This is a genomic window from Nonomuraea sp. B12E4 (assembly GCF_039871825.1).
GTDB lineage: Bacteria > Actinomycetota > Actinomycetes > Streptosporangiales > Streptosporangiaceae > Nonomuraea.
Genome location: NZ_JBDPME010000006.1, coordinates 338,462 through 392,854 on the forward strand (window position 1 = coordinate 338,462; position 54,393 = coordinate 392,854).

At 70.7% G+C, this 54,393-nt stretch carries 56 protein-coding genes and 2 tRNA genes (1 of these 58 running past the window's edge); 30 read left to right on the forward strand and 28 right to left on the reverse strand.

Annotated features, from left to right (window positions below):
• Positions 1-10: 10 nt before the first annotated feature.
• Positions 11-1,342: an aromatic amino acid lyase gene (locus ABGB18_RS17440; RefSeq protein WP_347696546.1), complete on the reverse strand. Its 1,332-nt coding sequence runs from the start codon at positions 1,340-1,342 to the stop codon at positions 11-13.
• A gap of 6 nt (positions 1,343-1,348) precedes the next feature.
• A complete protein-coding gene (locus ABGB18_RS17445) occupies positions 1,349-1,729 on the reverse strand; it encodes a phage holin family protein (protein WP_347696547.1) in 381 nt (126 codons plus the stop codon).
• A 133-nt stretch (positions 1,730-1,862) separates the two neighbouring features.
• Between ABGB18_RS17445 and ABGB18_RS17450 the strand changes: the two genes are divergently transcribed.
• Positions 1,863-2,138, forward strand: a complete 276-nt coding sequence (locus ABGB18_RS17450; RefSeq protein ID WP_347696548.1) for a hypothetical protein — start codon at positions 1,863-1,865, stop codon at positions 2,136-2,138.
• A gap of 9 nt (positions 2,139-2,147) precedes the next feature.
• Here the strand turns inward: ABGB18_RS17450 and ABGB18_RS17455 are convergent, their stop codons facing one another.
• Together ABGB18_RS17455 and ABGB18_RS17460 are read right to left on the reverse strand one after the other, a co-directional pair.
• Positions 2,148-2,945 (reverse strand): FAD:protein FMN transferase, encoded by a 798-nt coding sequence (locus tag ABGB18_RS17455; RefSeq protein ID WP_347696549.1) that lies wholly within the window; start codon positions 2,943-2,945, stop codon positions 2,148-2,150.
• A 50-nt stretch (positions 2,946-2,995) separates the two neighbouring features.
• A complete protein-coding gene (locus ABGB18_RS17460; RefSeq protein ID WP_347696550.1) occupies positions 2,996-3,694 on the reverse strand; it encodes a hypothetical protein in 699 nt (232 codons plus the stop codon).
• A 52-nt stretch (positions 3,695-3,746) separates the two neighbouring features.
• Between ABGB18_RS17460 and ABGB18_RS17465 the strand changes: the two genes are divergently transcribed.
• The 3 genes from ABGB18_RS17465 to ABGB18_RS17475 all read left to right on the forward strand — a co-directional run bounded on the left by ABGB18_RS17465 (position 3,747) and on the right by ABGB18_RS17475 (position 5,492).
• A complete protein-coding gene (locus tag ABGB18_RS17465; protein WP_347696551.1) occupies positions 3,747-4,139 on the forward strand; it encodes an OsmC family protein in 393 nt (130 codons plus the stop codon).
• Between the two features lie 311 nt (positions 4,140-4,450).
• Positions 4,451-5,377: a nucleoside hydrolase gene (locus tag ABGB18_RS17470; RefSeq protein ID WP_347696552.1), complete on the forward strand. Its 927-nt coding sequence runs from the start codon at positions 4,451-4,453 to the stop codon at positions 5,375-5,377.
• Positions 5,378-5,418: 41 nt separating this feature from the next.
• Positions 5,419-5,492 (forward strand) — tRNA-Lys (locus ABGB18_RS17475).
• 440 nt (positions 5,493-5,932) lie between these two features.
• Here ABGB18_RS17475 and ABGB18_RS17480 read toward each other — a convergent pair.
• From ABGB18_RS17480 to ABGB18_RS17500, 5 genes are all read right to left on the reverse strand, one after another.
• On the reverse strand, positions 5,933-6,604 hold the full coding sequence (locus ABGB18_RS17480; protein WP_347696553.1) for a LamG-like jellyroll fold domain-containing protein: 672 nt from the start codon (positions 6,602-6,604) through the stop codon (positions 5,933-5,935).
• A gap of 383 nt (positions 6,605-6,987) precedes the next feature.
• Entirely contained in the window at positions 6,988-7,482 is a 495-nt protein-coding gene (locus ABGB18_RS17485; RefSeq protein ID WP_347696554.1) for a nuclear transport factor 2 family protein, read from the reverse strand.
• A gap of 434 nt (positions 7,483-7,916) precedes the next feature.
• Positions 7,917-8,120, reverse strand: a complete 204-nt coding sequence (locus ABGB18_RS17490; protein WP_347696555.1) for a hypothetical protein — start codon at positions 8,118-8,120, stop codon at positions 7,917-7,919.
• Positions 8,121-8,185: 65 nt separating this feature from the next.
• A complete protein-coding gene (locus tag ABGB18_RS17495) occupies positions 8,186-8,524 on the reverse strand; it encodes a hypothetical protein (RefSeq protein WP_347696556.1) in 339 nt (112 codons plus the stop codon).
• Between the two features lie 86 nt (positions 8,525-8,610).
• Positions 8,611-9,468 (reverse strand): DUF4429 domain-containing protein, encoded by an 858-nt coding sequence (locus ABGB18_RS17500; protein ID WP_347696557.1) that lies wholly within the window; start codon positions 9,466-9,468, stop codon positions 8,611-8,613.
• 29 nt (positions 9,469-9,497) lie between these two features.
• Here ABGB18_RS17500 and ABGB18_RS17505 point away from each other — a divergent pair, with 29 nt between their 5' ends.
• Positions 9,498-10,079 carry an HD domain-containing protein gene (locus tag ABGB18_RS17505; protein ID WP_347696558.1) on the forward strand — a complete coding sequence of 194 codons (582 nt, stop codon included), beginning with the start codon at positions 9,498-9,500 and terminating at the stop codon, positions 10,077-10,079.
• Here the strand turns inward: ABGB18_RS17505 and ABGB18_RS17510 are convergent.
• Positions 10,076-10,786 (reverse strand): FCD domain-containing protein, encoded by a 711-nt coding sequence (locus ABGB18_RS17510; protein ID WP_347696559.1) that lies wholly within the window; start codon positions 10,784-10,786, stop codon positions 10,076-10,078. The two genes, ABGB18_RS17505 and ABGB18_RS17510, sit on opposite strands and share 4 nt — an antisense overlap.
• A gap of 159 nt (positions 10,787-10,945) precedes the next feature.
• Here ABGB18_RS17510 and ABGB18_RS17515 point away from each other — a divergent pair, with 159 nt between their 5' ends.
• From ABGB18_RS17515 to ABGB18_RS17535, 5 genes are all read left to right on the forward strand, one after another.
• The gene (locus ABGB18_RS17515) at positions 10,946-12,553 is read left to right on the forward strand and encodes an ABC transporter substrate-binding protein (protein WP_347696560.1); all 1,608 of its coding nucleotides are present in this window, start codon (positions 10,946-10,948) and stop codon (positions 12,551-12,553) included.
• Positions 12,550-13,509, forward strand: coding sequence for an ABC transporter permease (locus tag ABGB18_RS17520; protein WP_347696561.1), 960 nt, complete (start codon positions 12,550-12,552; stop codon positions 13,507-13,509). Before ABGB18_RS17515 ends, ABGB18_RS17520 begins: the two co-directional genes overlap by 4 nt.
• Positions 13,506-15,443 carry a dipeptide/oligopeptide/nickel ABC transporter permease/ATP-binding protein gene (locus tag ABGB18_RS17525; RefSeq protein ID WP_347696562.1) on the forward strand — a complete coding sequence of 646 codons (1,938 nt, stop codon included), beginning with the start codon at positions 13,506-13,508 and terminating at the stop codon, positions 15,441-15,443. Before ABGB18_RS17520 ends, ABGB18_RS17525 begins: the two co-directional genes overlap by 4 nt.
• Entirely contained in the window at positions 15,436-16,425 is a 990-nt protein-coding gene (locus ABGB18_RS17530) for an ABC transporter ATP-binding protein (RefSeq protein ID WP_347696563.1), read from the forward strand. The genes ABGB18_RS17525 and ABGB18_RS17530 overlap by 8 nt, the downstream gene beginning before the upstream one ends.
• A 255-nt stretch (positions 16,426-16,680) precedes the next feature.
• A complete protein-coding gene (locus tag ABGB18_RS17535; protein ID WP_347696564.1) occupies positions 16,681-17,643 on the forward strand; it encodes a dihydrodipicolinate synthase family protein in 963 nt (320 codons plus the stop codon).
• Positions 17,644-17,821: 178 nt separating this feature from the next.
• Here ABGB18_RS17535 and ABGB18_RS17540 read toward each other — a convergent pair whose 3' ends face one another.
• Positions 17,822-18,079: a DUF1876 domain-containing protein gene (locus ABGB18_RS17540; protein ID WP_347696565.1), complete on the reverse strand. Its 258-nt coding sequence runs from the start codon at positions 18,077-18,079 to the stop codon at positions 17,822-17,824.
• A gap of 231 nt (positions 18,080-18,310) precedes the next feature.
• The gene (locus ABGB18_RS17545) at positions 18,311-18,685 is read right to left on the reverse strand and encodes a BlaI/MecI/CopY family transcriptional regulator (protein WP_347696566.1); all 375 of its coding nucleotides are present in this window, start codon (positions 18,683-18,685) and stop codon (positions 18,311-18,313) included.
• A gap of 67 nt (positions 18,686-18,752) precedes the next feature.
• Between ABGB18_RS17545 and ABGB18_RS17550 the strand changes: the two genes are divergently transcribed.
• Complete coding sequence (locus ABGB18_RS17550; protein WP_347696567.1) at positions 18,753-19,403, forward strand: hemerythrin domain-containing protein; 651 nt, start codon at positions 18,753-18,755, stop codon at positions 19,401-19,403.
• A gap of 2 nt (positions 19,404-19,405) precedes the next feature.
• On the opposite strand, the gene ABGB18_RS17555 is transcribed toward ABGB18_RS17550, so the two are convergent.
• Positions 19,406-20,350: a sugar kinase gene (locus ABGB18_RS17555; protein ID WP_347696568.1), complete on the reverse strand. Its 945-nt coding sequence runs from the start codon at positions 20,348-20,350 to the stop codon at positions 19,406-19,408.
• Between the two features lie 185 nt (positions 20,351-20,535).
• On the opposite strand from ABGB18_RS17555, the gene ABGB18_RS17560 reads away from it, so the two are divergent.
• Positions 20,536-21,537, forward strand: coding sequence for a hydroxyacid dehydrogenase (locus ABGB18_RS17560; RefSeq protein ID WP_347696569.1), 1,002 nt, complete (start codon positions 20,536-20,538; stop codon positions 21,535-21,537).
• Positions 21,538-21,604: 67 nt separating this feature from the next.
• On the opposite strand, the gene ABGB18_RS17565 is transcribed toward ABGB18_RS17560, so the two are convergent.
• The 3 genes from ABGB18_RS17565 to ABGB18_RS17575 form a co-directional block, all read right to left on the reverse strand.
• Positions 21,605-25,153: a protein kinase gene (locus tag ABGB18_RS17565; RefSeq protein WP_347696611.1), complete on the reverse strand. Its 3,549-nt coding sequence runs from the start codon at positions 25,151-25,153 to the stop codon at positions 21,605-21,607.
• Positions 25,154-25,251: 98 nt separating this feature from the next.
• On the reverse strand, positions 25,252-25,806 hold the full coding sequence (locus tag ABGB18_RS17570; protein ID WP_347696570.1) for a GNAT family protein: 555 nt from the start codon (positions 25,804-25,806) through the stop codon (positions 25,252-25,254).
• A 12-nt stretch (positions 25,807-25,818) separates the two neighbouring features.
• Positions 25,819-26,328: a shikimate kinase gene (locus ABGB18_RS17575; RefSeq protein WP_347696571.1), complete on the reverse strand. Its 510-nt coding sequence runs from the start codon at positions 26,326-26,328 to the stop codon at positions 25,819-25,821.
• Positions 26,329-26,363: 35 nt separating this feature from the next.
• On the opposite strand from ABGB18_RS17575, the gene ABGB18_RS17580 reads away from it, so the two are divergent.
• Complete coding sequence (locus ABGB18_RS17580; protein WP_347696572.1) at positions 26,364-26,645, forward strand: hypothetical protein; 282 nt, start codon at positions 26,364-26,366, stop codon at positions 26,643-26,645.
• A gap of 13 nt (positions 26,646-26,658) precedes the next feature.
• Complete coding sequence (locus ABGB18_RS17585; RefSeq protein ID WP_347696573.1) at positions 26,659-27,042, forward strand: ChaB family protein; 384 nt, start codon at positions 26,659-26,661, stop codon at positions 27,040-27,042.
• 165 nt (positions 27,043-27,207) lie between these two features.
• On the opposite strand, the gene ABGB18_RS17590 is transcribed toward ABGB18_RS17585, so the two are convergent.
• The 3 genes from ABGB18_RS17590 to ABGB18_RS17600 all read right to left on the reverse strand — a co-directional run bounded on the left by ABGB18_RS17590 (position 27,208) and on the right by ABGB18_RS17600 (position 30,457).
• Positions 27,208-29,037 carry a transketolase gene (locus ABGB18_RS17590; protein ID WP_347696574.1) on the reverse strand — a complete coding sequence of 610 codons (1,830 nt, stop codon included), beginning with the start codon at positions 29,035-29,037 and terminating at the stop codon, positions 27,208-27,210.
• Positions 29,038-29,166: 129 nt separating this feature from the next.
• Positions 29,167-30,174, reverse strand: a complete 1,008-nt coding sequence (locus ABGB18_RS17595) for an SDR family oxidoreductase (protein WP_347696575.1) — start codon at positions 30,172-30,174, stop codon at positions 29,167-29,169.
• Positions 30,175-30,181: 7 nt separating this feature from the next.
• A complete protein-coding gene (locus ABGB18_RS17600) occupies positions 30,182-30,457 on the reverse strand; it encodes a hypothetical protein (RefSeq protein ID WP_347696576.1) in 276 nt (91 codons plus the stop codon).
• Positions 30,458-30,798: 341 nt separating this feature from the next.
• On the opposite strand from ABGB18_RS17600, the gene ABGB18_RS17605 reads away from it, so the two are divergent.
• A complete protein-coding gene (locus tag ABGB18_RS17605) occupies positions 30,799-31,047 on the forward strand; it encodes a BON domain-containing protein (protein WP_347696577.1) in 249 nt (82 codons plus the stop codon).
• Positions 31,031-31,768 carry a metallophosphoesterase gene (locus tag ABGB18_RS17610; RefSeq protein WP_347696578.1) on the forward strand — a complete coding sequence of 246 codons (738 nt, stop codon included), beginning with the start codon at positions 31,031-31,033 and terminating at the stop codon, positions 31,766-31,768. The genes ABGB18_RS17605 and ABGB18_RS17610 overlap by 17 nt, the downstream gene beginning before the upstream one ends.
• A 15-nt stretch (positions 31,769-31,783) precedes the next feature.
• On the opposite strand, the gene ABGB18_RS17615 is transcribed toward ABGB18_RS17610, so the two are convergent.
• Both ABGB18_RS17615 and ABGB18_RS17620 read right to left on the reverse strand, forming a co-directional pair.
• Positions 31,784-33,478: a SpoIIE family protein phosphatase gene (locus tag ABGB18_RS17615; protein WP_347696579.1), complete on the reverse strand. Its 1,695-nt coding sequence runs from the start codon at positions 33,476-33,478 to the stop codon at positions 31,784-31,786.
• 218 nt (positions 33,479-33,696) lie between these two features.
• The gene (locus ABGB18_RS17620) at positions 33,697-33,846 is read right to left on the reverse strand and encodes a GPGG-motif small membrane protein (protein ID WP_165959640.1); all 150 of its coding nucleotides are present in this window, start codon (positions 33,844-33,846) and stop codon (positions 33,697-33,699) included.
• 260 nt (positions 33,847-34,106) lie between these two features.
• On the opposite strand from ABGB18_RS17620, the gene ABGB18_RS17625 reads away from it, so the two are divergent.
• A complete protein-coding gene (locus tag ABGB18_RS17625; RefSeq protein ID WP_090938641.1) occupies positions 34,107-34,703 on the forward strand; it encodes a nucleotidyltransferase in 597 nt (198 codons plus the stop codon).
• 87 nt (positions 34,704-34,790) lie between these two features.
• On the opposite strand, the gene ABGB18_RS17630 is transcribed toward ABGB18_RS17625, so the two are convergent.
• On the reverse strand, positions 34,791-35,135 hold the full coding sequence (locus ABGB18_RS17630) for a PRC-barrel domain containing protein (RefSeq protein ID WP_347696580.1): 345 nt from the start codon (positions 35,133-35,135) through the stop codon (positions 34,791-34,793).
• A 461-nt stretch (positions 35,136-35,596) separates the two neighbouring features.
• On the opposite strand from ABGB18_RS17630, the gene ABGB18_RS17635 reads away from it, so the two are divergent.
• From ABGB18_RS17635 to ABGB18_RS17655, 5 genes are all read left to right on the forward strand, one after another.
• Entirely contained in the window at positions 35,597-36,460 is an 864-nt protein-coding gene (locus ABGB18_RS17635; RefSeq protein WP_347696581.1) for an EamA family transporter, read from the forward strand.
• 190 nt (positions 36,461-36,650) lie between these two features.
• Positions 36,651-38,834 (forward strand): accessory Sec system translocase SecA2, encoded by a 2,184-nt coding sequence (gene secA2, locus ABGB18_RS17640; protein ID WP_347696582.1) that lies wholly within the window; start codon positions 36,651-36,653, stop codon positions 38,832-38,834.
• Positions 38,835-38,892: 58 nt separating this feature from the next.
• On the forward strand, positions 38,893-39,267 hold the full coding sequence (locus ABGB18_RS17645; protein ID WP_347696583.1) for a VOC family protein: 375 nt from the start codon (positions 38,893-38,895) through the stop codon (positions 39,265-39,267).
• Between the two features lie 132 nt (positions 39,268-39,399).
• Entirely contained in the window at positions 39,400-41,583 is a 2,184-nt protein-coding gene (locus ABGB18_RS17650; RefSeq protein ID WP_347696584.1) for a transglycosylase domain-containing protein, read from the forward strand.
• A gap of 223 nt (positions 41,584-41,806) precedes the next feature.
• Complete coding sequence (locus ABGB18_RS17655; protein WP_347696585.1) at positions 41,807-42,691, forward strand: hypothetical protein; 885 nt, start codon at positions 41,807-41,809, stop codon at positions 42,689-42,691.
• Positions 42,692-42,695: 4 nt separating this feature from the next.
• Here ABGB18_RS17655 and ABGB18_RS17660 read toward each other — a convergent pair whose 3' ends face one another.
• Positions 42,696-43,874 (reverse strand): FAD-dependent monooxygenase, encoded by a 1,179-nt coding sequence (locus ABGB18_RS17660; protein WP_347696586.1) that lies wholly within the window; start codon positions 43,872-43,874, stop codon positions 42,696-42,698.
• Positions 43,875-43,963: 89 nt separating this feature from the next.
• Here ABGB18_RS17660 and ABGB18_RS17665 point away from each other — a divergent pair, with 89 nt between their 5' ends.
• Positions 43,964-44,527, forward strand: coding sequence for a TetR/AcrR family transcriptional regulator (locus tag ABGB18_RS17665; protein ID WP_347696587.1), 564 nt, complete (start codon positions 43,964-43,966; stop codon positions 44,525-44,527).
• A gap of 15 nt (positions 44,528-44,542) precedes the next feature.
• Here ABGB18_RS17665 and ABGB18_RS17670 read toward each other — a convergent pair whose 3' ends face one another.
• Both ABGB18_RS17670 and ABGB18_RS17675 read right to left on the reverse strand, forming a co-directional pair.
• Positions 44,543-44,677, reverse strand: a complete 135-nt coding sequence (locus ABGB18_RS17670) for a hypothetical protein (RefSeq protein ID WP_347696588.1) — start codon at positions 44,675-44,677, stop codon at positions 44,543-44,545.
• 121 nt (positions 44,678-44,798) lie between these two features.
• Positions 44,799-45,374: a GNAT family protein gene (locus ABGB18_RS17675; RefSeq protein ID WP_347696589.1), complete on the reverse strand. Its 576-nt coding sequence runs from the start codon at positions 45,372-45,374 to the stop codon at positions 44,799-44,801.
• A gap of 109 nt (positions 45,375-45,483) precedes the next feature.
• Here ABGB18_RS17675 and ABGB18_RS17680 point away from each other — a divergent pair, with 109 nt between their 5' ends.
• The 3 genes from ABGB18_RS17680 to ABGB18_RS17690 are packed head-to-tail and all read left to right on the forward strand — an operon-like array spanning position 45,484 to position 48,945.
• Complete coding sequence (locus ABGB18_RS17680; RefSeq protein WP_347696590.1) at positions 45,484-46,686, forward strand: acyl-CoA dehydrogenase family protein; 1,203 nt, start codon at positions 45,484-45,486, stop codon at positions 46,684-46,686.
• Positions 46,683-47,846: an acyl-CoA dehydrogenase family protein gene (locus ABGB18_RS17685; protein ID WP_347696591.1), complete on the forward strand. Its 1,164-nt coding sequence runs from the start codon at positions 46,683-46,685 to the stop codon at positions 47,844-47,846. The genes ABGB18_RS17680 and ABGB18_RS17685 overlap by 4 nt, the downstream gene beginning before the upstream one ends.
• Positions 47,847-47,877: 31 nt before the next feature.
• Positions 47,878-48,945, forward strand: a complete 1,068-nt coding sequence (locus tag ABGB18_RS17690; RefSeq protein WP_347696592.1) for an acyl-CoA dehydrogenase family protein — start codon at positions 47,878-47,880, stop codon at positions 48,943-48,945.
• On the opposite strand, the gene ABGB18_RS17695 is transcribed toward ABGB18_RS17690, so the two are convergent.
• Positions 48,916-49,506, reverse strand: a complete 591-nt coding sequence (locus ABGB18_RS17695) for a TetR/AcrR family transcriptional regulator (RefSeq protein ID WP_347696593.1) — start codon at positions 49,504-49,506, stop codon at positions 48,916-48,918. The genes ABGB18_RS17690 and ABGB18_RS17695 overlap by 30 nt on opposite strands.
• Positions 49,507-49,691: 185 nt before the next feature.
• On the opposite strand from ABGB18_RS17695, the gene ABGB18_RS17700 reads away from it, so the two are divergent.
• A complete protein-coding gene (locus tag ABGB18_RS17700; protein WP_347696594.1) occupies positions 49,692-50,459 on the forward strand; it encodes a nuclease-related domain-containing protein in 768 nt (255 codons plus the stop codon).
• 78 nt (positions 50,460-50,537) lie between these two features.
• On the opposite strand, the gene ABGB18_RS17705 is transcribed toward ABGB18_RS17700, so the two are convergent.
• Together ABGB18_RS17705 and ABGB18_RS17710 are read right to left on the reverse strand one after the other, a co-directional pair.
• Complete coding sequence (locus ABGB18_RS17705; RefSeq protein WP_347696595.1) at positions 50,538-51,911, reverse strand: VWA domain-containing protein; 1,374 nt, start codon at positions 51,909-51,911, stop codon at positions 50,538-50,540.
• Positions 51,904-52,743, reverse strand: a complete 840-nt coding sequence (locus tag ABGB18_RS17710) for a MoxR family ATPase (RefSeq protein WP_347696596.1) — start codon at positions 52,741-52,743, stop codon at positions 51,904-51,906. The genes ABGB18_RS17705 and ABGB18_RS17710 overlap by 8 nt, the downstream gene beginning before the upstream one ends.
• A 107-nt stretch (positions 52,744-52,850) precedes the next feature.
• Between ABGB18_RS17710 and ABGB18_RS17715 the strand changes: the two genes are divergently transcribed.
• The 3 genes from ABGB18_RS17715 to ABGB18_RS17725 all read left to right on the forward strand — a co-directional run.
• Positions 52,851-52,927 (forward strand) — tRNA-Lys (locus ABGB18_RS17715).
• A gap of 870 nt (positions 52,928-53,797) precedes the next feature.
• Positions 53,798-54,322 carry a sigma-70 family RNA polymerase sigma factor gene (locus tag ABGB18_RS17720; protein ID WP_347696597.1) on the forward strand — a complete coding sequence of 175 codons (525 nt, stop codon included), beginning with the start codon at positions 53,798-53,800 and terminating at the stop codon, positions 54,320-54,322.
• Positions 54,319-54,393, forward strand: partial view of a hypothetical protein gene (locus ABGB18_RS17725; protein ID WP_347696598.1) — the 5' end (the start) only. Its footprint extends 426 nt past the window's final position; 75 of the gene's 501 nt are visible here — the first part of the coding sequence; its start codon is at positions 54,319-54,321; its stop codon lies off the right edge, out of view. Before ABGB18_RS17720 ends, ABGB18_RS17725 begins: the two co-directional genes overlap by 4 nt.

Sequence of the window (54,393 nt, forward strand, 5' to 3'; positions counted from 1 at the left end):
GCGGTGGCCGTCACGGCCGCAGGACGCGGCGGGATTCGTCCAGGTCGGCGGTGAGCGGGCGGTCCGGGGGCGGCGGGCCATGGAGGGCCCGGGCGGCGGCGGTGCGCTCGCAGGCCAGCACGATCTCCAGGGGCTCCAGGCAGCGCAGGGCGTGGCGGGCGGCCTGGGTGGCGAAGCCCGCGTGGTCCTCCGTGCCCCGGGAGATCATCGCTGTGCCCGTGGTCACGGGGGCCGCCAGGTGGCGCAGCTCGGCCAGGGCGTCCTGGGCGACATACTCCAAGATCAGCACGCCCGAGGCCCCCGGGTGGTGGGCGAGGAAGGGGTGGCGGCCGGTGTAGGCGGGGTCCATGAGCGTGGCCAGGCGGGCCGTGCTGAGCTGGGCCGTCTGGGCGAGCGCGGCCCGCAGCCCGTCGAGGGCCAGCGCCACCGGGGCCGTGTGGAAGTTGCCGTTGTGCCAGGCCAGGTTGCCGGAGAAGAGCGGATTCTCGGTCGCCGCGTTGAGGTCGGTCTCCACCGTCCGCCGTGCCCGGTCCAGCGTGTCCACGGCCGCGCCGTGCACCTGGGCGAAGGCCCGGTAGCCGTAGGGATCCTGGAGTCGGTTGGACAACTCCTGGGTGAGCAGGCCGCGCAGGCGGGCGGCCACGGCGACCTGGCCGGGGTGGGGGCGGGCCTCCTGTACGGCGGTGGCCAGCGGCTCGGCCGAGGCGTCCACGGCGGTGAACGACAGCGCGGCGACGTCCACGGCGGCTTCGAGGAGGCGGCCGAGGAGGTGGCAGGCGAGCGCGGCGTCGGCGAGCGTGGCCGCGCCCGAACTGATGAACGGCAGCGCGTCGCTCGGCGCGAGGGGGAAGCGGGGATCGTCGTCGGCCGGCGGATGTGCGGGGTTTTCGTGGTGCCAGGGGAGCTCGCCCAGGAGGCACAGGGCCGTGGTGGCCAGGGCCGTGAGATCGCCGGTGCCGATGGCGCCGTAGGTCTGGAGCGGCGGGGTGTGGCCGCGGTTGATCGCCTCGGCCAGCACCGGGAGCACGGCCGGGTTGATGCCGGAGCCGCCGGCCAGGAGCTGGTTGAGCCGGATGACGAGCATGGCCCTGGCCCGGCCGGGCTCGATCGCGGGCCCGGCGCCGCAGGCGTGGCTGCGGATGAGGTCGAGGCCCGGGGCTTCGAGCCGGATGTCGCGGTTGGCGCCGACGCCGGTGCTCTGGCCGTATACCGGGCCGGTCAGGCCCTGGGCGGTGGCCCACGAGGCCCGCGCCCGATCGAGGGAGGCGATCGTGACCCGGGCCCCGCGGTAGGCCACCTCGTGCACCTGCGCGCAGGTCAGGCCGGTGCCGTCAAGCTTCACGGAGGGTCAGTCGTTGTCGGGGATGAACAGGCCCAGCAGCCAGCTCACCAAGCTGACGATGATCGCGCCCCAGAAGGCGGCCGGGTAGAAGTTGTCGACGTGGAAGGGGATGTCCAGCTCGCCGGAGATCCAGCTCGTCAGCAGCAGCATGGCCGCGTTGATCACGAGGAGGAACAGGCCGAGGGTCAGCACGATGATCGCGCAGCCGAGCGACTTGACGATGGGCTTGACGATCGCGTTGACGATGCCGAAGATCAACGCGACGATCAGCAGGACGCCCCAGTATCTGGCCGAGTTGGTCTCGGCGTTGACCCCGATGCCGGGCACGAACTGGATGGCGACCCACAGGGCCACAGCCGCCGCGATGGTTCTGATGATGAATCTCACGCTGATTGATCCTCCCACTTGAGGTCGGCGCCGCGGTAGTGCAGCGGTCACAACGATGCCAATCGGTCACCGCACGTAGTCATCGGTTATCATCGGCCGACCGGGGGAAGGGGCGTGCAGGGGAAGGAGCGAGATGGACGTGAACGGGCTCGAGTCTCTGCCGGCCGACGAGTTGCATGATCGGGCGGTGCGTTACGCCGTACGCCACGGGGATCTGGGGTTCCTGTGGGACCTGCTGAAGGTGATCCCGGCCGCCGAGGCCGCCAGCGGTCATGACGCCGAGACCACCAACGACCTCAGCCGGGTCTCCGCGCTGCTCAGCGATGCCATCGCCGCGGGCGAGGGCGAGCTGGGCGAGGCGCTGCGCCCGATCTACATCGAATATCTCCGCAGACATCCCGACGCCTAGCACCGGGGATCAGCTCGCCAGGCGGGCTCCCGCGCCGCTGTAGGCGGCGAAGCCGGGCGTGCTGGTCTGCTGCCCGTCCCGGCTGACGATCAGGGTCTGGTAGTCCTCCGACTCCGCGAGATCGGCGGCGAAGCGCCTGGCCAGGACGGGGCCCATGGCGTGGATCGCGGTGGCGTAGGCGTCGGCCACGCCCAGGTCGGGGCCGATCACCGTGACCGAGCCGAGCCGCTCCTCCACCAGGCTCGTACGCGGGTCGGTCACGGGCGCGCCGCCCGAGGTGGCGATGGCCAGGTCGTTGGCGAAGACGACCTTGCGTACGACGCCGCTGCGCGGATCGCGGATCCCGACGCGCCAGCGCCTGCCGGGGGCGGCCGAGCCGCGCACCCTGATGTCGCCGCCCGCGTTGAGGCGGTGGTCCCCGGCACCGGCGTTGGACAGCGCGCGGGACAGGCGTTCGAGCGCCCAGCCCTTGACGTAGCCGGACGGGTCGACCACGCCGTTGACGCGGGTCTCGAACCAGCCGTCGGTGGCCCGGCTGAGCTCGTCGCAGCGGTGCAGCACCTCGACCAGCTCCGGGATCTGCCTGATCGTCCGGCCGCGGTTGAGCCGGCCGACCTGACTGTCTTCCTTGGCGGGGCTGAAGGTGTCGTCCACCCACCTCAGCCAGGCGAACGCGTCGTCAAGCAGGGGGGTCAGCTCGCGTGCCGGCAGGGCCGTGCGGATGTCCACGTTGATCGGCATGCCCATGACCATCTCGGCCCGGCTGGTGCCGGGGAAGGTCATCGCGGCGATATCGGAAGTCTTCACCTTGCCTCCTTGTCCGCGAACCACAGTGACAGACGGGGCGTAATGTCGGCCTAAACCTTTTGTTCTGATTTGAAATGAATCTGTGACCTGGGGACTGCCAGGCGTGACAGGGCACCGCCGACGTACCGCTTGAACCGGCGCGGGCCGGCCACCACCACGTCGCGCTCGGCGATGTCGGGGATCTGGCGGCTCAGGCCGGACGCGCTCAGGCGCTCCTTGGCCCGCGGGTCGTGCTCCGCGCCCACGACGAGGATGAGGCCGTAGCGGTGCTCCAACTCGCGCAGCTCGTCGGTGGCGCGGTCGGTCCGGTAGACCGCGACGGTGTCGCCGGCGCCGGCCAGGCGGGCGCGCAGCGCCTTCGGGTCGAGGCCGGTGGCGATGAGCAGGGAGGGCCTGGTCTCCTGGCGCGCGTGATGGCTCCAGACCGCCATGACGGCGGCCAGCGTGTAGAGGGCCAGCGCGCTCGTGCGGCTGAGGTCGGTCAGGTAGGCCGGGGTGCTGAACTGGTGGGCCACCAGCAGCGCGCCCGCGAGGTAACTGCCCAGCCGCAGCCGCTGCCTGGCCTGCTCGGTGTGCAGGTGGTCGGCGGCCTTGACGCAGATGAGACCCGCCGCGACGAGCAACGCCGCGGCGGCGTAGGCGGTGGGCAGCCCCGGATGGCCGGCGCCCGGCCGGATCGCGCCGAACTCCGCCACCGCGACACCGCACCAGAAGAGGACGGGACCCTGGTTCGCATTCGCCTGAGCCATGGCACTCACCATCCAGAACGAACATGAAAGCATTCTGAGTAAGGTCTGAAACATGGCTAACGTGCGTGTTGAACGGACCGAAGAGGGTGGCTTCCGGGCCACGAACGCCCGCGGCGCCGAGGTGCGGATCGGCAGTGGTGACGAGGAGGGGGTGTTCACCCCCGTGGAGCTGCTGCTGGCCGCGGTGGGCGGGTGCAACATCGTGACCGTCGAGCCGCTGACGGCCCAGCGCGGGCACCGGCTGGTCCGGCTGGCGATGACCGTGGGGGCGGAGAAGGTGGAGTCGAACCGGCTCGGCCCCGTGACCGTGACCTACGACGTGGAGTTGCCGTCGGAGGAGGCCGATGAGGTGTTCAGGGCCGTGGCGGAGCGGGTGCACGACAAGTACTGCACGGTGAGCAGATCGTTGCAGGTCGGTACTGAGGTTCGGTTGGAGCTTCCGTAGGTGGATTAAACAGATATTCGACCCCGTTATGACGCGACCGTTGCATTCGTCTCGGTAGCGTTGTACCAGGTCAGGAGCGGATGCGACTGGCCTGAGAGACCTTCACCGAAGCGGACGCGGAGGGGGACCGCGGTTCGCAAGTGCGGGACCGCCGACGTTTTTTGGGGGAAAAGCGTCGGCCTGGACCGCCACCGATCGGGCCGGGCAGCTTTGGGGGAACTGCCCGGCCCGATCTATGCGTGCTGTCCCTCTGGTCCGCGGGCCGACCCGGGGCGTATCGCCTGATCTGTTTGTGCGTATTCTCCGGTTACGTGAAAAAGGTACTCATCGACTGCGACCCCGGCATCGACGACGCGCTCGCCCTGGCCCTGGTCGCCGGTTCTCCGTCCCTGGACGTCGTGGGCATCACCACCGTGGGCGGGAACGTCGACCTGGAGCTGACCACGGCCAACGCGCTCGCTCTCCGCGAGTTCCTGGGCCTGGGGGAGGTGCCGGTGACGCCCGGCAGCGGCGGGGCCCTGCTGCACCGGACCGTCCGGGCCGGGCACGTGCACGGGGCGACCGGTCTGGGCGACGCGGTCCTGCCCGTGCCGGAGCGGGGGCCGTCGCCGGGGCACGCGGTCGACTTCATCGTGGAGGCGCTGCGGGCCGACCCCGGCGAGATCACGCTGGTGGCCGTCGGGCCGCTGACGAACCTCGCCCTGGCCGTACGCAAGGAGCCGCGCGTCGTGGAGTGGGCCCGCGAGCTGGTCATCATGGGCGGCTCCTACACGCGCGGGAACCACAGTCCGGCGGCCGAGTTCAACATGCTGGCCGACCCGGAGGCGGCGGCGATCGTCTTCGGCGCCGGGTGGACCGTGCGGATGCTCGGGCTGGACGTGACGCTGACCGCCGTGGCGACCTCGGACGTGCTGGAGCGCATGCGGCCGCTGGGCCGGCTGGCCGACCGGCTGCTGGTGCCCGCCGCGCGGTCCTACGGGGTGGTGACCGCCGAGGGCGGCCCGGCCATCCATGACGCGTGCGCGGTGGCGTACGTGCTCGAACCGTCGCTGTTCACCTGCGTCCCGGCCGTGGTGAACGTGGAGACGGCCGGGGCGTACACCCGCGGGATGACGGTGACGGACTTCAACCTGCGTGATCGGCGGGCGAACGCGCTCTTGGCCACCGCCCTGGACGTGAAGGGGTTCTGGGAGCTGGTGCTGGGGGCATACGAGGGGTTGGCGGCCAGGCTCGGATGATGTGCGGGCAGGGCGCGGCGGCTGATACAGTTACACCCGTTGCGCCGCTAGCTCAGTTGGTCAGAGCAGCTGACTCTTAATCAGCGGGTCCGGGGTTCGAGTCCCTGGCGGCGCACTACGCGAAACCCTAGCTCGATGCGCTGAGCTGGGGTTTCTCGGTTTTCTGGCGACTCCGGCCACGTTGAGGTGCTCCCGTGGTTGCTCGGTGGATGCTCTTCGGCACGGTTCCGGCGTTCTGTGAACCCGTTCGTCAGGTCAGACCCGTAAGACGATCAAGAGAACGCCAAGCCGGGGGGTACAGCGGGCATGCCCGGGCCGGGATGCGCTGGCCTTCCGGCAAAGAGTTGATCAAGCTGCCTGTAATGCATGTTCCGCCGTTCCGTGGTGGAGCTGTTCTGACCTCCTCTTCGGAACAGATCTGCTCGTGAGTTGGTCTTACTTGTATGCGAAGCGTCGTATTCGTCCGGCTCGGGCCCGACTGCTGCTGCCCCGTTCTTGGGCGGTGGGTATGAGAGCTCGAGGGGAGTTTCCGGGTCTCGGCTGATCGCACGCGTGTCACGGCGTGCGAGCGGAGCAACGACGGCTACCGCGTCGAGGCTGACCGGGCCCCTCAGAATGGGTGCCCACCTCCTGATTCAGCGGCAGCGGGCCGTTGCCGATGATTAAGCCTTCCTGCTCGGTGGTGTGCAGCCAGCCCGCTGGGGCGGTGTACTCGGAGGAGGCGTACAGGCCGTAGCCGCCGCCATTGGCGTGTTCCTTCATGAGCACGCTGCGATAGAGATTGCCCAGCGCCGAGGGACGCACCCAGGCCGAGAGCGTCAGTGTGTCGGTCAGGCGCAGTGAGGGGGTGTGCGGGATGGTGACCCAGCTGGATTCGCCGTTGAACGACAGCGCTTGCCCGTGCTTGCCGGTCGTTGTCCAGGTGGTGTCGGTGGCCGTGCCGGTGTTGTTCTGCCCGGAGGCGTCACCCACGGTCGTGCCCGAACCCTCGTTCATGCCGTACGCGGCCACCAGGCCCTGGTTCGCGGGCGGCTGGGTCGCCGTGGCGGACGCCTCGGCGGAGGCGGGGCCGACGTTGCCGGCGGCGTCGACGGGGCGGACCTGGTAGTAGGTCCCCGCGGCCAGCCCGGAGTCGAGGAACGAGGAGCCCTCGGCGGAGCCGACCTGGTTGGCGGCCGACGGGGTGAAGCCGGGCGTCGTGGACCGGTGGATCTGGTATCCCGTCACGCCTGTGTTGTCGGTTGCGGCCGTCCAGGTCAGGGAGGCCGCTGATCCACTCCGCGAGCTCTGGTAGCGGCTCGGGGATCCATTCGCCCACGTAGGTCTCGCGCCGGACGCGTGGCGAGGAGAGCTGGTCCAGGCAGATACAACCGGCGACCGTGGTCAACCAGCCGCCGGGGGATGCGATGGCGTCCCCCGGCGGCCGGGACATGGCATACCAGCGGGCAGTTCGACAGGACAGCGGAGTGAACCTGTGAGGCTGGCGCGTCGCCCCCACCGGTCGCCTCACCGTCCGAGATGTTGCGTTGCCGGATCAGCCGGCAGGACCACATCCTGATGCGGCTCGTCCAGATGCGGAAGGGCGTCGGGAGATATCGGTTTAGCCGCGGTTATCGGGCTTCTTCCGCAGAGGAGGTGTTTCCGGCCTCTGGGCCGGCGGGGTCCCAGGTCACATGAGGCGAACCCGTCAGCGCAGTGGTGTCGAGGTACCTGGGCTCGAGGACGCGCTCGGTGAACTTCCAGCCATCCGGGGTGCGCTGGTAGCGGTCGTGGAACAGGCCGTACATGACGACCGACCTGCCGTCGCGCTGGCGACCGATCTCGAAGATGGATTCCCGGCCGGTCGCGGTGTCACCATCGAGTTGGATCGTGCCCGGGTGCACGTTCTGCACCCAGAACTCCCACGCACCCTGCAGCCGTTCGATACCGGCGCGGATCTCCTTCCGCCCGGTGAACTCGACGTTGGCGGGGGGGATCCGCCACACCGCGTCCCTGGTGAACAGCGACGCGAAACGGTCGTAGTCGCCGATCATTGCCGCGTCGACGTGTTCGCCCCGCAACGCCTCGATCTCGACGCGGTCGGCGATAGTCTGCAGATCTCTCATCGGTTTCCTCTCTCCTGCGAACGTGATGGATGACGGCATCGGGCTCCTGCCGGAGGGTGCTGCAGGGTGCGTCCGCACCAGCAGCGCTTCACTGAACGTCTAGGTCTGGTGGCTGTATCTGACCTGTCGGCGGTTGTGCTCACGGGCCTGCCCTCCAGTTCGCCGCGCCATCTGCCCCTATCCGCTTGCCGGCGTAGCCGGAGCGAACGTCCATGGTGATCTTCTTGCCGCAGTGGCGGTTACAGATCATCGACGAATGAGTCCGGCGCGTCGGGACGGCCGGCCAGTACCCGATGCTCGCGCTCATGGTCGGCTACACGGACGGCGGCATCACGGTGAAGTCCGCGGGCTGAGCCGTGTCACACGCTGCGATGGGCGCTCGTCCTAGCACCAGAGCAAGCAAGCACAGGAGAGGGACACGACATGATGAACGGCTACAGCAGGTCGGCCAGGATCTTCGTCCAGGTGGCTGTGGTGGTCGGCGCGCTGACGATGCTGGTCTTCGGCGTGTGGATGCGCATCGACCCGGCGGGCTCGCGGTCTTCGCCCGGTTCCCCAATCACGTGCACTTCCTGCACGACGCCGGGGTCTTCCAGATCGGCATTGGGCTGATGATGCTGAGCGCGCTGGTATGGCATGACGTGCTGTCGATCGTGCTGGTCGGGTTCTTCGTCACCAACACCGCCTGGTCCGGGAGAACCCCTCATGGGGATATCGGCGGGTACACGGCGAACTGGCCATGCTCGGTATCACGGTCGCGCCCTCCGCCGTGTGGGAGATCCTCAAGCAGGAAGGCATAGACCCGTCCCCTGAACGAGCGTCGGTCACATGGGCGGACTTCCTGCGGCGCAACCGGCCCGGCACGCTTCAGCTCCGGGTGCGCCGTGATGTCGCTGTCGGTGATCGAGGTGTTACGCTCCTCCACCAGGATCGTGCCCTCGGAGGTGGCCAGCAGCGAGCCGAACGGCGGATCGCCGGCGGCGCGGGCGGACGCGGCCAGCTCTATGGCGCGTCGCAGGAGTCTCTCGTCGTCGTGCGTCACCGTCGCTCCTGGAAGGCTTGGGATGGGGCGTCAGGTAACGAAGTTTTAAGGGGGGTCGGCTGTCGGCACTTCGGAGACGGCGGTGTTCAGGGATCCTGGAGGCGGCGGATCATCGCCTGCTTGGCCGTGGCGAACTCCTCGTCGGTCAGCACGCCCGAGCGGTGGAGCTCGCCGAGCTCGGTCAGGCGGCGCAGGACGGCGTCGTGCGCGTCGTCGGCGCCGGGCGGCGGGGGCGGCAGCTCGGCCACGCGCCGCGGCAGCCGGGTCAGCACGGCCGCGGCGACCAGGGCGGTGGCACCGCCGTAGCGCTGGATGCCCCAGCACACGCAGCGGGTGTCCTTCTGCGGAGTCGGCGCGAGCTTCTCGCCCTTGATCCGGAAGCGCAGCGTGCCGTAGCCCATGCCGGACTGCGGCCGCCACTCCACGCCCAGCAGCTCGGACAGCGCGAACTCCTGGGCGCCGGCCTTCTGCTTCTCCGAGCTCGCGAACCCGTTCCAGTCCAGCCGCACCCGATCGCCGTCGAACAGCGCCGTGCCGTCGCCCGCCGTGGCGGTGATCGGCACGTCGGGGCCCGGCAGCAGGTAGTCCTCGCAGGGGCCGGCGGGCGTCTGGTAGACGAGCAGCATGTCGCGGACCTCGTCGGCGAAGTATTCGGCGGCGCCCGAGCGGTTCTTCGGCACCGACAGCCGGTACGGGTCCGCGGGCGGCCCCAGCGACCCGGCCACCACGTCGGACAGCGGATCGGCCCCCTTGCGCAGGCGCAGGCGTACGTGCCCGCCCTTGCGCCCGGGCTCGAACGCCACCCCGGCGACGGCCTCCAGAGGGACCACGACCTCGCCCAGCGTGCGCCGTAACTCGTGGATGTCCTTGTCGCTGCCGGGCACGATGCGCAGGACTTCCCCGTTGAACGTCCACGAGCCGTCGGGCACGGCGATCTCGGTCATATTGTCAGCCTAGGTGAGGGAGGAGCGGGATGGAGATCTTCACGAGCTGGCCGTCCTGGAAGCAGGCGGAAGGCCCGTTGAGTAAGGTGCTCCCGCCGACGACCGTGGACCTCCTGCGCGAGGCGGTGGCGTTCGCCGGGCGGTGCCACGGGGTGCAGCAGCGGCCGACGGGCCGCCCCTACGTGGAGCACCTGCTGGAGGCGCTGGAGGTGGCCGTGGCCGGCGCCGGGCTGGCCGACCGCGACGTGCTGGTGGCGATCGTGCTGCACGACGTCCTGGAGGACACGCCGTGCACCGAGGCGGAGGTCGCGCGGCGGTTCGGCCCGCGGGTGGCGGCGCTCGTGCGGTGGGTGACCAAGCCGCGGGACGCGGTGAAGGCCGACTACCTGGGCTCGCTCATCAAGGCGCCGTCCCAGGCAGTGCTCGTGAAGCTGGCGGACCGGGTGAGCAACGTGCAGGAGCTGCAGCGCATGCCGTGGCGGTTCCAGCGGCGTTACTACCTGGAGACGGTCGCGTACATCATGCCGCTGGCCGGGGCGCATCCGTGGTTCGCCCAGTGGTACGCGGAGTGGCGGCAGCGCTGGCGGCGGGTGGAGCGCTGGCCCGGTTAGCCGCGGATCCTGGCCACCCGGTTGCGTACGCCGTCGAAGTGCGCGTGCACCGCGGCCACGGCGCCCGCGCGGTCGCCGGCGAGCACGGCCGTGTAGATGTCGCGGTGCCGCCTGGCCACGTCGCCGGGCGGCTCGTCGGGGGCGCCGAGGGCGTCGCGCAACTGGTAGTAGATGTCCCAGAACGCCCCCAGCAACTGGCTCACCAGGGGGTTGCCGAGCGGCCGGTAGAGCAGGTCGTGGAAGAGGCGGTCGGTCTCCGGCGAGACCGGCCCCGCCTGTGCCTCGGCCTCCATCCGGGCGATGACCTCGGCGACCGGGGTCAGGTCGGCCGCCGGCTCCAGCTCGATCAGCCGCCGTACGAGGCCGCTCTCCAGGATCTCGCGGATCTCGATGAGGTTGACCAGGTGGTTCTTGCCGTTCTGCAGGGTCAGGCGGCTGTGGAAGGTCAGCTCGTCCACCAGGCCCGCCAGTGAGATGCGGCCCACGAACATGCCGAAACCGTGGCGGATGTCCACGATGCCGACCGCCTGCAGGGCCTTGAGCGCCTCCCGGATCGAGTTCCGGCTGACCTGGAGCTCCTCCATGAGCTCCGATTCGGTGGGGAGAGGATCGCCGGCCACGAGCCCGCGCATGACGATGAGGTTCTTGACACCCTCTTGGGCCTCGGCGGCGCGGCTCAACCGTGCCGGGCGCGGGACAGCGGCCATGAAGAATCCCCTCTCTTCTGCGTAACATTCCGGAAATCTTCTGTTGACCGAGGGCTGTATGGCCATCTAGCGTCCACCTTACGCAAAAGATAGGACATGGGATGTCCCATGTTCTACGTCGGGCCGCGACCTCGCGGCCTGATATGACAGGAGGCATCCGTGAGCTCTGACTTCAGCCGCCGCGACTTCCTGCGTTACAGCGGCGCGACGGGTGCGGCGGCGTTCATCGCGGCCACCCTTTCCGCCTGCTCCGGCGGTCCGGCCTCGACCGGATCGGTCGGGGCGGGTACGAACAAGGACCTGATCACCGCTGTCATCGGATACGGCAACGACCAGAGCTGGGACCCCACCCAGACCGCCTCGGCCTTCGCCATGGCCGGGATCAACCACATCTACGAGGGACTGCTCGATACCGACCCGATCACGCGGGAGCCTTACCCGGCGCTGGCGACGGCGCTGCCCGCCGACCTGAACGCGACCACCTGGAGCTTCACGCTCAGGGAGGGCGCCAAATGGCACGACGGGCAGCCGGTGACCGCCGACGACGTGGTCTTCACCTTCCAGCGCATCCTCGACCCCGAGGCGAACGTGCTGACCGGCAACTTCTTCCGTACCTGGCTGGAGGAGGTGAAGAAGGTCGACGACCGCACCGTCGAGCTGGCCTTCAAGATGCCCTTCCCCGATGCCGCGCCCCGGCTGACCATCGCCAAGATCATGCCGCGGCACGTGTTCAGTCAGGCGGGGGCGTGGGACCAGGCCAAGAGCGGCAAGGCGGTGGGCTCGGGACCGTACCGGCTCAGCGCGCACAACCCCAAGTCCAACACCACATTCGAGAAGTTCGACGGCTACAACGGGCCGCGTCCGGCCACGGTCAAGCAGATGAACTGGCTGACGATCGTGGACGCCGCCGCCCGGGTGGCCAAGATCTCCGGCGGCTCGGCCGAGGCGCAGATCGCCGACAACATCCCGTACGCGAACGTCGAGCAGCTCAAGCAGCAGGGGCTGACGGTCGAGGGCGGCAAGGGCATGAACCACATGTTCCTGATGTTCAACACCGCCGCGAAGCCCTTCGACGACGTACGGGTGCGCCAGGCCCTGCACTACGCGATCGACAAGCAGAAGATGATCGACGTGGCGCTCAAGGGCCACGGCACGGCCTCCAGTTCCTTCCTCAACGAGGGCCACCCCGACCACCAGCGGGCCTCGGTCGTCTATGACTACGACCCCGACAAGGCCAAGGCACTGCTGAAGGAGGCGGGCGTCAGCAACCTGACGATCAAGCTCATGGCCGTGAACGTGAGCTGGATCGTGGACTGCCTGCCCACCATCGCCTCCTCCTGGGAGGCGGTCGGGATCAAGACGACGCTGGAGCCGCAGGACACGGCCGCGCTGTTCACCAAGATGGACCAGTTCCAGGACTACCAGGCGGTGGCGGCGGCCTCGAACCCCAACCAGTTCGGCATGGACGCCGACCTGATCCTGCACTACAACTACGTGCCCGGAGGCCTGTGGATGAAGTACGCCCACTGGGACGGCACCGAGGACGCCAAGAAGCTGTTCGCGATGATGGACGAGGCCGGAAAGGTGACCGACAAGGCACAGAAGTCCGAGCTGATCCACAAATATCTGGACTTCGTGGCTGAGCTGGCCATCCTCTACCCGGTGGTGCACAACGAGCTGATGACCGCCTGGGACCCGAAGAAGCTGTCCGGCCTCCGCGCGCAGCCCTACCCGGGCATCAACCTGCTGCAGGCCAAGCGGACATGACCCGTGTCGCCAGGATGCTGCTGCGGCGGCTCCTCATCCTGATCCCGCTGATGCTCGGCGTGGTCGCGTTCGTGTTCATCGTGATGCGCTTCTCCGGCGTCAAACCGGAGTACGCCTACTTCCAGGGCGCGAACCCGACCGCCGAGCAGATCCGTCAGTTCCAGATCGAGAACGGCCTGCTGGACCCGCTGCCCGTCCGCTACGTCCGGTTCGTCGCGGACCTGGCCCAGGGCGACCTGGGCACCAGCGTGCTCACGAAGAAGCCGGTGATCGAGTCGGTGATGACCGCGCTGCCGCTGACGTTGCAGCTCACGTTCCTCGGCCTCGCGGTGGCGGTGGTGCTGTCGCTGGTGTTCGGCGTGTCGGCGGCGTTGTTCCGGGATCGCTGGCCCGACCAGATCATCCGCATGGTGTCGCTGATCGGCGTGGCGGCGCCGGCGTTCTGGCTGGCCCTGCTCATGATCCAGTGGCTGGCCGTCGGCGAGGGGCTCTTCCCGACCGGCGGCTACATCAACCCGGCCGACTCACTGACCGGCTGGCTGCAGTCGATGACCCTGCCCGCCCTGTCCCTGTCGCTGCCGATCGCCGCCCAGCTCAGCCGCATCATCCGGACCTCGATGGTGGAGGAGCTGGACCGGGACTACGTGCGTACCGCGATCGGCAGCGGCCTGCCGCCGATCGTGGTCGTCGGCCGGAACGTGCTGCGCAACGCCCTCATCAACCCGCTGACCGTGCTCGGCCTGCGGGTCGGCTATCTGATCGGCGGCACCGTGGTCATCGAAACGATCTACGGCCTGCCCGGCATGGGTCAGCTCATGATCAACGCCGTACGCGACGGCGACCCGGCCGTCGTCCAGGGCGTGGTGCTGACGATCGCGATCGGCTTCCTGGTGGTCAACCTGGTCGTCGACATCCTCTATCTGCTGGTCAACCCCCGCCTCAGGAGCACCGCATGAGACGTGGACTGACAGAGCGGCTCTCCCGCCCGGGGGTGGGGTTCCGCCGGTTGAAGCCGCTGTCGTGGGTCTCGGTCGGCGTCGTGGTCGCGGTCGTGCTGGCCGCGCTGCTGGCGCCGCTGATCGCGCCGCACTCGCCGTACTTCCAGGAGATCGCCGGCGGCGGCCCGTCGGCCGAGCACTGGATGGGGCTCGACAGCGCCAACCGCGACATCCTGTCCAGACTCCTGTACGGGGCCCGCTGGTCGCTGATCATCGGACTCGGCGCGACCGGGCTGGCCCTGGTGGCCGGGGCGATCATCGGCGCGGTCGCGGCCACCTCGCGCCGGGCCGTGGACGAGACCCTGATGCGCCTGCTCGACGTGATCATGGCCTTCCCCGGCATCGCGCTGGCCGCGGTGCTCGTCGCGGTGTTCGGCGGCAGCATCCCCGTGCTGGTCATGGCCATGGCCTTCCTCTACATGCCGTCCGTGGCCCGGGTCGTGCGGGCCAACGTGCTGTCCCAGTACGGAGAGGACTACGTCGCGGCCGAACGCGTCATCGGCGCCCGCACGCCGCACATCCTCATCCGGCACGTCGCGATCAACTGCGCGGCGCCGGTGCTGGTGTTCTGCACGGTGATGGTGGCCGACGCGATCGTGCTGGAGGCGTCGCTGTCGTTCATCGGCGCCGGCGTGCGCCCGCCGAACCCCTCCTGGGGCAGCGTCATCGCCGACGGCAAGAATCTGGTCCTGCTCGGCGGCTGGTGGGCCACGGTGTTTCCCGGGCTGCTGATCCTGATCACCGTACTGGCCCTGAACATCCTGGCCGAGGGCGTCTCCGACGCCTGGGCCGCGCCCGCCGCGCGGAGCGCCGCCCCCCGCAAGGACGACGCGTTCGAGCAGGCCAGGCCGGGGTCCGGCGAGATCGTCGAGCTGCGGGGGCTGGCCGAGGCCGCGCGCCGGCTGGCCGAGCGCGCCCGCCCGCTGCCGCAGGGCCCGCCGATCCTGGCGGTCGAACGGCTGCGCATCGGGTTCGGCGACGGGGTCGACATCGTGGACGGCATCGGCTTCGAGGTACGCCCCGGCGAGGTGCTCGGCCTGGTGGGCGAGTCCGGTTGCGGCAAGTCGCTGACCGCCCTGACCATCATGGGCCTGCAACCCCGCGGCGCCCGCGTCAGCGGGCACGTGCGCTTCGACCAGCGGGAGCTGCTCGCGCTGCCGCGCCGGGCCCGCCGCCGTCTGCTCGGCCACGAGATGGCGATGATCTACCAGGACGCCCTGTCCTCGCTGAACCCGGCCATGACCATCAAGGCCCAGCTCAAGCAGCTCACCCGGCGCGGCGGCCGGCGCAGCCCCACCGAGCTGCTCGAACTCGTCGGCCTCGACGCCCGCCGTACGCTGTCGGCCTACCCGCACGAGCTGTCCGGTGGGCAGCGGCAGCGGGTGCTGATCGCGATGGCGCTCTCCCGCGACCCGAAGCTGATCGTCGCCGACGAGCCCACCACCGCGCTCGACGTGACCGTCCAGGCGCAGGTCATCGAGCTGCTGCTGCGGCTGCGGGAGGAACTCGGGTTCGCGCTGATCCTCGTCTCGCACGACCTCGCGCTGGTCGCCGACGTCACCGACCGGGTGGTCGTCATGTACGGCGGCCAGATCGTCGAGACCGGCGCCACGGCCACCCTGGTCGGCGCGCCTGCCCACCACTACGCCCGCGGTCTGCTTGGGTCGGTGCTGTCGCTGGAGTCGGGGGCCGAGCGGCTCACCCAGGTTCCCGGCGTGGTGCCCGCGCCCGCGGACTTTCCCGCCGGTTGCCGGTTCGCCGACCGGTGCCCGATGGTGACCGACGTGTGCCGGAGCGAGCAGCCGGTGCTGGAGGGCCCCGCCACGCATGCCGTGGCCTGCCATCATCCCGTACGGGATCCGGCCCATGAAGGGAGTGGGCAGCGTGCTTGAGCTGACGGACGTGCACGTCGTCTACAAGGCCCGATCCGGCGGCCTGTTCACGCGCGACCGCGTCCACGCGCTGACCGCGGCGAACCTCACCGTCGACCCCGGCGAGACGGTCGGCGTCGTGGGGGAGTCGGGGTGCGGCAAGTCCACCCTGGCCAAGGTGCTGGTGGGGCTGGAGCGGCCGACCTCGGGGACCGTCGCCTACCGCGGCCGGGACCTGTGGGCGCTGGGCGAGTCCGAACGGCGGGCGCTGGTCGGGGCGGGCATCGGGATGGTCTTCCAGGACCCGTCCACGGCGCTCAACCGGCGGCTGCCCGTCAGGCAGATCCTGCGTGACCCGCTCAACGTGCACCGCCGCGGCACCCCCGCCCAGCGCGACGCCCGCGTGCGCGAGCTACTTGACCTCGTCGGCCTGCCGGCCGGCGCGGCCGAGGCGCTGCCTGGGCAGCTCTCCGGCGGACAGCGCCAGCGCGTGGCCGTGGCCAGGGCGCTCGCCCTCGAACCCGGCCTGCTCATCGCCGACGAGCCCACCAGCGCGCTGGACGTGTCGGTGCGGGCCCAGATCCTCAACCTGCTGCTCGACCTGAAGGAGCGGCTGGGACTGGCACTGGTGTTCGTCTCGCACGACATCCAGACGGTGCGGCGGATGAGCGATCGGGTGGTCACCATGTACCTCGGGCGGATCGTCGAGCAGACGCCCGCGCAGGCGGTGCCGCTGGGGGCCCGCCATCCGTACACGCGGGCGCTGTTCTCGGCGACGCCCGGGCTGATCTCGCCGATCAACCCGATCCCGCTCGTGGGCACGGTGCCCTCGGCCACCAGGCCGCCGAGCGGGTGCCCGTTCCGTACGCGGTGCTGGCGGGCCGATGACGTGTGCGCGGAGGAGATGCCGGCCGCGCGGAGCGATGACGGTCATCTCTTCCACTGCCATCATCCGGTGGCGGCGGGGGCCACTGACGTCGAGTTGATCCAGGAACGTCTTTGACCTCCTCCCCGCGGGTAGATCCGGGGGGTTTCCACCCCTCTCGCACGGACAGGAGGACAGGTTGAGGTTCACGGTACGCGGGCTCGCCCGACGGCGGGCCTCGTGCGCACGTGGCATGCCCGGTCGCGTGTTCGATGCTCCTGGCCGCTTTCACGTCGGCGTCGCAGGCGTACTCAGCCGCTCCACCAGCCCGCCCCAGCACGCCGCCGAAATCGGGCGGTTCAGCCCGGGGCCTCCACGCTTTAAGGAAATTCGATGAGGATCACGAACGACGCCGCCGAGCCCGCGACCGGGCCGAACGACGCTGAGAGCGCTGCACTCACGGGTGTCATTCCGCCTGTTTGCACGCCTTTCACCCCCGACTACCAGGTTGATGTCGCCTCCTTCGTCCGGTTGCTCGATCACCTGCTCGATGGCGGGGTGGACGGGCTGTTCGTGCTGGGGTCGTCGTCGGAGGCGGCGTACCTGACGGATGAGCAGCGGCGGGTGGTGCTGGACACCGTGGTGGGGCACGTGGGAGGGCAGGTGCCGGTGTTGGCCGGGGTGATCGACATGACGACGCCCCGGGTGCTGGAACATGTGCGGGTCGCGGCGGCGGCGGGAGTGTCGGGGGTGGTGGCGACGGCGCCGTTCTACACGCGTACGCATCCCTCGGAAATCAGCCTACATTTCCGGACTATCGCCGCTCAGGGTGGTTTGCCGGTTTACGCGTACGACCTGCCGGTGTCCGTGCACACCAAACTGAGCGCGGGGCTGCTGCTGGAACTGGCCGCCGAGGGGGTGCTCGCCGGGGTGAAGGACTCCAGCGGGGACGACGGCGGCATGCGCGCGGTCATCATGGGGCGCGAGGCGCCGTTCAGCGTACTCACCGGGTCGGAGATCACGGTGGACTCGGCCCTGTGGATGGGCGCCGACGGCGTGGTGCCCGGGCTGGGCAACGTGGACCCGCAGGGGTACGCGGAGCTGTACCGCTGCGCCTCCCGTGGTGACTGGGAGGCGGCCCGGGCGGAGCAGGAGCGACTGGTGAGGCTGTTCGAGATCGTCAAGGTCGGCGGCACCCGCATGGGCGGCAGCTCCTCGGGCCTCGGAGCGTTCAAGGCCGCACTTCACCTACGCGGCGTGATCGACTGCCCGATCACCGCGCTCCCCCAGATCCAACTCAACAAGGACGAGACCGGCCGAATCGGCAAACTCCTGGCATCCGCCGGCCTACTCTGACCGGCTTGCCCGGTGTCCACCGAGACTGCCCCGACCGGCCGGCCTGCCGTCTACCGGGACTGCTTCGACCAGCGGGCCTGGAGCCTGCCGGACGGATTTCGCCCGGCGGGCCCGGTGTCCTGCCAGGCCGCCCTGATCGGCGGGCCTGGCGATTGTCGGGTTGCTCTGGTCGGTTGACTTACGCGGGGCTGGCCATCTGAGCCACATCCTCCGCGCCATCCTCGATCAGCTTCGATGCCAGGTCGGACAACGCCCGCCCGGCGGCCAACTCGTCCCCGATCCCGGGCACGGGACGGTCCTCAGGGTTGCGGCGGGCGTGAGCCACGCTCTCGTGCCGCTTGCCGTCCGGGGTGAACAACACCGCCGTGGCCGTGGTCAGAGCGTCCTCGTCGTCCTCGCTGATCCAGATCTGTATGTTCCACTGCTTGTACTCCATGTCCGACCACCTCCCTACCTTCGAGCCTGCCCCATTTGGCGCATCGGTAAAGTCACCGCCCCCGGCCGCCGCTGAATGGGCTCTCTGGAGACCGGGGATGCCCCGCTTCCGCGGCGGGTCACTCGGGATGCCGTGTTCGCTTGGCGTGGTGTTCGTTTGGCGTGGTGTTCGCTTGGCGTGGTGCTCGTTTGGCGTGGTGCTCGTTTGGGGCGGTGCTTGGTGGAGGGGCGCTCAGGGGCGGTGGGATTTCGGGGGGAAGACCTGGAGGGCGGCTTCCAGGGCGGTGGATTCTTCTGGGGTGAGGCGTTCGAGGAAGTGGACCAGGGTGGCGGCCTGGTTGTTGCTGGAGGCCAGGGCGTGGCGCATCAGCTCGGCCGTGTAGGCCTCCTTGGTGGAGATGGGCTCGTAGACGTAGGCGCGGCCGACGGGCTCGCGGCGGAGGAGGCCCTTGGTGTGGAGTTTGTCCATGACGGTCATGACCGTCGTGTAGGCGATCTCACGCTCCCGACGGAGGTCTTCGAGCACGTCACGGACGGAGGCGGGCCTGCGGTTGGACCACATCCTGTCCATGATCGTGGACTCGAGCTCTCCCAGGGGGCGTCTCATGACCACATGCTAAGGGTTGCAGTGGCGCACAATTGTTTGACAATCGCCGGGCAGCACCATGGTCATCGTGAGAGACGACAACAGGCCCAGCGTCTGGGAGATGGTGGTCGTACATCGCGTGTTCCGGCGTGAGTTCAAGCTGGCGCCGGAGCTCATCCGCCGGGTACGGCCCGGCGACACGGAACGGGCCGCGACGCTGGCCGCGTTCGTCAACGAGATCCTCGACGGCCTGCACCTGCACCACGAGGCCGAGGACAAGCTGCTCTGGCCGCCGCTGCTGGACCGGGTCGTGTTCGAGGTGGACCTGGTCAACGCCATGGAGCGGCAGCACGAGCGGGTCGCCGCGTACATTGAGGAGTTGCGCGGGCTGCTGCCTGTCTGGGAGCGGAGCGCCGAGGGCGGCGAGCGGGTCGCCGACGTGCTCGATCGGCTGCATGATGATCTCGTGCTCCATCTGGATCAGGAGGAGGAGCGCATCCTGCCGCTGGTCGCCGAGCACATCACCAAGGAGGAGTGGGATCGGCTCGGCGAGTACGGCCGCGCCCACCTGTCCAAGGAGCGGCTGCTCATCCAGCTCGGCGCGCTGCTGGAGGACGCCACGCACTGGGAGCGGCAGGCGTTTCTCGATCTGCTGCCGTTGCGCGCCCGGGTGTTGTGGGCATTGGTGGGCAAGCGTCACTACCGCAAGGAGATGGGCAAGGTCAGGGTGGTGGGCTGAGCTCAGCGGCTCACGCCGTCGGCGGGTCGTCGCAGAAGGCTCAGGTCGGCTCGGCGTGGCAGACTTTCCCAGTCGCCCTGGGAGGTCACCGCGAAGGCTCCCGCCGCGCACGCCGTGCTGAGGCGTTGCGCAGGCTCCGCCCCCGCCAGCCAGTCGGCCAGCCAGCCGGCCGCGAACGCGTCGCCGGCCCCGACCGGGTCCACCTCGGTCACCGTGTACGGCTCCGCGCGCCGTACGACGCCGTCGGACAGCTCCATCGCCCCCAACGCCCCGAACTTGACCAGCACGTGCCGCGGCCCCAGCCCCGCCAGCTCCTTGGCCAGCTCGACGGCCCCTTCGACGTCGGCGATCAGCCGGCCCTCGGCCTCGGTCGCGAAGAGCACGTCCACCGAGCCGACGGTCTCCCGCAGCCACGCCCCGGCCTCGGCGGGCGTCCACAGCGCCCGGCGGTAGTTGACGTCCAGCGAGACGAGCACCCCGGCGGCGCGGGCCACGGCGATGGCGTGCCGCACAGCCTCCCTGGCGGAGGCCGAGAGCGCGGGCGTGATCGCGGAGACGTGCAGCACCCGGGCCGAGCCGATGAGCTCGGAGTCGAGGTCCGCGACCGACAGCCGGGAGCCGGCGCTGTCCTTGCGGTAGTAGCGCACGTCGATGAGGTCGGCCGTCCGCCTGCCCTTGATCATCAACCCGGTGGGCGCGCCGGGGTCGGGGATGGCCCGCACGTCCACCCCCTCGCCCGCCAGGGTGGAGCGGATCAGGTCGCCGAACTCGTCGGCGCCCACCCGGCCGATCCACGTCGCGCGGTGGCCCAGCCGGGCGACGCCGATGGCGACGTTCGACTCCGCGCCGCCCAGGCCCAGGTCGAAGTCGCGGGCGAAGCGCAGCGGGCCCGTACGGCGGGCGGCGAACAGCGCCATGGTCTCACCGAAGGTCACCAGCTCGGTCATCGGTTCTGGCTACTCAGCTTTCTCGAGGTCCGCGCCGTTGCCACCCCGGTCACAGGGAGGTACGCGCCTGAGGGGCCGGACTGCTTGCGTTCCGGCACGGGTGACAACATACCGGGGCAACCGGCCCGCTGCTCTCCCGGCCGCCCGCGTTGGTTATGATCAATTGACCGTCTTTTGGGGGCGAAGTGGGCGAAAAGCGGCCGAAGACCCTGCTCGCCATGGGGCGCGAGGTGGCCGACCGGCTCGTGACCAGCGAAGTACGCGACCGCCTCGTGCGGATCGCCGACGTGGACCCCGACCTGGTGGCCGCCGACTTCGCCGATCCGGCCGTGGCCGGGGCGCTGGCCGCCGCGGAGGTGCTCTACACGAGCTGGTGGTGCCCGCCCATCACGGCCGAGGTGCTGGCCAGGGCGCCGAAGCTGCGGGCGGTCGTGCACGCGGCCGGATCCGTCAAGCACCACATCACCGAGGCGTGCTGGGAGCGCGGCATCCTCGTCTCGTCGGCGGCGTCGGCCAACGCCGAGCCCGTGGCCGAGTACACCCTCGCCGCGATCCTGTTCGCCAACAAGCGGGTGCTGGACATCGCCAGGCTCTACCGCGAGCAGCGGGCCAGGCCCGACCTGGACAGCACCTTCCCCGTGCTGGGGAACTACCGGCGCACGGTGGGCGTCGTCGGGGCCTCCCGGATCGGGCGCCGGGTGATCGAGCTGCTGCGGCCGTTCGAGCTGGACGTGCTCGTCGCGGACCCTTACCTGACGGACGACCTGGGCGTGCCGCACGTGGAGCTGGACGAGCTGTTCGAGCGCAGCGACGTGGTCAGCCTGCACGCGCCCGCGCTGCCCGAGACCAGGCACCTCGTCGATGCCGCCCGCCTGGCGCGCATGCGCGACGGCGCGACGCTGATCAACACGGCGCGTGGCGCGCTCGTCGATGAGGACGCGCTCGTCGCCGAGCTGGCGAGCGGCCGGCTGTACGCGGTCATCGACGTGACCGAGCCCGAGGTGCCGCCCACCGGCTCGCCCCTCTACGACCTGCCGAACGTCCTGCTCACCCCGCACATCGCCGGCTCCCTCGGCGGCGAGCTGGGCCGCATCGCCGCCCTGGCGCTCGACGAGCTCGCCAGGTATGCCCAGGGCCGCCCCTTCGCCCACGGCATCACCGCGGAGGCCCTGGCCATCCTCGCTTGACGGAGGAGCGGGCCGCACGGCGCCTACCTGGTCAGGCAAGACGGTCCCGGCCTGGCCGAGGGCCGGGTCAGCAGACCTTCCGGTAGCCGCTCTCCGGGATCAGCCGGGTCCACTCGGCCCGGCTCAGCGGGCCGCCCGCCCTGGCGCACACCTCGCGTACGGTCAGCGCCGGGTCGATCGGGATCTCGCGTACGCTGCCGTCCAGCGCCACGCCGCGCAGCCGCCGGCCGTCCTGGCTGAAGGCCAGCCCGTCCGCGCCCGATCCCACCTGGCCGACCTCGCGCAGCGTGCCCGTGTCCCACAACGACGTACGTGTGGCGGCGACCGCCAGCAGGTCACCGTCGGGGGAGAAGCGCAACTCGTCCACCGGGGCCGTGCCGGTCTCTACCGTGCCGAGGCGGGCACGCTTGCGCACGTCCCACAGCAGCACCCGGCCGGTCTGCTGGCCGAACGCCAGCCGGCGGCCGTCGGGGGAGAAGGCCACCACGGTGGGCGCGGCCGTGTCGAGCGGGGCGTCCAGCGGGGTGATCCCGCCCGAGGCGAGGTCGAGCACCTTGGGCCCGGCGGCCAGCGTCGAGCCGTCCGGGCTGAAGGCCAGGGCCAGGTCACCCGCGCCCTCGTACAGCTTGACGCGCCGGCCCGTACGCACGTCCCACGTCTCCAGGGTCCGGCCCCGGGCGGTGGCCAGCGTGTCGCCCTCGGGGGAGAGCGCCACGGCGGGCACGTCGCCGCCCGCCCGGACGGCGGCCACCTGCCTGCCGCTCCGCACCTCCCACACGGTCACCGGGTCGCCGGCCACGGCCAGCAGCCGCCCGGTCGCGTCGAGGGCCGGCGCGCCGGTGGCGGCGATCCGGCGGAGAACCCTGTGCTCGACGGTGTCGATGACCTCGATCGCGCCGCCGACCTCCCTGGCCGCCATCCGGCCGTCGCCGGAGAAGGCCACGATCCCGCCGCCCACGTACGGGGCGGGCAGGCCCGAGACCTCCAGGGAGATGACCGAGCCGGTGCCGCTCAGGTAGCGCAGCGAGCGCCCGTCGGCGGAGAAGGCCAGGCCGCCGTGCTCCGGCTCCTTGAGCGGGTAGGAGCCGGCCAGCCGCCGCCCGGCCACGTTCCAGACCCGGACCTCGCCGGCGCCGGGCAGGGCGAGCAGGCTGCCGTCAGGGGAGAAGACGGGCGGGCCGTCGTGTCCCGGCCCTGGGCCGTCCGGTCCCTGGTCCGCGTCGTCCTGGCCGCGCTTCGGGCTGTCCTGTCCCTGGTCGGAGCCGTTCTGCTCGCGCTTCGAGCCGCCCTGCCCCGGTTGCAGGCCGTCCGTGCCGGGGGCCTGGGTCGTCTCGGCGAAGCCGAAGGTCTGCGCCGGCTCGTCGCCGGGCGCCACCAGGATGGCGAGCTTCTCCGGCACCCCGGACTCCTGCGCCGTCCCGCCGTCGGCGCGCAGGGGCTCCTCAGCCGCCGCGAACCGCTCCACACCGCCGCCGGTGGGGGCAGGGGACGGCGCGTCCGTGGTGTTCGGGCGGACGGGCGTCGGGGCCTCGGCCGGTAGGGGGTCGGCGCGGCGGGCGCGGGCGGGGCCCGGCCCGTTCGCCCGGACCAGTGTGATGCCGTCGCGGCCCGCCACGGCCAGGGTGGTCCCGTCAGGGCTGAACGCCAGTGCGGGGGGCGCCGCGTCCGGGCCGGTCAGCGGGCGTACTTCGACGACCCCGGTCCTGACCCTGGCCGTCGCGTCCCAGAGCTCCACCCGGCCGTCCAGCCGGGAGAAGGCCGCCCGGGTCCCGTCGGGGGAGAGCGCCACCGCGCGGTCGGCCACGTCGAACAGCACCTCGCCGCCCCGGTAGACCCGCGTGCGGTTCCCCTTGACGATCGTGTACGTGGCCCCGGCCGGCGCCCGCCCGGTGGCCACCTCGTACGTCCGCCCGTCGGCCCCCTCCGCGAACCTGCCGTCGCCACTCAACGCCGCGATCCCGGCGGGCGACGGATAGGAGCCGAGCCGCCGCCCACCGGCCACGTCCCAGACGGTGACCCCACCGTCATCCCATCTGACCAGCTCGTCCCCGCGCAGCAGATAACGCGCCCGCAGGTCGGCCACCGGATCGGTGAACACTCCCAGCTCCGGCTGCACCAGCGACGCCTGAAGCGCCGCCCGCGCCTCGAACACCGGCGACAGCCGCCAGGCGGCCACGCTCAGCCGCATCGCGGTACGCGGATCGGAGGCCCGCATCGTCTCAGCCCTGGCCGCCACGGCCCGCGCCTCGGCGTCCACAAGGCGTTCGCGCAGGTCGTTCTGGCCGTGCACGGACACGACGGTCATCGTCACCGCCACGGCCAGCACCGTGCCGAGCGTCGCGAGCGAGGGGACCAGCAGCTTCCTGCGCTGCTTGGCCATGGTCACGCTGTCGTTGAGGAAGTCGCGTTCGAGCTGGTTGAGCCGCAGGTGGCGGCGCTTGGTCGCGGCCCAGCCGAGCGCCGTGTCGAGCGCCTCGCCGCGGAAGAGGTGGCTGCGGTCACGCCGGTGCGCCGACCAGCGCCGGGCCCCCTCGCGGATCTGCCGGTGCACGGCCAGGCCGTCGCGCTCGTCCGCGACCCAGCCGCGCAGCCGGGGCCAGGCCCGGTAGAGCGCCGCGCTGGCCGGGGCCACCCGGTTGTCGCTGACGGCCACCAGCTTCCCGGCGGCGGTCTCCGTCGGAGGCACGCGTACGCTGCGCCGCACCAGGAGCCCGGCGGCCATCAGCGGGGCCAGCACGTCGCCCTCGTCGATCGGGTTGTCCCCGTCGAGCAGGCGCAGCAGCAGCCCCGGCACCTCCTCCTGCTGGCGGGGCGTGAGCGCCTGATATGCCTCCTCGGCCACCTCGCCGAGTGGCCGCGCCCCCGCGAACCCCTCGGGGGGCCGCAACTCGGCCGTGCTCTCGACGCGCAGCTCCGCGGCCGCGGGCCGGTCGGCGGGATCCTTGGCCAGCGCCCGCCCCACCGGCTCGCGCAGCACGTCGGGCAGCGTGCTCAGGTCGGGATCGACGGTCAGCAGCCGGCGCATGAGCTCGCCCGGGCTCTCCCCCCGGAACGGGTCGTGCCCGGTGGCCGCGAACAGCACCACCGCCCCCCAGGCGAACACGTCCGCCGCCGCCCCCGGCTCCTCGCCGGTCAGCACCTCGGGACTCTGGTAGGTGCACGTCCCGCCCACCGAACCCCCAGCGGGCAGGCCCAGCTCGATCACCTTGGGCCCGTCGGCGGCCAGCAACACGCTCTCCGGGTTGAGCCCGCGGTGCGTCAGCCCGGCCTCGTGCAGCACGGTCAGGGCACCGGCCAGCGCGTTCGCCAGCGCGACCAGCTCATCACCGGAGTAGGGGCCGTGCAGATCGACGGCACTGCGCAGATCGGGCCCGGACACGAACTCGCTCACCACGTAAGGCACGCCCTCATCGATCCCGACGCTCACCACGTCGGCCAGATGGCGGCAGGAGACCCGCTCGAAGCGCCGTCCCACCTCGCCCCGCGGCACCGTGACGGCATAGCGGCGGCCTTCGTCGTCATAGGCGTCGTAGACCACACCGCGCCCGCCCGCGCCGAGCCTGGCGGCCAGCCAGTGGCCGCCAAGCCTCTCGGGGTCACCGGGCACCAGGCGCATCGTCACTGATGCTTAGATGCACGGCACCGCCCGTTGGTTGTCAGAAAGCGACGCCACAGGTCCCCCGCGCGCCTCGGGGGACCCATGCGTCATGATCATTATGCCAGGCTTCCAGATCTTGCCGGCCACTCCGGCCGGAGCACGGACATGATCACCGAGTCGTGCCACTCGCCGTCCCACAGCAGGGCGTCGCGCTGCACGCCCTCCTCGACGAAGCCGAGCTTCTTGTAGACGTGCCGCGCCCGCTCGTTGAAGGCGAAGACGTCCAGGCTGATGCGGTGCAGCGGGGTCGTCGTGAAGGCGTGGTCCAGGACGAGGGCGATCGCCTCGGTGCCGTACCCCTTGCCGAACGCCCGCGAGCCGGCCAGCGCGATGCGCAGGTTGCAGGACAGATTGTCGGTGTCGAGTTGGTTGAGCACGATCTCACCCACGCAGTCGTCGCCCGCCGTGATCGCGAGGTCGAGCCGGTCGGGGTGCTCGGCCCTGGTCGAATACCACAGCAGGGCGCGGTCGCGGTCGAACGCGCCGTGCGAGCCCGTCAGCCGGCGCACCACGGGGTCGGTGACCAGTTCGAGCAGGTCTTCGACGTGCTCGGGACCCACCGGGCGCAACGTCACGAGCTCACCCGTCAGCGTGGGCTTCTCAGCGAACATCCCCCTTGGCTATCAGCCCTCGCCGCCGCCGGGCAAACCCATTCTCTCCAGTACGGCGTCGCGTACCCGCTCAGGACCGGCCACGCCGACGTCGCACACCAGGTCGGCCACCTCGCGGAAGTACGGGGCGCGGCGGGCCCGCATGGCCGCCGGGTCGAAGTCGGGGCGGTGGTCGCTCGACTTCATGCGCGCGGCCAGCACCTCGTCGGCCGCGTCCACCCAGACCACGAACGCCCCGCGCAGCGCCGCCCGCACCTGGGGATCCTCGACCGTGCTGGCCGCCGCCGCGATCACCTTGGGCTCCCCGGCCAGCTCGCGCAGCACGTGGTCGGCCTCGTAGTGGTGCAGGGCCGCGGCGCCCTCGCGGGCGGCGAGCTCGGCCGCGGTCCCCTCATGCTCCTTCCGCAGGAACGGATCGCTGTCGCTGAGCGGCAGGCCCAGCGCCTCGGCGATCAGCCGGCCCGCCGTCGTCTTGCCCGAGCCCATGAGTCCGACCACGACCACTGGTTTGTTTTTCGACATGTGGATAGAGGTTCCTTCGTGGCAAGGAGGTAATCATGACCATCGCCGGAGGCATCATCCTCATCATGCTCGGCGCGATCCTTACCTGGGCCGTCGAGTTCGACCTCGCCGGTCTGGACATCAACGTCGTGGGTGTCGTCCTCATGCTCGGGGGTCTGGCGGGGCTCCTGATCGGGATTTACCGGATCGCCGTCGCCCGCAGGGCGGTGGGCCCCATCGACGAGCCGGTGCACCGCACCGAGGTTTACGAGGAGCCCCAAGTCCACAGGACGAAGGTGTACGAGGAACGCCGGCGCTACGACGAACCACCGCTTTAGGAGGTGAATCGACATGCCAGCCGCTGAAGAGCTGCCGTCGACCATCAGGCGTTCGCCGAAGAAGGCACAGAACACCTGGATCAAGGCGCACGACTCGGCCGTGGAGACGTACGGCGAGGGGCGGCGCGCTCACATGACGGCCTTCGCCGCGCTCAAGCACTCCTTCGAGAAGGTCGGCGACCACTGGGAGCCGAAGGCGAAGAAGGGCCCTTCGGACAAGGGCGCGACGGACAGGTCCGGCCGGACGGCAGAGGGCGTGGACGCCAACGCCAGCAAGGAGCATCTGCAGAAGCTGGCCGCCAAGCTCGGCGTGCAGGGGCGGACGCGGATGACGAAGCAGGAGCTGGTGGGCGCCATCAAGAAGGCCAACAGGAAGGCCACGGCGAGGGCGCGCTGACCGGTTGCCTCGGGCCCGGCCCTTCGCCCCGGCCGGCCGTTCTCGACGGAGGGCCGACGAAAACGTCGTCGGCCCTCACCCATGCCCGCCCTCTCCGCCCCGGTGCCCGAGCCACGCCCGGCCCGCAGGCGGGTGCGGGCCGGGCGTCACTTCGGGCGGGAGCCGTCACAACGAGTGCTTGACCGCCTCGGCGATGGCGTGGCGGTCGATGCCGGCCTCGGCGAGCTGCTCCTGCGGCGTGGCCGAGCCGGGCAACTCCGTGACGGCCAGCTTCACCACCCGGGGCCCGAGTTCGCTGACGGCGTCCATCACCGCGTCACCGAGCCCGCCCTCCAGCCGATGATCCTCGACCGTGACCAGGTTGCCCGTGGTGGTGGCCGCCTCGATCAGCGCCGCCGAGTCGACGGGCTTGACCGAGTACAGGTCGATCACCCCCACCGGGATCCCGGCCGCCGCCAGGTCGTCGGCCGCCGCCATAGCCTCGTGCACGGTCACCCCGGCCGCCACGATCGTGGCCCGGTCGCCGGGCGAGTGCCGCAGCACCCGCGACCCGCCCACCGGGAACCGCTCGCCCGGCGGGTAGATCACCGGCGTGTCCCCGCGCGTGGTCCGCAGGTAGGCCACCCCGTCGACGTCGGCCATCTCCGCGGTCAGCGCGGCCGCCTGGTTGCCGTCGCACGGGTAGAGGACCGTGCTCCCGTGGACGGCCCGCAGCATGGCCAGGTCCTCCAGCCCCATCTGCGACGGCCCGTCCTCCCCGATCGACACACCCGCGTGCGAGCCGACCAGCCGGATCGACGCCCGGCTCACCGCGGCCATCCTGATGAAGTCGTACGCCCTGGTCAGGAACGCCGCGAACGTGGCCGCGTACGGCGTCCAGCCGCGTACCCGCAGCCCGACGGCGGCGGCGACGAGCTGCTGCTCGGCGATGTACATCTCGAAGAACCGCTCCGGGAACCGCTTCCCGAACTCCTCGGTCTTGGTCGAGTCGGCCACCTCGCCGTCCAGCGCCACGACGTCCCCCCGGGCCGCGCCGAGCGCCGCCAGCGCCGCTCCGTACGCCGTGCGCGTCGCGACCTTCTCCCCCACCTGGTAGGAGGGCAGGCTCATGGCCCCGCTCTCGAACCGGTGCGGCCGGGCACCGGCCGGCGGCTCCTGCACGCTGATCCGTACGTCCCTGGCCCCGCCCAGCTCGTCGATGGCCTTGCCGGGATCCTTCAGCGCCTTGCCGTGGGCGCCCTCGCGATCCTCGGTCTCCAGCGCCCCCTCGCCCTTGCGGGTCCTGGCCAGGATCACGGTGGGCCGCCCCCGGGCGTTGCCGACGTCCGCCAGGGCCTGGTCGATCTGTTTGGGATCGTGCCCGTCGATCTCGACCGTGTGCCAGCCGAACGCCCCGAACCTGCGCGCGTAGGCCCCGGTGTCCCATCCGTGCCGGGTCGGCCCGCGCTGCCCGAGCCGGTTCACGTCCACGATGGCGGTCAGCCGGTCCAGCCCCTCGTGTCCGGCGTGCTCGGCGGCCTCCCAGATGGACCCCTCGGCCAGCTCGCTGTCGCCGCACAACACCCAGATCCGGTACGGCAGCCGCGCCAGCCGCCCGGCCATCGCCACTCCCACCCCGACCGGCAGCCCCTGCCCCAGGGACCCGGTGGCCACGTCCACCCACGGCAGCCGCGGCGTCGGATGCCCTTCGAGCCGGCTGCCCCGCCGGCGGAACGACAGCAACTCCTCGTCCCCGATGACCCCGCACGCCTTGTAGAGCGAGTAGAGCAGCGGGGAGGCGTGCCCCTTGGAGAAGATGAGCTGGTCGTTGGCCGGGTTCTCGGGCCGGTCGAAGTCGTAGCGCAGGTGGCCGGCGAACAGCACGGCCATGAGGTCGGCGGCGGACATGGATGAGGTCGGATGGCCGGACCCGGCCGCCGCGGCCGCTCGTACGGAGTCGACCCGCAACTGGGCCGCCAGTTCGGTCAGGTAGGGAAAGTCGTGTTCAGCCATCATGACCTCCTTGAGAAGATTTCCGGCGTCTGCCCGCCCCCGCCCCTGACGCCCTCTGCTTCGCCTCGCCCGCCCGCCCGTTTCAGGCCGCTCCCGCGGGGCGGACCGGTCGCCCGGCCCGCCCCGCGGGAGTCAGTGCCTGCGCAGACGGCGGGCGGCGAGTGCGGCCGCCGTTCCCGCCAGGGCCGTCAGCAGGATCGGCATGCGGTGACGGGAGAACCAGAACTGGGGATTGCGCGGATGGGCGCGGTCGTCGAAGGTGCCGTGGGCGCCGTAGTCGCGGACCTCGTCGGCGGGCTCCCACAGGTTCGACACCCCGCTCGGCTCCTTCTCGTCCGTCTGCTGCGCCTGCTTGCCGGTTCTGGCCAGGTAGCGGTCCACCAGGGCCGGGGCCGCCCGCTGGGCCAGCAGGGTCGCCACCGTGCTCGCGCCCACCCAGTACTCCTTGCGCTCCGGATGCTCGGCCGCGTACACGATCGCCCTGGCCGCGACCTCCGGCTGGTAGATCGGCGGGACGGGCTGGGGGTGGCGGCGGAGCTTGGACAGGACCCACTCGAACTGCGGGGTGTTGAGAGCCGGGAGCTGTACCAGGGTGAGGTGGACGTTGCTGTGGTCGGACAGGAGCTCCGTGCGGACCGACTCCGTGAAGCCCTTGATGGCGTGCTTGGCGCCGCAGTACGCCGACTGCAGCGGGATGCCGCGGTGGGAGAGCGCCGACCCCGTCTGGACGATCGTGCCGCCGTTGCGGGGGATCATCAGGTCCAGGGCCACCTTGGTGCCCCAGACGTAGCCCAGATATGTCACCGCCGTCGTCCGGGCGTACTCCTCCGGGGAGATATCCGGAAATTTGGCAAAAACTGAGGAAAAAGCGGTGTTTATCCAGACCGCGATCGGGCCCATCTCCGCCTCGATCCGCTCCGCCGCCTCCCGTACCTGGTCGTAGTCGGCGATGTCGGCCTCGTAGACCTTGCCACTGCCGCCCTCGACCCCCACGTCGACCGCGGCCGCACCCAGGCCGGTCGTTCCCCGGGCCAGCAGGGCCACGTCGGCGCCGCGGGCGCCGAGCTCCCGGGCCACCGCGCGTCCGACCCCGCCACTCGCGCCCGTCACCACCACGACCCGCCCTTTCAGCGGTGCCATGTCGAAATCAGCCTGCCTCTCCGTCCCGTCGTTGTTTCTGACGTCGTACGGCCAGCACCATGTCGACCACGGTGGCGATGCCCAGCAGGATCGCGACGGCCGTCATGACCGGGGCGCGCGCGATCAGTCCCAGCACGGCGAATGCGAACAGGAACATCAGCAGGAACGAGCCCACTCTCACGTGCACCACGTCACGCGGGGTGGCGGGGACCATGGCATGCCCCCGGTCGGACTTTTGCTCGTACCACTCTCCGCGGTCGGGTTCACCTCGGTTATCGGACATGTCGGTCACCTGCCCTGATGGTTTGCGCATTAACACTTTGGGTACTGCGCCCGGCGTGTCCGACCCACGTCCCAAGTCCGGAAAAGGGCCGCTCGTTCTGCGCCTCAGTGATCAAGGCGAGCCGGGGTTCGTGCGGTGCCGGCGGGGGCGCGGGTTCAGCTACCTCGGCCCGGACGGGCGCCCGGTGCGCGACTCCGCCACGCTCGCCCGGATCAAGGCCCTGGCCATTCCGAGGCAACTCGCCACGGCGGGCACGGCAGAGCGGGCGGTTGTTGACATGATTCGTGCTGTTTGAGTGCTCTTTAGCCGGGCATGCGGCCGACATAAGAAGGAGGCGAGTGATGGAGGCTCCGCAGTACGTCGCGGCTCGTGTCCAGCAGGCGCTGGCCGAGGACGGGCGCACGCACGAGCTCGGCATCCGCGTCGACATCCGAGGCGACCAGCTTTTCCTGCGCGGCCAGGTGAGCGGTGCCGAGCAGCGCCTGCGGCTCGGCGAGGTGGCCCACGAAACCGCGCCTGATTTCCACCTGCACAACGAGATCCAGGTCGTCGAGGCCCACGAGCCCGGAGAGGATGAGCATCTTGACTGACCTGCGCATAGCGGCCGTGGGCGACATTCATCTGGGCGAGGACGTCAGGGGTCAGTACCGGCAGAGGCTGGCCGGCATCGAGGACCGGGCGGACGTGTTCATGCTGGCCGGGGACCTGACCCGGCACGGCACGCTGGAGGAGGGCCGGCTGGTCGCCGACGAGTTGCGCGGCCTGCCGATCCCGGTCGTCGCCGTGCTCGGCAACCACGACTACCACTCCGACCTGCAGTACGAGATCGCCGCTGAGTTGCGGGACGCCGGGGTCGTCGTGCTGGACGACGACGGGGCCGTGATCCAGTGCGGCGACCGGAAACTCGGCGTGGTCGGTGGGAAGGGCTTCGGCGGCGGGTTCGCGGGGAAGTGCGCGAGCGAGTTCGGCGAGCGCGAGATCAAGAACTTCGTGTCCCACACCCGCTACATCGCCGAGGCGTGGAAGGTCGCGCTCAAGGAGATCGTGGCCGACCAGCGTGTGGTGTTGTCGCACTATTCCCCGATCAAGGAGACGCTCGAGGGCGAGCCGCCCGAGATCTACCCGTTCCTGGGCAGCTATCTGCTGGCCGAGGCGGTCGACACGGCGGGTGCCGACCTGATCCTGCACGGGCACGCGCACAAGGGCAGCGAGAAGGGCATGACCCCCGACGGCATCAGGGTGCGTAATGTGGCGATGCCGGTGCTGGGCAAGGCCTACGCCGTCTATTGCATCGGCTGCGACACCTTCTGACCCCGCCCGCGGGGCTCAGAGCACTCGTGCGGCCATGATGCACACGTCGTCCTCGGCGTCGTCGCCGCCCAGCCGCTTGAGCACGCAGTCGATCATCGCCTCGGGATCGTCCCCGACGCAGTTGTGGGCGGCCTGGACCAGGGCGTGTATGCCGGCGTCAACGTCCTGGCCGCGCCGTTCGACCACCCCGTCGGTGTAGAGCAGCAGGGTGTCGCCCGGTTCGAGAGGCGTGTGGGTGGTGGCGTACTCGGTGGCGTCGAACGCCCCGAGCATCATCCCCGGTGTCCCGGTCACCGGCTCGGCCTTGCCGTTCCTGACCAGGACGGGGGGCGGATGGCCGGCGTTCGTCCAGCGGAAGGAGCGGTCCTCCGGGTCGAAGTGGCCGATGATCGCGGTCCCCGTCACGGTGATGCCCTCGTTGGAGTGCACGATCAGGTCGTTCAGCCAGGTGGTGAGCCGGCCGGACTCGGCGCCGGTGTAGGCGAGACCGGCCAGCCCCGAGCGGGTCTGGAGCATGATGCTGGCCGCGGTCAGCCCGTGCCCCATCGCGTCGCCGACCGCGAGCAGCACCCGGCCGTCGGGGATGGGCCGGGCCTTGAACCAGTCGCCGCCGAGCCGGCCGAGCTCCTCGCCGGGCAGGTAACGCACGCCGACGGTCATCCCGGGCAGGTGGACGAGGCCGCGGCGGACCGGCAGGATCGTGTTCTGGAGCTGGACGGTGACCCGGTGCTCCTCCTCGGCCCGCTCCCGCTGCCGGTGGGCCTGCTCGTGCGCCACGGCCAGGGCCCGCTCCCGGCGCCGGTGCCTGGTCACGTCCTGGACCAGGGAGCGCACTTTGACCGGCACGCCTTCGGCGTCGAGGATCGGCTCGCTGAACAGGCTGAGATGCCGCACCCCGTGCCGGTGCTGGATCCGGAACTCGGCCTCCACCGCCTCCCGGTGCTCCAGCAGCGAGCGCAGCTCGTCCTCGACGACCGGCAGATCCTCCCGCACCACCGCGGTGGGCAGCTCCTCCAGGGGCAGTGGCCCGTCCGCGCGGTCGCGGCCGAACATCTCATACATCTGGGAGGTCCACAAGGCGCGCCGGGTGGCCAGGTTCCACTCGCCCCAGCCCAGCTCGGCCAGGCGCTGGGCGCGTTCCCAGCCGGAGACGAGCAACTCCTCGTCGTCGAGCACCCGCCAGCTCACCAGCAGCCCGTCGTCCACCCGGGCCGCGCGCACGCTCAGCGTGGCAGGCCAGAGCAGGTAGTCGCGCACCTCCACGAACTCCAGCGGCTCCCGGTGCACGGAGTCGCCGGTCTCGAACACGGCGATGTAGTCGTCGAGCAGCCCCGAGCTGGCCACGCCGGGGCTGACGACCAGCAGGCGGCGCCCGGTCAGCTCGTCCGCCGTGCGGCCGGAGACCGTTCTGGCGTGCCGGTTGGCGGCCACGATGAGGAAGTCCACGACCCTGCCCGCGGGGTCCTTGATCGGGGCGAGATAGAGGGCTGAGGCGTGTACGGCCTCCAGCATGCTGTGCACCCACTCGGGCACGTCGGGCACCTTCGCCGCCTCTTCCGCCGGGTGCTCGACGCCCTTGGCCACCGAGATCAGGTCGAGCCCACTGTGCTGGGCCTGCCTGACGAGCCGTTCGGCCGCCTCGGCGGGCCGGATGTTCAGCTCGACGGCCAGCCTCGCGGTGGCCTCGTCCAGGATGGCCTCGCTCCGCATGCGATGCCGGAGCCGTGCGAGCTGGTCACGGATTCTCGCCGAGGCAGCGCCGGTTCCGTAACGGCCCAACGGCGGATATTTGCTCACACGCTCCTCATGCCCGCGGAAACGGGAATGAGGAGATCAATTTACGATATTTCGGCAAAACTAGGGGCCGCTGGGTCGTTCTCGAGGTTCGGCCCAGCGGCCGATGGGCGGGAACCGGGTGGCTCACGCCACTAGACATTGAAGATGCTTACCCCGCCGGGCCCGACCAGGAATCCGAGGACGATGAGCACGATCCCCCAGAGCAGGTCGCGCCGGGCCAGGATCACGTAGATCCCGGAGATGACGAGGATTACCGCGATGATCCAAAGCAAAGTAGCCATGAACTGCAACTGCCCCCGAGCATCCTTCCTTAACATTTTTTTCCCGGGAGCAAGGGTCAAGGGAAAGACTGGGACGGCATTCCGTTATTTCTCCCTCGTACGAGGTGGTCCGGCGTTCCCGGCGGCCCGCCGGCTTCGTCGGCTCGGTGGAGGCGGGTCGGTGGAGGCGGGTCGCGGCCGGTCCGCAGCGACCCGCCGAGGCCGTACGCGTACTCCTCGGCTAAACGTCTAGCGGACGATCGTCGGGGTAGCCCGGTCACATGAGCAGCCACGGGCACGCGGTCACTGACGCCATTCTCGACACGCTGAAGCGCGCCAGCTCCGGGCTGAAGGACGCCGGAGTGAAGTTCGCGCTGGCGGGCGGGTGCGCGGCGTACGCGCGGGGCGCGGCGCCCTCGCTGCACGACGTGGACTTCGTGCTCACCGAGCATGACGTGCCGGCCGCGCTGGAGGCGCTGCGCGGGATCGGCTTCCAGACGGCCAAGCCGCCGGAGGACTGGCTGGTCAAGGCGTACGACGAGGGGCGGCTGGTGGACCTGATCTTCCGGGTGTCCGACCTGCCGATCACCGACGAACTGCTCGACCGGGCCGAGCCGCTGAAGGCGTCGGCGGTGATCGTGCCCGTGCTGGAGGCCACCGATCTGGTCATCACCTGGTTGCTGCCGCTGTCGGAGCACGCCTGCGACTATGGCGCGCTGCTGGCCCAGGTACGGGCGATGCGCGAGCAGGTGGACTGGCCCCGGGTGGCCGCGGTGGTCGCGCCCTCGCCGTACGCCAGGACGTTCATCACCCTGCTGGAGCGGCTGGACGTGCTGGAGGGGCCCATCGAGCCGCTGGGCGACCCGAAGTGGCCCTGACCTGGCCGGCCGGGTCGCCCCGGACACGCCCGGACATGGCGAAGGGCCGCGCCCCGGCAGGCGCGGCCCTTCCTGGATGGCCCGAGGTCACCCGGGGAACCGGCCGTAGTAGTCCCCAAGCTTCGTCCGGTACGCGGGCTCCTTGAACGCACCCTCGTCGAACTCGGGCGCGTCCTTGATCTCGGCCTTGGTACGCGCGACGAACACGTTGCGCTCCTGAGGGTCGATGCTCGTGACGACCTGAGCCGGGAGCATGACCTTCTTGCCGAAGATCCAGGGACCGGTGTCGACGATGAGATAGCTCTCGCCGACCTCATAGGTCGCCTCGTCGACGGACCCGATCTTTCCGTCGGTCGCCTGAACGTGGTATCCCACGAGGTCCAGGTTCGTGCCGCGGTCGTAGACGTCAGGACGATAGTTCCAGAGCTCCATCGGGCTCCCTTCCTCTCTTCTTGTCGTCTTGGTCGGGCTTGCTTCCGCTACCCGGACATCCGCGGGTAAACGCCTGGCAAAGTGGTTGCGGGCAGGCGGCCGTCAATCGCCTGCCCGCCCACGTCGGGGTTCGTGGTGTTCGGCCGGGTGGGCGCTGACTCTCCTGAACGCCGGCTGAGACGCCCTGCTCGGCGGCATGGAGAACTTCGCCGCCGACCACCTGGGTTCGACGACCCGGCGCGCCCGCCACCCTCGGGGCGAGGGCGGCGCGGCGATATCCGGATGAAGCGGGCGAGCGTGCGGCACTAGGGTGTGGGCCATGCCGCGAAACCTGATCTGCTCCCCGCCGCCGGCCCAGTAGCGGGCGGCATTTCCTGAGATTTCCGGGTCTGAGCGATCCGGGGGTGAGTGCTGCCCGCCCAGCGGGCCCTTTCCACCACTCCCTCCGGAGAACTCCTGTCATGACCCATGTCTCCGCCCGGCGGGGCGCTCTCTACGTGTCCGTGGCCGCCACCGCGTGGGGCACCGGCGGCGCCGCCGGTTCGCTGCTCTTCGAGACGGCCGGGCTCGGCCCCGTCGGCGTGTCCCTGTGGCGCTACCTCATCGGCGCCGCCCTCCTCCTCGCCGTCACCCGGACCCTCCCCGCCGGCCTGAGCTGGCGGGTGCTGCCGGTCGGGGCCGGCATGGCGCTGTACCAGGCCGCGTACTTCGCCTCGATCGCCCATTCGGGCGTGGCCGTCGCGACCGTGGTGACGATGGGCGCCACCCCCGTCTTCACCGCCCTCGGCAGCCGCTTCCTGCTCCGCGAGCGCCTCGGCGGGACCGCGCTCACCGCCTTGGCCGCCGCGCTCGCCGGGCTGTTCCTGCTCACCGCCGAGACCGTGCTCCAGACGAGGACCTCAGCCCTGGCCGGGATCGGGTTCGCCGTGGCCTCGGCCGCCGGGTACGCCGGGGTCACGCTCTTCTCCCGGCACCACCGGGACGACGCGGGGGGCACGGCGATCGGCGGGTTCCTCGTCGGGGCGGCGTGCCTGGCCCCGTTCGCGACGGCCGGCGGGGTGGTGCCGGAGGTGAGCGCGGCCTCCGTGGGGCTGCTGCTCTATCTGGGGGCGGTGCCGACCGCGCTGGCGTACGGGCTGTTCTTCCGTGCGCTGACCGCGCTGCGGGCCACCACGGTCTCGATCATCTCCCTCGGCGAGGCGGTGGGCGCGGCGGTGCTCGGCGTCGTGCTGTTCGGCGAGCGGCTCACGCCTCTCGCCTGGTCGGGGTGCGTGTTGCTGCTCGCGGCGGTCACGGTTCTGGCCATACGCGCGGAAGCAGGCTGACTCGGCCGGGAGCGGTGTGACGGCACGGGCCGCCAAATGAGTTAAGGTCCGGTACGGCGACGCTTGCCGTATCGTCGCTCCGCTTCCTCGAAGCCCACCAACGGGGCCCCGTACAGTCGGCGCAAGGAGGCGCAGAGGGAACGGTGTCGGCGAAGCATGCGTTGGAGGAACTGTGGCCTCAATCAAAGGAATGATCAGGAACCTCCTGGATCGTCCGGGCGGCGTCCCCCTGACCCCTTACCTGAAGACCGTCAAGGCGGCCAACGGGCGGGCCGACCGGATCGCCAAGCTCGACGAGCTGCCGGTGCCGACGATGGACGATCTGGCCGAATTCTGCGCCGTGGCGCGTGAGGCCGCCGACCGCACGCTGGGGCTGCGCCCCTACGACGTGCAGTTGCTGGGCACCCTCGCGCTGCTCGACGGCAAGGTCGCGGAGATGGCCACCGGCGAGGGCAAGACGCTGTCCGGCGCCATGGCGGCGGCCGGGCACGCGTTGCAGGGCAGGCGCGTTCACGTGATCTCGGTGAACGACTACCTGGCCCGGCGCGACGCCGAGTGGATGGGGCCGTTCTACGAGGCGCTCGGCGTGAGCGTGGGCTGGATCGGCCAGAACTCCACACCCGAGGAGCGGCGGGCCGCCTACGCCAAGGACGTGACGTACGGGCCGGTCAGTGAGATCGGGTTCGACGTGCTGCGCGACCGGCTGCGCACCGACGCTAGCGAGATCATCGTGCCCGCGCCCGAGGTGGCCCTGATCGACGAGGCCGACTCCGTGCTCGTGGACGAGGCCAGGGTGCCGCTGGTCATGGCCGGGTCCACCGACCCCGGCAACGCGGTGCCGGAGATGGCGGCGCTGGTCAGGCAGCTCGTACGCGGCTACCACTACGAGATCGACGAGCAGGCGCGCAACGTCTACCTCACCCCCAAGGGCGCCGACAGCGTGGAAAACCTGCTCGGCGTCGAACTCTACGACGAGCACGAGCCCGGCACGCTCATCGAGCTCAACCTGGCCCTGCACGCCCACTCGCTGCTCGCCCGCGACGTCGACTACATCGTGCGCGACGGCAAGGTGCAGCTGATCAACCCCTCGCGCGGCCGGGTGGCGCTGCTGCAGCGCTGGCCGGACGGCCTGCAGGCGGCCGTGGAGGCCAAGGAGGCGCTGCCGCCGAGTGAGAAGGGCGAGATCCTCGACTCGATCACCGTTCAGGGCCTGATCCGCCGCTACCCGCACATCTGCGGCATGACCGGCACGGCCGTGGCGGTCAGCGAGCAGCTCGGCGAGTTCTACGGACTCAAGGTCGCCGTCATCCCGCCCAACCGGCCGTGCGTCAGGCAGGACGAGCCGGACCGCATCTACCCGACCGTCCCCGACAAGGACGCGGCGCTGGTCGAGGAGATCCAGGCGGCCCACGCCACCGGCCGGCCCATCCTCATCGGCACCCTCGACGTGGCCGAGTCGGAAAACCTCGCCAAGCTGCTGCAGCGCCGCGGCCTGGAGCCGGTGGTGCTCAACGCCAAGAACGACGCCGAAGAGGCCGGGATCATCGCCAGGGCCGGGGAGCGCGACGCCATCACGGTCTCCACCCAGATGGCCGGCCGCGGCACCGACATCCGCCTGGGAGAGGGTGTGGCCGAACTGGGCGGCCTGTACGTGATCGGCTCCGGCCGCCACGCCAGCAGCCGCCTGGACGACCAGCTCCGCGGGCGGGCCGGCCGCCAGGGCGACCCCGGTGGCTCGGTGTTCTACGTCAGCACGCAGGACGACCTGATCACCCAGTTCGTGCCCGACGAGCGGCCGCCCGCCGCCGACGCCGACGGTCTCGTCCGGCACCGGCGCGGGGCCTACCTCGTGGGCCACGCCCAGCGGGTGGCCGAGGGCGTCAACCTGGAGATCCACCGCAACACGTGGCGCTACACCCGGCTGCTGGAGCACCAGCGCGAGCTGATCCTGGAGTGGCGCGACAAGGTCCTGCACGGCAACGCCGCCGCCACGGCGCTGTCGTCGGCCGATCCCGAGCGCTGGGCCGACATGCCCGAGGAGAGCAGGGAGGAGACCGCCCGCCAGATCGTCCTGCACGCCATCGACCGCTGCTGGACCGAGCACCTGGCGTTCCTGACGGACCTGCGCGAGGGCATCCACCTGCGGGCGCTGGGCCGGATGAGCCCGATCGACGAGTTCCACCGGGAGGCGGTGGCCGAGTACAAGTCGCTGCTGGCGGAGGTCGAACGGCGCTCCCTGGAGTCGTTCGAGGCTCCGGAGCCCGACCTGCAGCGGCCCACGGCGACGTGGACCTACCTGGTGCAGGACAACCCGTTCGGCACGGAGTGGGACCGCATCCTCAAGCGCGTCACGGCGGCCGCCCGGCGCGGGTGACCCCGCCGGTTCCCGGTACCTGACAGAGGATGGCAGGTATGCCTGGAACGCTGGCCGCATGACAACCAAGGCGAAGCTCCTGGCCGTGACCATCGACTGCCCGGAGCCGAAGAAGCTGGCCGAGTTCTACCACGAGATCACCGGTTGGGACATTCAGTACGCGGAGGACGAGTACGCCGCCGTCGGCGACGGCACGACGAGCATCTATTTCGGCCGGGTGGCCGACCGGAAGCCGGTGGCGTGGCCCAGCCCGGACAAGCAGTTCCACCTGGACTTCCGGGTGCCGGACGTGGAGCGGGCGGTGGCTGAGTACGTGGCCCTGGGCGCGACGCGGCCCGAGTTCCAGCCGGGGGTGACGGAGGAGGGCACCCGCTGGGTCGTGCTGCAGGATCCGGCCGGCCACCTGTTCTGCGTGTGCCCGGAAGCGTCGTGACGGCGGGCGGTGCCCGATGACCGGGGATGATACCGATTTAGATATCAGCGATCGACTCATATCGGTCTTGGACAGTGCGTAGGAAATTGTGCTGTCCTGGGCGTCATGTCCAGTTCGCAGTCTCGTTTTCGCATGTCCGGCGTCCTCCGGCTCGTCGTGGCCGCCACCGCCGCCGGGGTGGTGCTCGCGGCGCTCGCGCTGCCCGCGGTGGGCGGCTCGGGCGCCGCCGTCCTCGCCGGCACCGACATGCTGAACCTGCGCCCGGCCGCGCTGGTGGAGCCGCCGTTGCCGGAGAAGACCACGGTGTACGACGCCGAGGGCCACCAGATCGCCCAGTTCTACGCGCAGGACCGCAAGGTCGTACCGCTGGCGCGCATCGCGGACGTGATGAAGACGGCCATCGTCGCGATCGAGGACGACCGCTTCTACGAGCATGGCGCGATCGACATCGAGGGCACCGCCCGCGCCATGGTCAAGAACCTGGCCTCGGGGAACATCAGCCAGGGCGGCTCGTCGATCACGCAGCAGTACGTCAAGCAGGTCCTGCTCAACTCGGCGGCCTCCGAGAAGGAGAAGAACGCGACCCTGGAGGCCAGCTACACACGCAAGCTCAAGGAGCTGCGTCACGCCATGGCCGTCGAGCAGAAGTACACCAAGGACCAGATCCTGGAGAGATATCTGAACATCGCCTACTTCGGCGCGGGAGCCAACGGCGTGGAGTCGGCGGCCAGGCGCTTCTTCGGGGTGTCGGCCGCCGACCTGAACCTGGCACAGGCGGCCACCCTCGCCGGTGCCGTGCAGGACCCCAACACGACCAGCCCGGACCGCGGGAAGCAGGCGCGCGACCTGCTGCTGCGGCGGCGCAACGTGGTGCTCGACCGGATGGCGGGCCTGGGCCGGATCACCCAGGCGGAGGCCGACGCGGCCAAGGCCCGCAAGCTCGGCTACAAGGGCGTCAAGGAGCCCAACGGCTGCCAGGAGAGCCGCTATCCGTACTTCTGCGAGTACGTACGGCACGAGCTGCTGGCCGACCCCGCCTTCGGCGGCACCCGGCGGCAGCGCGAGCAGACCTTCGCCCTGGGCGGGCTCAAGATCCACACGACCCTCGACCCGCAGGCGCAGCAGGCGGCCGAGGCGGCCATCAAGAAGCGCGTCTTCGCCTCGGACCGCGCGCTGGCCGCCGAGGCGCTGGTGGAGCCCGGCACGGGCGAGATCAAGGCGATGGCGGCCAGCCGCCGGTTCGGCACCTCCGGTAAGAACGAGATCTCCTACAACGCGGTGGCCGACAAGGCGCACGGCGGGCTGGCGGGCTTCCAGGCGGGCTCGACGTTCAAGACGTTCACCCTGATCACCGCGCTCAAGCAGGGCATGAAGATCGACGACGGCATCACCGCCGGCGCCGGCTACACCGCGCCCGCCTACTCCACGTTCAAGAACTGCGCGGGCGGCAACGCGGGAGATCCGTCCTGGACGGTCACCAACGACGAGGGCTCGCCCGGTTTCAAGACGCTGGAAACCGGCACCTGGGACTCGGTCAACACCTTCTTCATGGAGCTGCAGCAGCGGGTGGGCCTGTGCCGGACCGTCGAGACCGCCCGGTCGCTGGGCATCAAGCGGGCCGACGGCACGAAGCTGCGCGAGGTCGAGACGTTCACGCTCGGCATCAACGAGAGCGACCCGGTGACCGTGGCCGCCGCCTACGCCGCCATCGCGGCCCGCGGCACCTACTGCGCGCCGCTGGCCATCACCTCCGTCACCGGCCGGGACGGCAAGGCCACCGACTACAAGCCGCGGTGCGAGCGCGAGTTGGACCCGGAGGTCGCCGACGCGACCGCGTACGTCCTGTCCGGGGTGCTGACTCACGGAACCATGCGCGGGGTGGGCGGCCTCGGCCGACCGGCGGCCGGCAAGACCGGCACCACCGATGGGTACGCCAGCGCCTGGTTCGCCGGGTTCACCCCCGATCTGGCCGGGGCGGTCAGCATCGGCGACCCGCGCGGCTCGCAGCGCTACAAGCTCACCGGCGTCACCATCGGCGGGCACTACTACGGCTCGGTCCAGGGTGCCTCGCTGCCCGGTCCCATCTGGAAGGACACGATGACGGCGGCGCTGCGGGGGGTGGCGCCGGCCCGGTTCACGCCGGTGAACATGGAGCGCTTCGGCGGCTGCGACGAGGACTGCGCCCCGGCCCGCCGGGACCAGGACGACGCGACCGCGGAGGCTCCCCTGGACGACGACGAGCCGTTCCTGGGGGACGAGGTCGATCAGGATCCGTTCCTGGACGAGGAGGCCACTGAGGAGCCGCCCGGCCGGTAGGGGGACTCCGCGACGCCCGGATCCGAGCCCTCCCGCCTGCGGGGGATGAGTACGATGTGGACCCTCGTCCCTCGCAGGCGCAGCTCGTTCCTCAGCGTATGTTCGCGCTGGTCGGAGGCCGTCCTAGGGAATGATCGGTCTAAAGTAGGATTTCACAGGCTGCCATCCCTCATAAGCTGGAGCACATGCTCTTGGACGGATCCATGCCCCTGCGCGGGCGACGATGACCTGGGTCGGCCTGATTATCGCCCTGGCAGGAGCGCTTGGATACGCGCTCGGCGCAGCCCTGCAGCAGTACGAGGCCGTGGCCGAGGGCGCTTCGTTCAGACTGGTGAAACGCCCTCGCTGGTGGATCGGCGGTGTCATCGGGTTCACCGGCGCCTGCCTGCACGCCGTCGCCCTGAGTTTCGCCCCGCTGGTGGCCGTCCAGCCGATCAGCGTCGCCACGCTGGTTTTCGCCGTGCCGCTGGCCGCGTTCATGTATGGCCGTAAGCCGTACAAAGCGGAAATTCTCGGTTCGGTCGCGGTGGCCGTCGGCCTGCTCTGGCTCATGCTCCTCGTGCCGCAGCACAACGTCGTCCCCAGGCTGAGCGACGGCGCCGCCGTGGGCTTCCTGGCCGTGGTCGGGCTGATCGTCCTGGTCACCCATGTCATGGCCAACCGGGTCCGCGGGGCGAACAGGGCGCTGCTGACGTCGGTGGGCGCGGGAGCGGTGACGGCGAGCGTGTCCACGTTCGTACGTGTGGTCGGCGGCGGCATGCAGGGCGACTGGGGCCGGTTGGTGCACTGGTTCACCCTGGCGATTCCCGTGCTGCTGGTCTGCGCGGTGGTGCTGCTGCAACGCTCGTACGCCGTGGGCTACTTCGGCATCGCCTACGCCGGCGTCCAGGTCGTGGATCCCATCACCTCGGTCCTGGCGGGCGCGATCCTGCTGGGCGAGCCCCTGCCCACCAGCCCGTCCACCGCGGTCCCCGCGCTGCTGGCCAGCGCCTTGACCATCGGCGGCACCATCACCCTCGGCCGGCTGACCCCCGACCACTCCCGCCCTGCCTCGACCACGGCCGCCCCGGCCCGCCGGCCGGTGCCGGCCGCCTCCGAGGCGAACTGAGGCCCTACCCGGGCGACCGGTCGCGACGTGCGGCCGGCATCCCCTCCGGCGGTTGCCAGCGCAGCAGCCCGTCCATCGAGCGCAACATGAGGTCGAGACTGAGCCGGGCCGCCGCCCGCATCCCGGCGTCGCGCAGGCCCACGGCCACCGGATTCCGCAGCTTGGTCACCTTGCAGATGGCCATCGCCTGCTTCACGATCTTCATCGTCCGCTCCAACCGCGCCGCCGTGTAGGCGGCCAGCGCCGCCGGGACCTCGTCGGCGCCGACCAGGTGGGCCAGCACGATCGCGTCCTCGATCGCCTGGCAGGCCCCCTGGCCAAGGTTCGGCGTCATCGCGTGGGCGGCGTCCCCGAGCAGCGCCACCTTGCCCCGGTGGAAGGCCGGCAGCGGCGTGTCGAAGTAGTACACGTCGGTGCGGATGACCGTGGCGGGATCGGCGGCGCGCAGCAGTGCCGGGATGGGCTCGTGCCAGCCGCCGAAGCGCCGGATCAGCTCCGCGCGCTCGTCCCCGTGGACCGCCCCCGGAGGCGACACGTCGGTCGCGTAGACGTAGACGAGGTCGCCCGCCAGCGGATGGACGCCGAACACCAGTCCCCGGCCCCAGCTCTCCGTGCTCCGGATCGTCAGGTCGCCCCCGGCCGGAATGAGCGCGCGCCAGGCCGTCACCCCCGAGTACGCCGGCCCGGGGTGCTCGGGGAAGAGCGCCTGCCGGGCCGCCGAGCGGATGCCGTCCGCCGCCACGATCAGGTCGGCCTCGAAGTCGCCCGCGTCCGTACGCGCCACGCCCTCCTCGACCTCCACCGCGGACACCGTGGTGCCCAGCCGGACCCGCTCGGCCCCCAGCGCGTCGATGAGCACGTCCAGCAGCGCCGCCCGCAACGTGACCACCATCGAGTCCCCGAAGCGCGCCTCCGCGTCGTCCCCCGAGGTCCGCACCAGCCACTGCCCGCCGGGGCGGCGGATCCCCACCTGACCCTGCAACCGGGACAGCTTGCGGATCTCCCCGCCGAGGCCGACGGTGTCGAGCGCCTGCAGGGCGTTGGCCGCGACGCCCAGCCCCGCGCCGACGGGGTCGATCTTCTGCGCCCGCTCCAGGACGGTCACGTCCCAGCCCGCGCGGCGGAGTGCCACCCCGGCGGTGAGCCCGCCGACGCCCGCGCCGATCACCACAGCCCTGGACATTTCCGGATCCTCCCCTCACTACGCCTGTAGTGGTCACTACTCTACTACTCCTGTAGTTCGGTGGTGGTGCCGGGATAGCATCGGTGTCCGTGACACGCTCAGAGACCGTCGCCGACGCGGCCATCTCCCTGCTGGCCGAGCGGGGCATGCGCGGCCTCACCCACCGGGCCGTGGACGAGGCGGCGGGGCTGCCGTCCGGGTCCACCTCCAATCTCGCCCGCACCCGCGCCGCCCTGCTGGCGCTGGCGCTGTCGCGGCTCACCGAGCTGGAGCTGCGGGCCCTGGCCCCGGCGCTCCGCGAGGACTCGGCAGAGTCGTCCGACCTGTCCGACCTGCCCGGCCGTATGGCCGAGGCGATCCACATCCAGCTCAGCGACCGCAGGCGCACGCTTGCCCGCTACGAGCTGGCTCTGGAGGCGACCCGGCGGCCGGAGCTGCGTGAGATCTACGACCGGGCCGGGCGCAACTTCCGCGACCCCGCCGTGGCCCTGCTGACCGCCCTGGGTTCGGCGGATCCGGTGCGGCACGCGCGGCAACTGGTGGCCTTCGGGGAGGGGCTCATGTTCGACGCCGTCGCCGGCGCCGGCGCGACGCCCACCCTGGCCGAACTCAACGACGCCATGCGCGACCTGCTGGCCGGCATGCTGCGCTGAGGGCGTACCGAGGGCTCAGCAGGCGTCGTGGTAGGGCAGCTCCGGCAGGTGCCGCTCCCATTCCCGCTGGGAGAGCGCGCCATAGCGCGAGCAGACTGCCCGGCCGCCCGCGCCGAGGCGGTGGCGCCGGCGGCACCAGGGCCAGGGCATGGCGGGTGCCCGACTCGTCGTAGGCCTCGCGGACGACGACCTGCCCGCCCCCGTCGAGCCGGGGGCCGAGCCAGTAGCCTCCCAGCCGATCGCTCATGGGGGTGCGGATGCCGCCTTTCCACTAGCGGAGCAAGCGTGCCCGGTGCTGTGGCCATTCCTCTTCGAGGATGCCGAAACAGACCGTGTCGCGCCAGGTCCCGTCGGGCCTCTTGCGGTGCCGGCGCAGCGTGCCCTCGTGCAGGCCGCCGATGCGCTTGATGGCGTTCTGCGACCTCAGGTTGAGGTTGTCGGTCTTGAGCAGGACCCGGTTGTAGCCGAGGCCGAAGGCGTGGTCGAGGAGCAGGATCTTGCAGCCGGTGTTCACCGCCGTGCGCCAGACCGCGCGGCCGTACCAGGTCCAGCCGATCTCGACGCTCTCGTCGAAGCCCGGCACGTCGCCGTACGTCGTCCAGCCCACGGCCCGCCCGCTCTCCTTGGGCACCACGGCCAGCGGGACGTGCCGGTCGTCGTCGATCAGGCCGCCGGCGACCCGGGCCAGCTCGTCCCCGGTACGCGGGGCGCGAACCGGCAGCCAGCGCCAGACCTCCTCGTCCCCGCCCCCGGCGGCGAACAGGTCGGGCACGTGCTCCAGGGTCAGCGGCTCCAGCCGGACGACGTCGTTCTCCAGCACCACGGGTGCGGGCAGCTTGGCGGTCATGGTCGGCCACCCTATGCGCGGGGGTGGGATCACCTTGATGGCCACTTGTCCGGCTTTACGGGGAACCACCTGTCGACACTCATACCGGCCGGTCGGTAGGCTCACTGCCATGGACTTCGCCTTTGACACCGTCACCGAGGACCTGCGCGAACGACTGCTGCGCTTCATGGACGAATGCGTCTATCCCGCCGAATCCGCCTTCGAGGAGCAGGCGGCGGCCAGCGGCTGGAGCCCACCGCCCCTGATGGCCGACCTGAAGGACGAGGCCAGGAAGCGCGGCCTGTGGAACCTGTTCCTGCCCGGCGAGCACGGCGCGGGCCTCACGAACCTGCAGTACGCGCCACTGGCGGAGATCATGGGCCGGAGCCCCACCATCGCCCCGACCGCGACCAACTGCGCCGCCCCCGACACCGGCAACATGGAGGTGCTCTCCATGTTCGGCAGCCCGTGGCAGCGCAAGGAGTGGCTGACCCCGCTGCTCGACGGGGAGATCCGCTCCGCGTTCGCGATGACGGAGCCCGACGTGGCCTCCTCCGACGCCACGAACATCGCCACCGCCATCGTCCGCGACGGCGACGAATACGTTATCAACGGCCGGAAGTGGTTCATCTCCGGCGCGATGAACCCCAACTGCAAGATCTTCATCGTCATGGGCAAGACGAACCCCGACGCCCCCAAACACCGCCAGCAGAGCATGATCCTGGTGCCGCGCGACACGCCGGGCCTGCACATCAAGCGCGGCATGCACGTGTTCGGCTACACCGACGCCGACCACGGCGGGCACGCCGAGATCGAGTTCCGGGACGTACGCGTGCCGGCGGACAACCTCATCGGCGAGGAGGGCGGCGGCTTCGCCATCGCCCAGGCCAGGCTCGGCCCCGGCCGCATCCACCACTGCATGCGCCTGATCGGCATGGCCGAGCGCGCCGTCGAGCTCATGTGCAGGCGGGCGCTGGCCAGGACCACGTTCGGCAAGCCCGTCGCGCAGCAGGGCGTGGTCCAGGACTGGATCGCCGAGTCCCGGATCAGGATCGAGCAGTTGCGCCTGCTGGTGCTCAAGACGGCCTGGCTCATGGACACGGTGGGCAACCAGGGCGCCCACACCGAGATCCAGGCCATCAAGATCTCGACGCCGATCACCGTGGAGTGGATCCTGGACAAGGCCGTCCAGGTGCACGGGGCGGGCGGCGTCTCGCAGGACTTCCCGCTGGCCGGGCTCTGGGCCGGGGCCCGCGCGCTGCGCCTGGCGGACGGCCCCGACGAGGTGCACAAGCGGTCGCTGGCCTATCGCGAGCTGAAGAGGCACATGTGAACGAGGCTGGGATCAAGGAAAGGGTCGCGGCGTTCCTGCGGGAGCACGATCCGGCGGGGGATCGGCTGGAGTTCCTGCGGGCCAGGTTCGACGCCGGGCTGGCGTGGGTGTGGTTCCCCGAGGGGCTCGGCGGGCTGGGCGCCTCGCGGGAGCTGCAGCAGGCAGCGGACCGGGAGCTGGCCCACACGCCGCAGATCAACGGCGGGATCCAGGGCATCGGGCTGGGCATGGCGGCGCCGACGATCCTGGCGTTCGGCACCGAGGAGCAGCGGCGGCGGTTCCTGCGGCCGTTGTGGACGGGGGAGGAGATCTGGTGCCAGCTCTTCAGCGAGCCCGGCGCCGGGTCCGACCTGGCCACGCTGGCCACCCGGGCCGTCAGGGACGGGGACGAGTGGGTGGTCGACGGGCAGAAGGTGTGGACGTCCGGGGCCCATCACTCCCGGTGGGCCATCCTCGTCGCCCGTACCGATCCGGAGGTGCCCAAGCACCGGGGGCTGACGTACTTCGTGTGTGACATGCACGCGCCCGGCGTCGAGGTGCGGCCGCTGCGGCAGATCACCGGCGAGGCCGAGTTCAACGAGGTGTTCCTGACCGGGGTGCGGCTGCCCGACGACCTGCGGCTCGGCGCGGTGGGCGACGGGTGGCGGGTGGCGCAGACCACGCTCATGAACGAGCGGGTCGCCATCGGCGGCGCTCCCACGCGGCGCGGCGGCGGGATGCTGGCCTCGGTGCTCGGCGCCTGGCGCGAGCGGCCCGAGCTGCGCACCCATGACCTGCACCAGCGGCTGCTGGCGCTCTGGGTGGAGGCCGAGGTGACCCGGCTGTCGGGGGCGCGGCTGCGCGAGCAGCTCGTCGCGGGGCAGCCCGGCCCCGAGGGCTCGGGGATGAAGCTGTCGTTCGCCAGGCTGAACCAGGCGCTGTCGGGGCTCGACGTCGAGATGCGGCGCGACCTGGGCTACGACGACTGGGCGTTCCGCCGTTCGGAGAACGTCGACTTCTACGGCCGGGGCCCCGGCTACCGCTATCTGCGGGCCAAGGGCAACTCGATCGAGGGCGGCACGTCCGAGATCCTGCGCAACATCATCTCCGAGCGGGTGCTCGGGCTGCCCGCGGAACCCCGCGTCGACAAGGACGTGCCCTGGAAGGACCTGCCGCGATGACGCGTAGCGAATGAGGAGTGGTGAGCGACCGATGACACTGCTTTATTCGGAGGTCGAGGAGGAGCTGCGGGCGGCCGTGCGGGGGTTACTGGCCGACCGGTGCCCGCCCGCCGCGGTGCTGCGGCGCATCGAGCCCGAGCCGGGCAGCCGCGAGCTCCTCGACGCGGTCTATGACCTCGACCTGTGGAAGACGCTGGCGGGCGAGATCGGGGTGGCCGGGCTGCTCATCCCGGAGGAGCACGGCGGCGCGGGCGCCTCGGCCAGCGAGGCGGCCGTCGTGCTGGAGGAGCTGGGCCGGGCGGTGGCGCCAGCGCCGTTCCTGACCAGCTCGGTGATGGCCACCCTGGCACTGCTGCCGACCGGTGACGCCCTGCTCGGCGAGCTGGCCGAGGGCCGGCGGACGGCGGCGCTGGCCGTGTCGTTCGCGGCCTCCCCGTACCGGCCGGAGTTCGGCTCCTCGGTGCGGCTGGACGGTGGCCGGTTGTCCGGGAGCGTCACCGGTGTGGCCGGGGCCGACGTGGCCGACGTGCTGCTGGTGCCGTTGGACGGGGACCTCTACGAGGTCGAGGGCGGCGTGGCGGTCGTGCCGTCGCTGGATCTGACCAGGCCGGTGGCCACCGTGGCGTTCCAGGCGGCGGAAGCGCGCCGGGTCGGGGCGTGCGACCTGGCCGGGGTGCTGCGGAGCTCGGCCGGGCTGCTGGCCTCCGAGCAGCTCGGCGTGGCCGAGTGGTGCCTTGAGACGACGCTCGCGTACGTCAAGGAACGCCACCAGTTCGCCCGCCCGATCGGCTCCTTCCAGGCACTCAAGCACCGGCTGGCCGACCTGTGGCTGGATGTGGTGAGGGCCCGGGCGGCGGCGCGCGCGGCGGCGTCGGAGGGCTCGGCCGTCTCGGTCGCGGTGGCTCAGGCGTGGAACGCCGGGGTGGCGGTGCACGCCGCGGAGGAGGCCCTGCAGTTGCATGGAGGGATCGGGATGACGTGGGAGCATCCCGTACATCTGTATCTCAAGCGCGCCAAGGCCACTGAGATCGCGCTCGGCACACCCGGCGACCACCGCGGGGCGCTGGCCTCACTCGTCGACGTCCCCGGCCCCGAGTGAGGCGAGCAGCAGGTCGGCGAAGTGCTTGCCCACCTGGGCGCCGGTCAGCGGGCCCGCCGCGTGGAACCAGGTGCCGAGGTGGTGTACCGAGCCGAAGAAATAGTCCACGACCAGCTCCGCGGGGACGCGGTCGCTGAAGATGCCGGTGCGCTGCCCCTCGGCCACGAGCCCGCGGAAACGCTCGTGGTAGCGGCGGCGCTCGGCGCGCACGGTCTTCTGGGTCTCCGGGGCCAGCAGGTGCATCGACCTGAAGAAGATCTTCGAGTCGTCGAGGTTCGCGGTCGTGGTCTCCACGACGTCGGCCGCGGCCCGGTGCAGGCGTTGCTTCAGCGTGCCGGGGCCGTCGGCGATCCGCGCCAGGCGGTCCGTCTGCATGCGGAGCACCCTGGCGTAGATTTCGTGCAGTAGATCGTCCTTGGAGTCGAAATAGTGGTACATGGCGCCCTTGGTGACGCCCGCCGACACCACGATCTCCTGCACTGAGGTGCCTTCGAAGCCACGTTCGGCGAAAAGCCGGGTCGCCTCGGCGAGCAGCCGCTGCCTGACCGGTTCTTCTTTCACATGCTCCCCCTTGTCGCCCGCCATAGCATACCGGTCGGTCGGTCGATCCTCATTTGATGGTCTTGCGGGTACTAATTACGTCACCTTAGGCTCGCCTTGGTTGAAGAGCGGGTATCTCTTGAACTGGCGAGGGATCTTCGGCGTGGCAGATCCTGGAACGTACCTACTCATTCGGGGAGTTTGCCGTGCCCGGTGGCTCTATCTATGTGAAACAGGACGAAAAGTACACAGGGTCTTCCCCGCAATGGTGGTACGAGAAGTTCTGGCGTGAAGACGCGCAGAAGCGGCGCAGGTCACGATACGTCAAGGCCGGAGTGGCCTTCGTGATCGGGGTCGCGGTCTCGCTCAGGTTCGGCCTCACGGGCGCCGCCGCCCCGATCGGCCTGCTGCTCGGCGGGCTCGTCGCCGGCGGCGACTGGTACTTCTACTGGCGCTCCTTCCAGGCGACCGCGGTCTGGCGCGGGGCGCGGCAGGGTGAGGCGATCACCGGCAGGATGCTGCGCAGGTCTCTTGGCAGGCAGGGCTACACCGTGCTGGACGGCCGCGCCATCCGCGGGCGGGCCTCGATCGACCACCTGATCATCGGGCCTGGTGGCATGTGGATCGTGGACAACGAGTCCTGGAGCCCCGACACCGAGATCGCGGTCTACAACGGCCGGCTGTTCTTCGGCGAGAAATACGGCACCAAGGAGGTCAAGCCGCTGGTGGAGACCGCCGAGGCGTTCGCCGAGCTGCTCTCACGCGAGACCGGGGTGCCGGTCACGATCACGCCCATGCTCGCCGTGCACTGCGGGCTGCTGCCCAGGGGCGGCATGCTCAGCGCCGAAGGGGTCACGCTGCTCAAGCCGCGGCTGGTGGCCAAGGCGATCAAGGCGGCCGACGGCGACGTGCTCACCGGCGAGCAGATCGAGCTGCTGACGCGCACCGCGGCCAGGGAGCTCCAGCGCGCCTGACCCGACCTCGGGCGGGCGTGATCTCAGGCCCGGCGCCTCGCTCTATGCCCGGGCCTCGCTTCAGGTCGGCGCCTCGCTTCAGGCCAGTGTCTCGATGAACGCGCTGAGCTGGGCGACGTTACGGCACTCGTGCATCGGCACGACCGCGCCGTAGTCGCTCGCGACCGAGTCGCCCGTGTCCCACTGCTGCCTCGGCTCGGGATTGAGCCAGTACGCGTGGCGCGACCGCGACACCAGCGACCTGAGCACGTCCAGCGCGGGCGGCTGGTAGTTGGAGCGGGCGTCACCGAGGATCAGCAGCGAGGTCCTGGGCCCGATGGCGTCGGCGTACCGCTCGGCGAAGCGCTCCAGCGAGTGGCCGTAGTTGGTACGGCCGAAGCGCACCATGTCGGCCTCGTTCGCCAGCCTGGTCATGGCCTCGACCACGTCGGCCCCGGGGACGAAGAACCGGGTGATCTCGTCCACCGTGTCCACGAAGCCGAAGGCGCGTACCTTCGTGAACTGCTCCCGCAGCGCATACGTGAGCAGCAGGGTGAAGTGGGCGAACGACGAGACCGAGTCGCTGGTGTCGCAGAGGACGACCAGCTCCGGCTTGTGCGGGCGGGGCGGCTTGAAGTGGGTGGTCAGCGGCACGCCGCCGCTCTGCAGCGAGGCCCGCATCGTCCGGCGGAAGTCCAGCCGGCCGCGCCGGCCCTTCCTGTGCCTGATCGCCAGCCGCGCGGCCAGGCGCCTGGCCAGTGGGTGCACCTCCCTGCGCAGCCTGGCCAGATCGGCCTTCGTGACGCGCAGGAAGTCGATCTGGTCCAGCGGCGGCCGCACGGCGGAGCGGGCGATGCGCTCGACGCCGGAGTCCTCGGCGATGCGGCGGCGTACGTCGGTGGCGACCGCCTCCTCGAAGCGCCGGATCCCGGAGTTGACGCGCTGGCGCACGGTCTTCTCCGCCAGGCCGCCGCGCTCCCGGGCGGCCAGCACGTTGTTCAGGATGCGGGCCATCAGGGTCTCGGGGGACAGGGCCCGCATGACGCTGTAGGAGAACCAGTTCTGCCGGCCCGGGCCGGCCGGCTGGCGGCCGAAGCGCTCGACCATGGCCTGGGCGAACTCGCGCAACTCCTGGTCGGTGCCGCCGGTCAGGAGCCCGGCGAGGTGGTCGCGGAGCTCGGCCGGGTCCGCCGTCTCCGGGTCTAGCCGCCTGGCCGGTCGTTCTGCGTACATGCCGCTGGTCGCCGCCGGGAACCACAGGTCGAACAGCACGTCGAACCCCGGCCGGTACGCGGGTTTCTTCACCAGCGTCGCCGCGTAGGCGGCGCGCAGCGACTCCCGCTCGCTCAGCTCGATCACCCGCAGCGCCCGCGCCGCGTCCAGCCCTTCGGCGAGCGAGACCGGCAGCCCGGCTTCGCGCAACGCGTGTACGAACCCGACATGCCGGTCGACCAGCGACATCCGCTCAGGCATCCGTCAGCCCCAGCTCCTTGATCGCCCTCGTCTGGTCGGAGGCGTGCTTGAGCACCACGCCCAGCGTGCCCGCCACCGTGGCCTCGTCAAGCTCCTGCCGCCCGAGGGCCAGCAGCGTGTTCGCCCAGTCCACGGTCTCGGCCACCGACGGCGCCTTCTTCAGCTCCAGCGCCCGCAGCGTGGCCACCGTCCTCGCGAGCTGCTCGGCCAGGTCGGCGCGCAGGGTCGGCACCTGGGCGAGCACGATGTCCCGCTCGCGCTCGGGGGTGGGGTATTCGATGTGCAGGTAGAGGCAGCGCCGCTTGAGCGCCTCCGACAGCTCCCGGGTCGCGTTGGAGGTCAGCACCACGTACGGCCGGCGCGTCGCGGCGATCGTGCCCAGCTCCGGGATCGTCACCTGGAACTCGGACAGCAACTCCAGCAGCAGGCCCTCGACCTCGACGTCCGCCTTGTCGGTCTCATCGATGAGCAGCACGGTCGGGGCCGTGGCCCGGACCGCCTTGAGCAGCGGCCGCTCCAGCAGGAACTCCTCGCTGAAGATGTCGTCGTCGGCGCTGGTGGCCTGGATGCGCAGGAGCTGCTTCTTGTAGTTCCACTCGTACAGCGCCCTGGCCTCGTCGAGGCCCTCGTAGCACTGCAACCTGATCAGCTCGGCGCCGGTGGCCAGGGCCACGGCCTTGGCGAGCTGCGTCTTGCCCACCCCGGCCGGGCCCTCGACCAGCAGCGGCTTGCCCAGCGCGGCGGCCAGGAACACCGAGGTGGAGATGGCGTCGTCGGAGAGGTAGTCCACGGCGGCGAGCCGTTCCGTCACGTCGGTGGGCGAGTCGAACATCGATGATCCTGTCTGCCGGAGCTCGTTGCCGAACTTTATTCTAGCGGCAGGAGCCCGACTGATACCGATTCGCCTCGGATGAGGATCACCGGTATATTCCTCTGCAGGCGCCGCTAGCTCAGTTGGTCAGAGCAGCTGACTCTTAATCAGCGGGTCCGGGGTTCGAGTCCCTGGCGGCGCACCACACAGAAACCCTAGCTCGACGCGCTGAGCTGGGGTTTCTCGGTTTTCGAGTGGCTCCGGCTTCCTCGAGGTGCCGCCGGTGGTTGCTCGCTGGATGCTCTTCGGCACGGTTCCGGCACGTGGCCGGGCGTTCCCGAACCAGGCTCGGGCCCGTTCGTCAGGTCAGACCCGTAAGACGATCAATAGAACGCCAAGCCGGAAGGTGTGGTGGGCGTTCCGGGCCGGGATGCGCTTTTCTTCCGGCAAGGAGTTGATCAAGCTGTCGGAGCGTATGTTCCGTGGCAGCCGTTCTGACCTCCTCTGTGGAACAGATCTGCTCGTGAGGTCGTCTTACTCTTTTGCGAAGCATCGTCTTCGTCCTGCTCGAGGTCGCGGCTGCTGCTGCTCCCTGCGTGAGGATTCAGCGCGGGAGGTGGTGGTTGGTGAGGAGGAGATCGCGCAGAAGCGAGCGCTGGCGAGGGCGCGAGTGCGCGTGGAGCTTGCCGCTCGGAGCGGCCAGGGTACGTCGCTAACAGCGGGACCGCAACGTTCAACGGAACGAATATGCCCCCTGAGCCGTGGCCCAGTCCTCACCCAGTGGGCGGATCCGACTCCTGGTCGGATGCAGCCTTGACAGCAGGGACACCCATCACGGCACCCGCGATCGCAAGCGCCAGCATGTCGACCATGGCCCCATGACCACCGTGAGTACGCCCTCCTCGGTCGGCAGGAACCGTGCCGCCACCGCTCCGGCGAACGTGACGCCGCCAGCCGCGTCAGGCCCAGGCTCCGGCACCGTACGCAGGACGAGCTAGGCCGGATCCTCGAGGATGCCGAAGTGGTGAACCTTATCGATGTCTCGTCCGACTGTGAAGGGTGACGGGAGGACGAGATGACCGATGAGCTGCTGGTGGTACGAGCCCAGCTGGGCGAGCGGACGGCACTATCCGAGCTGGTGGCCCGCTGGCAGGCACCGGTGTGGACGTACGTGCGACGCATGCTGGACGCCGAGCGGGCCGATGACGTGACCCAGGAGATCTGGCTGGCCGTGCTCCGCGGCCTGCCGCGGCTGCGGGAGCCGGCCAGATTCGCACCGTGGCTGTTCACGATCGCCCGCCGCTCGGTCACCGAGCGCCTGCGCGGCCAGTACGCCCGAGAGCACGAGCCACGGGCGGCAGGCGAAGCGGTCGCCGAGGACTCGGTGGAGGCCATGGTGGACCGCGCCGAGCTGGTGAGCGCTCTGGCGCGGCTACCGGTGCTGGAGCGGGAAATCCTCGTCCTGTTCTACCTGGAGGACCTGTCGGTGGAGGACTGCGCGCAGATCTGCCGGATTCCCGTCGGCACGGTCAAGTCGCGGCTCAACCGGGCCCGTCGCCTGCTGCGTGCTCATCTGGAGGAGAAGGGATACCGGCCATGACCAGGGAAGAAGAGCCGCGCCCGTCGGCGCGGGAGATGCTTGAGCGGCTGGAGCCGTCGCTGTCGCCGCGG

Bases quoted from the DNA above. Each gene is read 5' to 3' on its own strand.
- ABGB18_RS17450 (WP_347696548.1), top strand. From the start codon at position 1,863: ATGGACGTGAACGGGCTCGAGTCTCTGCCGGCCGACGAGTTGCATGAT.
- ABGB18_RS17460 (WP_347696550.1), bottom strand. From the start codon at position 3,694: ATGGCTCAGGCGAATGCGAACCAGGGTCCCGTCCTCTTCTGGTGCGGT.
- ABGB18_RS17465 (WP_347696551.1), top strand. From the start codon at position 3,747: ATGGCTAACGTGCGTGTTGAACGGACCGAAGAGGGTGGCTTCCGGGCC.
- ABGB18_RS17485 (WP_347696554.1), bottom strand. From the start codon at position 7,482: ATGAGAGATCTGCAGACTATCGCCGACCGCGTCGAGATCGAGGCGTTG.
- ABGB18_RS17490 (WP_347696555.1), bottom strand. From the start codon at position 8,120: ATGCCATACCAGCGCGCTCAGCATCATCAGCCCAATGCCGATCTGGAA.
- ABGB18_RS17500 (WP_347696557.1), bottom strand. From the start codon at position 9,468: ATGACCGAGATCGCCGTGCCCGACGGCTCGTGGACGTTCAACGGGGAA.
- ABGB18_RS17505 (WP_347696558.1), top strand. From the start codon at position 9,498: ATGGAGATCTTCACGAGCTGGCCGTCCTGGAAGCAGGCGGAAGGCCCG.
- ABGB18_RS17510 (WP_347696559.1), bottom strand. From the start codon at position 10,786: ATGGCCGCTGTCCCGCGCCCGGCACGGTTGAGCCGCGCCGCCGAGGCC.
- ABGB18_RS17520 (WP_347696561.1), top strand. From the start codon at position 12,550: ATGACCCGTGTCGCCAGGATGCTGCTGCGGCGGCTCCTCATCCTGATC.
- ABGB18_RS17525 (WP_347696562.1), top strand. From the start codon at position 13,506: ATGAGACGTGGACTGACAGAGCGGCTCTCCCGCCCGGGGGTGGGGTTC.
- ABGB18_RS17535 (WP_347696564.1), top strand. From the start codon at position 16,681: ATGAGGATCACGAACGACGCCGCCGAGCCCGCGACCGGGCCGAACGAC.
- ABGB18_RS17540 (WP_347696565.1), bottom strand. From the start codon at position 18,079: ATGGAGTACAAGCAGTGGAACATACAGATCTGGATCAGCGAGGACGAC.
- ABGB18_RS17545 (WP_347696566.1), bottom strand. From the start codon at position 18,685: ATGAGACGCCCCCTGGGAGAGCTCGAGTCCACGATCATGGACAGGATG.
- ABGB18_RS17555 (WP_347696568.1), bottom strand. From the start codon at position 20,350: ATGACCGAGCTGGTGACCTTCGGTGAGACCATGGCGCTGTTCGCCGCC.
- ABGB18_RS17565 (WP_347696611.1), bottom strand. From the start codon at position 25,153: ATGCGCCTGGTGCCCGGTGACCCCGAGAGGCTTGGCGGCCACTGGCTG.
- ABGB18_RS17570 (WP_347696570.1), bottom strand. From the start codon at position 25,806: ATGTTCGCTGAGAAGCCCACGCTGACGGGTGAGCTCGTGACGTTGCGC.
- ABGB18_RS17575 (WP_347696571.1), bottom strand. From the start codon at position 26,328: ATGTCGAAAAACAAACCAGTGGTCGTGGTCGGACTCATGGGCTCGGGC.
- ABGB18_RS17580 (WP_347696572.1), top strand. From the start codon at position 26,364: ATGACCATCGCCGGAGGCATCATCCTCATCATGCTCGGCGCGATCCTT.
- ABGB18_RS17585 (WP_347696573.1), top strand. From the start codon at position 26,659: ATGCCAGCCGCTGAAGAGCTGCCGTCGACCATCAGGCGTTCGCCGAAG.
- ABGB18_RS17590 (WP_347696574.1), bottom strand. From the start codon at position 29,037: ATGATGGCTGAACACGACTTTCCCTACCTGACCGAACTGGCGGCCCAG.
- ABGB18_RS17595 (WP_347696575.1), bottom strand. From the start codon at position 30,174: ATGGCACCGCTGAAAGGGCGGGTCGTGGTGGTGACGGGCGCGAGTGGC.
- ABGB18_RS17600 (WP_347696576.1), bottom strand. From the start codon at position 30,457: ATGTCCGATAACCGAGGTGAACCCGACCGCGGAGAGTGGTACGAGCAA.
- ABGB18_RS17605 (WP_347696577.1), top strand. From the start codon at position 30,799: ATGGAGGCTCCGCAGTACGTCGCGGCTCGTGTCCAGCAGGCGCTGGCC.
- ABGB18_RS17610 (WP_347696578.1), top strand. From the start codon at position 31,031: ATGAGCATCTTGACTGACCTGCGCATAGCGGCCGTGGGCGACATTCAT.
- ABGB18_RS17615 (WP_347696579.1), bottom strand. From the start codon at position 33,478: ATGCGGAGCGAGGCCATCCTGGACGAGGCCACCGCGAGGCTGGCCGTC.
- ABGB18_RS17620 (WP_165959640.1), bottom strand. From the start codon at position 33,846: ATGGCTACTTTGCTTTGGATCATCGCGGTAATCCTCGTCATCTCCGGG.
- ABGB18_RS17625 (WP_090938641.1), top strand. From the start codon at position 34,107: ATGAGCAGCCACGGGCACGCGGTCACTGACGCCATTCTCGACACGCTG.
- ABGB18_RS17630 (WP_347696580.1), bottom strand. From the start codon at position 35,135: ATGGAGCTCTGGAACTATCGTCCTGACGTCTACGACCGCGGCACGAAC.
- ABGB18_RS17635 (WP_347696581.1), top strand. From the start codon at position 35,597: ATGACCCATGTCTCCGCCCGGCGGGGCGCTCTCTACGTGTCCGTGGCC.
- secA2 (WP_347696582.1), top strand. From the start codon at position 36,651: ATGATCAGGAACCTCCTGGATCGTCCGGGCGGCGTCCCCCTGACCCCT.
- ABGB18_RS17645 (WP_347696583.1), top strand. From the start codon at position 38,893: ATGACAACCAAGGCGAAGCTCCTGGCCGTGACCATCGACTGCCCGGAG.
- ABGB18_RS17650 (WP_347696584.1), top strand. From the start codon at position 39,400: ATGTCCGGCGTCCTCCGGCTCGTCGTGGCCGCCACCGCCGCCGGGGTG.
- ABGB18_RS17655 (WP_347696585.1), top strand. From the start codon at position 41,807: ATGACCTGGGTCGGCCTGATTATCGCCCTGGCAGGAGCGCTTGGATAC.
- ABGB18_RS17660 (WP_347696586.1), bottom strand. From the start codon at position 43,874: ATGTCCAGGGCTGTGGTGATCGGCGCGGGCGTCGGCGGGCTCACCGCC.
- ABGB18_RS17670 (WP_347696588.1), bottom strand. From the start codon at position 44,677: ATGCCCTGGCCCTGGTGCCGCCGGCGCCACCGCCTCGGCGCGGGCGGC.
- ABGB18_RS17675 (WP_347696589.1), bottom strand. From the start codon at position 45,374: ATGACCGCCAAGCTGCCCGCACCCGTGGTGCTGGAGAACGACGTCGTC.
- ABGB18_RS17680 (WP_347696590.1), top strand. From the start codon at position 45,484: ATGGACTTCGCCTTTGACACCGTCACCGAGGACCTGCGCGAACGACTG.
- ABGB18_RS17690 (WP_347696592.1), top strand. From the start codon at position 47,878: ATGACACTGCTTTATTCGGAGGTCGAGGAGGAGCTGCGGGCGGCCGTG.
- ABGB18_RS17705 (WP_347696595.1), bottom strand. From the start codon at position 51,911: ATGCCTGAGCGGATGTCGCTGGTCGACCGGCATGTCGGGTTCGTACAC.
- ABGB18_RS17710 (WP_347696596.1), bottom strand. From the start codon at position 52,743: ATGTTCGACTCGCCCACCGACGTGACGGAACGGCTCGCCGCCGTGGAC.
- ABGB18_RS17720 (WP_347696597.1), top strand. From the start codon at position 53,798: ATGACCGATGAGCTGCTGGTGGTACGAGCCCAGCTGGGCGAGCGGACG.